The organism is Pirellulales bacterium, assembly GCA_019694455.1.
In the GTDB taxonomy this organism is placed as follows: domain Bacteria; phylum Planctomycetota; class Planctomycetia; order Pirellulales; family JAEUIK01; genus JAIBBY01.
The window spans coordinates 1-42065 of record JAIBBY010000044.1; the positions used below are offsets into that span (position 1 = coordinate 1).

The 42065-nt window shown below is 63.4% G+C and carries 36 protein-coding genes and 1 pseudogene; 19 read left to right on the forward strand and 18 right to left on the reverse strand.

All coding sequences use genetic code 11. The annotated features are described in order from the left end of the window. From K1X71_15965 to K1X71_16000, 8 genes are all read right to left on the reverse strand, one after another. On the reverse strand, positions 1–2566 hold a 2566-nt coding region (locus tag K1X71_15965), incomplete at its 3' end, for a proline dehydrogenase family protein (GenBank protein MBX7074640.1). Positions 2567–2848: 282 nt separating this feature from the next. After that, complete coding sequence (locus K1X71_15970) at positions 2849–4231, reverse strand: DUF58 domain-containing protein (protein ID MBX7074641.1); 1383 nt, start codon at positions 4229–4231, stop codon at positions 2849–2851. Between the two features lie 89 nt (positions 4232–4320). Then, positions 4321–5385 carry a MoxR family ATPase gene (locus K1X71_15975; protein ID MBX7074642.1) on the reverse strand — a complete coding sequence of 355 codons (1065 nt, stop codon included), beginning with the start codon at positions 5383–5385 and terminating at the stop codon, positions 4321–4323. Positions 5386–5480: 95 nt separating this feature from the next. Continuing rightward, positions 5481–6611 carry a hypothetical protein gene (locus K1X71_15980; protein ID MBX7074643.1) on the reverse strand — a complete coding sequence of 377 codons (1131 nt, stop codon included), beginning with the start codon at positions 6609–6611 and terminating at the stop codon, positions 5481–5483. Then, positions 6611–7369, reverse strand: a complete 759-nt coding sequence (locus tag K1X71_15985) for a DUF4129 domain-containing protein (protein MBX7074644.1) — start codon at positions 7367–7369, stop codon at positions 6611–6613. The genes K1X71_15980 and K1X71_15985 overlap by 1 nt, the downstream gene beginning before the upstream one ends. Further along, positions 7366–8211 (reverse strand): hypothetical protein, encoded by an 846-nt coding sequence (locus K1X71_15990; GenBank protein MBX7074645.1) that lies wholly within the window; start codon positions 8209–8211, stop codon positions 7366–7368. Before K1X71_15990 ends, K1X71_15985 begins: the two co-directional genes overlap by 4 nt. Next, a complete protein-coding gene (locus K1X71_15995) occupies positions 8198–9172 on the reverse strand; it encodes a stage II sporulation protein M (protein MBX7074646.1) in 975 nt (324 codons plus the stop codon). Before K1X71_15995 ends, K1X71_15990 begins: the two co-directional genes overlap by 14 nt. A gap of 58 nt (positions 9173–9230) precedes the next feature. Beyond that, positions 9231–10040 carry an RDD family protein gene (locus K1X71_16000; GenBank protein MBX7074647.1) on the reverse strand — a complete coding sequence of 270 codons (810 nt, stop codon included), beginning with the start codon at positions 10038–10040 and terminating at the stop codon, positions 9231–9233. A 116-nt stretch (positions 10041–10156) separates the two neighbouring features. Here K1X71_16000 and K1X71_16005 point away from each other — a divergent pair, with 116 nt between their 5' ends. After that, positions 10157–11077 (forward strand): alpha/beta hydrolase, encoded by a 921-nt coding sequence (locus K1X71_16005; GenBank protein MBX7074648.1) that lies wholly within the window; start codon positions 10157–10159, stop codon positions 11075–11077. A 540-nt stretch (positions 11078–11617) separates the two neighbouring features. Further along, the gene (locus K1X71_16010) at positions 11618–12595 is read left to right on the forward strand and encodes a hypothetical protein (protein ID MBX7074649.1); all 978 of its coding nucleotides are present in this window, start codon (positions 11618–11620) and stop codon (positions 12593–12595) included. Between the two features lie 13 nt (positions 12596–12608). Here the strand turns inward: K1X71_16010 and K1X71_16015 are convergent, their stop codons facing one another. Further along, the gene (locus K1X71_16015; GenBank protein MBX7074650.1) at positions 12609–13058 is read right to left on the reverse strand and encodes a hypothetical protein; all 450 of its coding nucleotides are present in this window, start codon (positions 13056–13058) and stop codon (positions 12609–12611) included. Between the two features lie 10 nt (positions 13059–13068). After that, entirely contained in the window at positions 13069–14685 is a 1617-nt protein-coding gene (locus K1X71_16020) for a hypothetical protein (GenBank protein ID MBX7074651.1), read from the reverse strand. A 218-nt stretch (positions 14686–14903) separates the two neighbouring features. Here K1X71_16020 and K1X71_16025 point away from each other — a divergent pair, with 218 nt between their 5' ends. From K1X71_16025 to K1X71_16035, 3 genes are read left to right on the forward strand one after another with little or no spacing between them, the layout of a single operon-like run. Further along, entirely contained in the window at positions 14904–15617 is a 714-nt protein-coding gene (locus K1X71_16025; protein MBX7074652.1) for a glycosyltransferase family 2 protein, read from the forward strand. Further along, positions 15614–16060: a WxcM-like domain-containing protein gene (locus K1X71_16030; protein ID MBX7074653.1), complete on the forward strand. Its 447-nt coding sequence runs from the start codon at positions 15614–15616 to the stop codon at positions 16058–16060. The genes K1X71_16025 and K1X71_16030 overlap by 4 nt, the downstream gene beginning before the upstream one ends. Before the next feature lies 1 nt (position 16061). Next, positions 16062–17381: an alkyl/aryl-sulfatase gene (locus K1X71_16035; protein ID MBX7074654.1), complete on the forward strand. Its 1320-nt coding sequence runs from the start codon at positions 16062–16064 to the stop codon at positions 17379–17381. A 5-nt stretch (positions 17382–17386) separates the two neighbouring features. Here K1X71_16035 and K1X71_16040 read toward each other — a convergent pair whose 3' ends face one another. Continuing rightward, positions 17387–17854, reverse strand: coding sequence for a RidA family protein (locus K1X71_16040; protein ID MBX7074655.1), 468 nt, complete (start codon positions 17852–17854; stop codon positions 17387–17389). A 251-nt stretch (positions 17855–18105) separates the two neighbouring features. On the opposite strand from K1X71_16040, the gene K1X71_16045 reads away from it, so the two are divergent. From K1X71_16045 to K1X71_16080, 8 genes are all read left to right on the forward strand, one after another. Further along, positions 18106–19185 (forward strand): XdhC family protein, encoded by a 1080-nt coding sequence (locus tag K1X71_16045; protein MBX7074656.1) that lies wholly within the window; start codon positions 18106–18108, stop codon positions 19183–19185. Continuing rightward, complete coding sequence (locus K1X71_16050) at positions 19185–19799, forward strand: nucleotidyltransferase family protein (protein MBX7074657.1); 615 nt, start codon at positions 19185–19187, stop codon at positions 19797–19799. Before K1X71_16045 ends, K1X71_16050 begins: the two co-directional genes overlap by 1 nt. 69 nt (positions 19800–19868) lie before the next feature. Beyond that, positions 19869–22310, forward strand: coding sequence for a hypothetical protein (locus tag K1X71_16055; protein ID MBX7074658.1), 2442 nt, complete (start codon positions 19869–19871; stop codon positions 22308–22310). Then, positions 22307–23233 (forward strand): ABC transporter ATP-binding protein, encoded by a 927-nt coding sequence (locus K1X71_16060; GenBank protein MBX7074659.1) that lies wholly within the window; start codon positions 22307–22309, stop codon positions 23231–23233. Before K1X71_16055 ends, K1X71_16060 begins: the two co-directional genes overlap by 4 nt. 24 nt (positions 23234–23257) lie before the next feature. Continuing rightward, positions 23258–24994, forward strand: a complete 1737-nt coding sequence (locus K1X71_16065) for an ABC transporter permease (GenBank protein MBX7074660.1) — start codon at positions 23258–23260, stop codon at positions 24992–24994. 154 nt (positions 24995–25148) lie between these two features. Then, the gene (locus K1X71_16070) at positions 25149–26105 is read left to right on the forward strand and encodes an aspartate carbamoyltransferase catalytic subunit (GenBank protein ID MBX7074661.1); all 957 of its coding nucleotides are present in this window, start codon (positions 25149–25151) and stop codon (positions 26103–26105) included. A 37-nt stretch (positions 26106–26142) separates the two neighbouring features. Further along, the gene (locus K1X71_16075) at positions 26143–27444 is read left to right on the forward strand and encodes a dihydroorotase (GenBank protein ID MBX7074662.1); all 1302 of its coding nucleotides are present in this window, start codon (positions 26143–26145) and stop codon (positions 27442–27444) included. A gap of 38 nt (positions 27445–27482) precedes the next feature. Beyond that, entirely contained in the window at positions 27483–28043 is a 561-nt protein-coding gene (locus K1X71_16080) for an NYN domain-containing protein (protein MBX7074663.1), read from the forward strand. Positions 28044–28071: 28 nt separating this feature from the next. Here the strand turns inward: K1X71_16080 and K1X71_16085 are convergent, their stop codons facing one another. The 6 genes and pseudogenes from K1X71_16085 to K1X71_16110 all read right to left on the reverse strand — a co-directional run bounded on the left by K1X71_16085 (position 28072) and on the right by K1X71_16110 (position 33167). After that, the gene (locus K1X71_16085; GenBank protein MBX7074664.1) at positions 28072–28839 is read right to left on the reverse strand and encodes a tetratricopeptide repeat protein; all 768 of its coding nucleotides are present in this window, start codon (positions 28837–28839) and stop codon (positions 28072–28074) included. A 154-nt stretch (positions 28840–28993) separates the two neighbouring features. Continuing rightward, positions 28994–29203 (reverse strand): annotated as a pseudogene (locus K1X71_16090) (hypothetical protein). Between the two features lie 421 nt (positions 29204–29624). Then, positions 29625–31364: a hypothetical protein gene (locus K1X71_16095; protein MBX7074665.1), complete on the reverse strand. Its 1740-nt coding sequence runs from the start codon at positions 31362–31364 to the stop codon at positions 29625–29627. A 90-nt stretch (positions 31365–31454) separates the two neighbouring features. Next, positions 31455–32201 (reverse strand): hypothetical protein, encoded by a 747-nt coding sequence (locus tag K1X71_16100; GenBank protein ID MBX7074666.1) that lies wholly within the window; start codon positions 32199–32201, stop codon positions 31455–31457. Continuing rightward, entirely contained in the window at positions 32198–32761 is a 564-nt protein-coding gene (locus K1X71_16105) for a sigma-70 family RNA polymerase sigma factor (protein MBX7074667.1), read from the reverse strand. The genes K1X71_16100 and K1X71_16105 overlap by 4 nt, the downstream gene beginning before the upstream one ends. Before the next feature lie 145 nt (positions 32762–32906). Next, on the reverse strand, positions 32907–33167 hold the full coding sequence (locus K1X71_16110) for a hypothetical protein (protein MBX7074668.1): 261 nt from the start codon (positions 33165–33167) through the stop codon (positions 32907–32909). Between the two features lie 230 nt (positions 33168–33397). Between K1X71_16110 and K1X71_16115 the strand changes: the two genes are divergently transcribed. The 4 genes from K1X71_16115 to K1X71_16130 all read left to right on the forward strand — a co-directional run bounded on the left by K1X71_16115 (position 33398) and on the right by K1X71_16130 (position 40462). After that, positions 33398–35908, forward strand: a complete 2511-nt coding sequence (locus tag K1X71_16115) for a U32 family peptidase (protein ID MBX7074669.1) — start codon at positions 33398–33400, stop codon at positions 35906–35908. A gap of 151 nt (positions 35909–36059) precedes the next feature. After that, a complete protein-coding gene (locus K1X71_16120) occupies positions 36060–37739 on the forward strand; it encodes a glycosyltransferase family 39 protein (GenBank protein ID MBX7074670.1) in 1680 nt (559 codons plus the stop codon). Next, complete coding sequence (locus K1X71_16125; GenBank protein MBX7074671.1) at positions 37736–38578, forward strand: glycosyltransferase family 2 protein; 843 nt, start codon at positions 37736–37738, stop codon at positions 38576–38578. Before K1X71_16120 ends, K1X71_16125 begins: the two co-directional genes overlap by 4 nt. A gap of 273 nt (positions 38579–38851) precedes the next feature. Next, the gene (locus K1X71_16130; GenBank protein MBX7074672.1) at positions 38852–40462 is read left to right on the forward strand and encodes an Hpt domain-containing protein; all 1611 of its coding nucleotides are present in this window, start codon (positions 38852–38854) and stop codon (positions 40460–40462) included. Between the two features lie 101 nt (positions 40463–40563). Here the strand turns inward: K1X71_16130 and K1X71_16135 are convergent, their stop codons facing one another. Then, on the reverse strand, positions 40564–40833 hold the full coding sequence (locus tag K1X71_16135; GenBank protein MBX7074673.1) for a GlsB/YeaQ/YmgE family stress response membrane protein: 270 nt from the start codon (positions 40831–40833) through the stop codon (positions 40564–40566). 529 nt (positions 40834–41362) lie between these two features. Between K1X71_16135 and K1X71_16140 the strand changes: the two genes are divergently transcribed. Next, complete coding sequence (locus K1X71_16140) at positions 41363–41545, forward strand: hypothetical protein (GenBank protein ID MBX7074674.1); 183 nt, start codon at positions 41363–41365, stop codon at positions 41543–41545. A gap of 192 nt (positions 41546–41737) precedes the next feature. Continuing rightward, positions 41738–42065: hypothetical protein (locus K1X71_16145; GenBank protein ID MBX7074675.1), on the forward strand; the 328-nt coding region annotated here is incomplete at its 3' end.

The following is a 42065-nucleotide window of genomic DNA, read 5'->3' on the forward strand; positions in this document are numbered from 1 at the left end:
GATCGGCGGGCCCCAGTTCCAGGCTGCGCGCGGCGCCGACCAATCGATTCACAAAGGCGTCGTAGACGCCATGCAGCACGACAGCGCGCGAGCAGGCGGAGCACTTCTGCCCTTGATAGCCAAAGGCGCTCTTGAGCACGCCCAGCACCGCCTCATCGAGATCGGCGTCGTCATCGATGATGATGGCGTTCTTGCCCCCCATCTCGGCGATGACGTGCTTGACCACGGGCGCGCCGGCGCCAGAGACCTCGGCGGCGCGGCGGTTGATCGCCAGCCCCACCTCGCGCGAACCGGTGAATGCGATCAAGGCCACCTGCGGATGCTCGACCAAGCGAGCCCCCACCACTTCGCCCCGGCCGGGCAAATAGTTCACTACCCCGGGCGGAATTTGGGCTTCCTCCCAGATTTCCATGAGCTTGGCCGCGATGATCGAAGTTTGCTCGGCGGGCTTCATGATCGCCGTGTTGCCGGTGACGAGGGCGGCGGCGGTCATGCCGGTGAGAATCGCCAGCGGAAAATTCCAAGGAGCGATGATCGCCGCCACGCCACGCGGCAGATACTCCAGCCGATTCTCCTCGCCTGGCGCGTCGATGTGCGGCGGCGCCGCCATCCATTCGGCGCCCAGCGCGTAGTAGTCGCAAAAGTCAATCGCCTCGGCGACGTCGGCGTCGGCCTCGATCCAGCCCTTGCCCGACTCGTAGATGATCCAGGCCGTGAGTTCGCTGCGCCGACGACGCATCTGCCGTGCGGCGGCGCGCAGATGCTCGGCCCGGTCGTGCGCGCTGAGCGCGCTCCAGGCCGGGAGCGCCGCGCGCGCGCTGGCCACGGCGCGATCGGCGTCGGCAGCCGTGGCCGAAGCGGTGGCGCCGACAACGGTTGCCGTATGCGATGGGTCGCGCGAGTTTAGGTGATCGGCCGTGTCGACGCGCTCGCCGCCAATCACGAGCGGATAGCGCTGGCCAAAGCCTGCTCGCGCGTCGGCCAGCGCCGCCAATAGCGCGTCGCGCTCGGTCGGAATCGCAAAGTCGACCGGTGGCTCGTTCTTGAATTGCGTAAGCGGCGGACGTGGCGGCGCGGTGGGGGCTGGGGGATGCGCTGGAAATTGTGCCGGCGGAGATGCCGGTGGCTGGGGTTCTAACGGGTTCATCAGCAACTCCTCGGGCGGAGCGTCTTCTAGAAAGCTTGCCCGCAAAAACGAATCGTTGGACGTGTTTTCCAACAGGCGTCGGACCAGGTAGGCCATGCCGGGAATCAGCTCGCCGAACGGCATGTAGATGCGCACGCGGTATCCCAAATCGACAAGCGCCTGCTTGATGGGGTCGGCCATGCCATAGAGCATTTGCAGTTCCAGGCCGCCGGTGGGCAATCCAATCTGCCGGGCCACGGCGATGGCGTGCGCCAGCGACCGAACATTGTGCGAGGCAATGGCGGGCCTGAGCGATTGATGCTTCAGAATGAGCAGTTCGGTCAGGCGCTCGAAGTTGGCGTCGGTCTCGCGCTTTTCTTGAAAGACCGGAACGGGCCAGCCCACCGAGCGGGCGTGAATGGTCTCGTAGTCCCAATAGGCGCCTTTGACCAGGCGCACCCAGACTGGCGCGCCGCGGCGCTCGGCCCAGGCGCAGAGCTGACGCAGATCGGCCTCGCTGTCGCGCAAATAGGCTTGCGTCACAATGCCGACATTGGTGACGCCGCGGAACTCCGCTTCGTCGAGGATGGATTGAAACACCGCGAGCGTGGCGCTCTTTTTGTCGTACGACTCCATGTCAACATTGACAAAAGCGCCTTGCTCGCTGGCGGCGCGCAATAGCGGACGCAGCCGCGAGCCCACGCGGCGAATGGCGCCGGCGGGATCCACGCCGCTAAAGCGGGGATCGAGGGCCGTCAGCTTCAACGAGACGTTGAGCCGCGGCACTGGCGCGAACAACCCGCGATCCACCTGCGGAACTTCGGGCCAGGCGGCCACGACCGGCGCCGCCTCGGAGAGCAGCGAGAGATAGGCCTGTTGGTAGCGATCGGCCTCGTCGTCGCTGGTGACGGCCTCGCCCAGCAGATCGAGCGCGATGTCGCCGCGCTGCTTGCGTTCGCGCATGGCGGCGGCCAGCGTCTCGTGAACGGTGGCGCCGGCGATGAACCGGCGGGCTTGTCCCAACACGTTACGCCGGGCCGCCAAGGCAAGCGCGCGGCCGGCCAAGGTGTTTGGCGGCGCGAGCGACAGCCCCAGCCGCGCGGCGCGCGGCAGCGCGCCGGCGACCGTGCCAAGATACTCGTGCAGATGCTCGACGACCGCTTGCGACGTGTCGAGCATGGGCAGCACATCGACAAAGCGGAACATCTGGGCCTTGACCCGCTCATCTTGCATGGCCCAGGACATGATGCGGTCGTCCCACCAGCGGCGCTCCAACGGCGTGGGATGCTGACTTGCGAGCCGCGCGAAGATGTAGCGCCCCACCTCCTGCGTGGTCCGCTCGATGGCGGCTCGATCGCGCTGGCTGAAGGTGTCTCGCACTGCCGCGTCCTGTCTGGCGATCAACAACGAGGTGGCAGGCTGACGGGGAATGAACCCCATCGTGGCCTACTTCCCCGCGAATTGGGCGATGGACGCCCGAAGTTCACGCAGCGCATACCCCGCTGGGCCGCTAGGGAATCGTAGATCGCCGGGCCGCGCGGTCAAGAAGTTGACCGCCGACCGCGCCTTTAGCAGCCCTGGGTAAGAAATCCATCGTGGCTTTCCGCCCGCTCGCCACGAGCGCAGCCCCGCTGCCGCGGCTCGCAAAATCACGATCCATTTCGCGATGTTGTGAATTGCTTCCTGCAATGCGCACAGCCCGGCGAATCATTCCCCAGTCTGCTAGAGCAGGTGCCGGGCCTTGATATCGAGATAGCGATTCACCAGGGGCGCGGTGAGATCCTCGGGAAAGACATCCAAGGACAACACCCCCTTGGCGTGCAGGTCGGTGAGAATTTGCTGGCGCCAGGCCAGAATATCGGCGGCGGCGGCGGCGCGATACAAACCGCCGTCACGCGGGGCTTTGGCGTCCAGAAAATCGTAGATGCGGCGGTCGCGCAAAAGCACGCCCAGCGGCAAATGTCGGCCCACGAGATTTTCGAGGTATTGCTCGATTTGCAGACGATTCACTTCGTCGATCACGTTGGTGATGAGCACCACCAGTGAGCGTTTCCGCGATTGAGACTCCAGATACAAGAACGCGCGATCGTAGCGCGATTCGACCAGCCGCGGAAATTGGTCGAACGTGCCGTGCAGCAAGCGATTCATCTGGTTCATTCCCCCGCGCGCCGGCACAAAGCTGTGGATCGCGTCGGAGAAGCACAACAGCCCCACCGCGTCGCCGCGCGACAGGGCCACGTAGCTGAGCATGAGCGCGGCGTTGAAGGCGTGGTCGAGCAGACTGAGTCCCGCCGCGCGATTGACCATCATCCGCCCACAGTCGATGAGGAAGTAGACGCGCTGGCTTTGGTTTTGCTGAAAGTCCTTGACGGTGAGCTTGCGGCGGCGGGCGGTCGACCGCCAATCGATGTGGCGGTAGTTGTCTCCCACGGCGTAGTCGCGCAGACGTTCGAACTCGTTGTCCTGGCCGACGCGGCGCGTGCGCCGCACGCCCAAGAGATTAAGGCGGTTGAGCCGCGCCAGCAGCGCGTATTGGCCAAGCTGCTTTAGATCGGGGTAGACGTGCAGGGTGGTGTCGACGCGAAAGACCAACATCCGCTGCCAGAGGCGCATGCGGCTGCGCACGCGAAAGAACACCTCTTTCAACTCGAACGCGCCGCGGCGCCGCGCCACCAGTTGATACTCGAACACCGCCAGGCTGCGCGGCGTGAAGTGATGGCGCAGTTCGTCGGGGCGGGCCTCCAGGTCGGCGGGGACGCCATCGCGGATTGTGGCGTCGAACGCGCGCGCCGACAAATTGCGCACCGAGAGCGTGATGGGGTGTGGCTTGACGAGCGACACCACGCGCCCCGCCTCGCGCGCCACGGAGAGCATGCCGGCCCTGGGGAGCGAGATGAGATCGATGACGGCGACAAGCACGAGTAGCGCATCGAGCAGCCAGACCCAAGGCGCCAGCGTTTGATTGGCGAACAGCGCCAGGGAGGCGAGCGCCGGGGCCAGCGCGAGCGCGGCTAGCCGACGGGAAGGATAAACGCGGTGAAACCAGGCCAACACGCCCAGCGGCGCCGCGAGCATGGCGATCTGCGCGAAGAATCGGGGGGCCATGCCCGACTCTGGCGCGCGCGCAAGCCACCACCAGAGCGCGGCGGGCGCCAGCGCGAGACAGAGTTCGAGAATGATTCGGCCGGCGCGATTCACAGCCGCGGCACCTCGATGGTCCGCAATAGCTCATTGAGCGACTCGTCGACCTGGCGGCCTTCGACTTCGGCCTCGGCCGTGAGCATCACGCGATGCCGCAGCGCCGGCAACGCCAACTGCGTCACGTCGTCGGGCACGGCGTAATCGCGGCCGTGGAAGGCGGCCAAGGTGCGCGCCCCTTGCAGGAGCGCGATGCCGGCGCGCGGCGAAGCGCCCATGTGAAACTGGGGCCATTGGCGGGTGGCCCGCACCACGCGCGTGATGTAGTCGATTAGCTTGGGGTCGAGCCGGACGCGACCGCAGGTTTCGGACTGCGCGACGATCTCCGCCGCGTTGGTCACGGTGGAGAGTTCGTCGAGTCGAGCGTCGAATTCGACCTGCTCGCTGTGCATACGCAAGATCTCGGCTTCCTCGTCGGTGGTGGGATACTCCACCGCGATCTTGAACATGAAGCGGTCAAGCTGGGCCTCTGGCAGGTTGTAAGTGCCTTCGGATTCGATCGGGTTTTGCGTGGCCAGCACCAGAAAGGGGCGCTCCAGGCCATGACTTTCGCCATCGACGGTGACGCGATACTCCTGCATGATCTCCAAGAGCGCGGCATGGGTCTTGGCGGGCGCGCGGTTGATCTCGTCGGCCAGCAGCAATTGCGTGAAGACCGGTCCGGGCCGAAAGCGAAACTCTTGCGTCTTGAGATCGAACAAGGGAGAGCCGGTCACATCGGACGGCATGAGGTCGGCGGTGAACTGGATGCGGCCAAAACGACAACCGAGCACCCGGCCCAAAGCGCGGACGAACAGCGTCTTGCCGAGGCCGGGCACGCTTTCGATCAGCACATGACCGCCGGAGAAGAGGGCGACGAGCGTGCCCATCACCAACTCGTCTTGGCCGACATAGATCTTGCGAATCTCCGTCAAGACACGGTCGAAGAGCCGTTTGGTGGGAGAGTTGGCCGCGGATTGCCAGCGGTCGTTGGTCGCGGAGGTCGCTGCCGCGGGATTGGCGGGGGGAGGCGTCATGGGGGACGCGGCTTCGGCAGGTCCGGCGGAATCGGAATCGGTCATCGATGGTTCCCGGTGCAGTCGTATGGTTTGCGTAAATTGCTTGCGGCGGTCGCGCCGCTGGTTGCGGCCATCAGAATGTGGCCGTCGCGATTCGGCTAAGTGGCGGTGGCTCCCTTGGTCTCGACCTCTGGTTCGCGGCGGGCCAGCGCCTCGTAGGCGGCGATGCGGCCGCGAGCATACTCCGCATCGCCGGCGCGCTCCAGCAGGCTGCCCAGCGCCGCCACATGTTGTCCAAAGTCGGCGCTGGCGGCGGCGGCCGCTTTTTTCGGTAGCCCGAAGATCGGCGCGCGGCAGAAGATCACCAAGGTCGCCAGCGCCGCCAGATGGAGCACCACCATGCCTAAGGTGGGATGCTTGAGCCAATCGAGCACCCCGAGATGCGTTTGCTGCGGATCGGCGTCCAGGATACCGGGGTTGCCCGAGGGCACGTCGAGAAAGACGACTTGTTGCGGAGTGGCGCCGATTTCGTCGACGAGCTTGGCGGCCAGTTTGCGATGCTCGTGGTTCACCAGCGGCAGATTCAACAGAAACGAGCCGTTGGCGACCAGGATCATTTGGCTGTCGTCGTATTGGACGCGGCTGACGAGCCGATCTTTGCCGTCGCGCAAGAGCGACCTGGCGTCGGATGGCGGAATGATCCGCGCGCCGAGTTCGATTTCGACCTTTTTGGGGTCGATGCCGTCCAGCCAGCGCGTGCGGCCTTGTAAATTGCGCACGTCGCGGCGCGGTTGCGTTCGGTCGATCTCGAACCAGGGACAATCGACCGTGGGCTTCAGGCCGGTGGTATGCGCGAGCCGTTCGTTTTGGGCATCGGCCAAGCGGCGCGACAGTCGCTTGTACTCTTCTCCCTGCGTGCCTTGACGCACTTGCTTCCAATAGGCGGTGGCGGCGTCGTAGTCGCGACCCACATAGATGAGCGTGCGACCGGGCGCGGCGTAGAGCCAATCGTCGAGCCAAGCGCACACGTCGTCGGCCGGCGGCCTGTCGTCGTTGGCGAACCAAACGATGCAATCGGCCTTTTTGGCCAACCGCGGCGAGAGCCATCCCCAGCTCGACACATCGTGACCAGCCTCGGCAAACAATTGTCCCAGCACTTCGGTGCCGTTGACGCTGCCAGACGGGCGGCGCACGCCATAGGTCGAATTCAGTTCTTGACCGCAGCCGGCCAAAGAAAGGACCAACGCCGTTGCCAGGCAGACCAGCGATTTGCGGGACGCGCGCTGCATCAGGAGGCCGCCTGCGCCAATTGGGAGAAATGGCTCAACTGATTCCAGCAGCGCTCGAATCGTTCGCGGGTGAGCCGCACATTGCCAAAGAAGGCGTCTTCAAAGGCGATCATCGTTTGCTCTAGCAATTGGCGCAGGTCGCGCTGGCCAGCCACCTCGCGCAGATATTGGCGGTTGGTCTTGCCGCGCGTCAAGCGGATCAGATGCCGCCGATCCAGTTCCACCAATTCGTGACTGTAGAGGTAGACCACCGCGCGGCTGTAGTCGCCGGCGTCGGCCGCGGCGCGGGCCAGATCGAGCAAACTCTGCCGCCGGGCATCGAACGCGAAGGGGAGGCTTTCCACCCGGCGAGCATCGTCCTCGGGCGAGTTGGCGCCCGAAGCCGCGCCGGCGGCCAGCGAGAAAGCTGGCTGCTGATTGATGTTCAGATAAACCCGAACCAGCGCATAAATAAGGATCAGTAGCGCCAAGATCACGATCGACCACAATATGATCTTGAGTGTGCTGGCGCTGAGTCCGCCGGTGGGGCGATTGAACCAGTCGAAGTTCCAATCGAACTCCGAGCTGCGAATCTTGCGCAGCCGGTCGTTGGCGCCGTCGTACCAGGGATAGCGCCAGCCAGAATCGAGCGTGTCGTGAGTGGTTTCGACCGCTTCCTCGGCGGTCAGCGGCGCGGCCAGCGCGAGGCGCGGCAGGCAGGCCGCCGCGATCGGCGGCGCCACGGCAAGCACGATCAAAAACCAATGCCAGCGCTTCATGCGGCCACCTGCGAGGTGAGGCGAATGGCTTCTGCCCGCATGCGTAGCTCCAGTTCCCAACCTTCGTTGCGGATGCGCAAGTCGAGGTAGGCCAGGAATCGGGCCACGGCGAAGAAAGCCGCCACGCACCAGATGGCAAGCTGCAGGTAGATGGTGACGGCGCTGCCATTGAGCGACAGTTCCTCGGTCAGCAATCCGTGCAGAAACCAAAGAGAACCCCAAAGGGCCAACACCAGACCGGGCCCCAGCACAGCGGTGGCCATGGCGCGGGCCAAAAGCTCGCCGCTGTTGGGCGAATGCAGCGCGGCGATGCGACTGAAGGTGTTGGGCAGCCCCGACTTTTTGCGCCGCCAGATGGGGTTGCGCTCGAGCAAGATGACTTCATTGAGGTAGGGCCACAGGACAAACGGCAGAAACCAGGTGATGACCCAGGGCGCGAGTAGCGCTCGCGGCAGCGCTTGCAGCAGCAGCAATTGAGGGGCGCTCTTGAGCAGTTCCATGCCCAGCCGGCCGTATTTGACCTTGGGGGCGAACAGCGCCTGACCGAGATACAGCGTCACCGGCGCGGTGGCCAGTGGCAGTTCGACCAACAGCAAGACGAACAGCACGAATCCATAGGCAAACCAAAGGCTGACGACTTCCGCGTAGTCAACTTCTGGATCGATGAGATCGGCGACCGCGACGCTGGTGAAATAGGAGTTGAGCCACCAAAACGGCGCCACGCCCGCAGCCGTCAACAGGGCCAGCGGGACCAGATGCCTTCGAATGACGCGGATCGCGAGATCGAGAATGTTCAGAAATCCGCGCTCGCGAATCGCAATGCGCGTTTTATCGAGTTCCATCCGCCCCTCCGGCCGCTTGCCCCAAAATCACGAAGTAGAAGGCCAATAGCGCGCTGGAGACAAAGGCGACCGAGGCTTTTGCCCAATAGGGAATAGCGGAAGGGGAGATGATCCCTTCGATCAAAGCCGCCAGACCAAACAGGACCATGCCGAGCGCCATCGTGGGCATGGCCTGCCGGGCGGCGCGGCGAACGGAATCGATGCGCGAGTAGCCGTCGGTGTCGATAAAGGCGAACCCCAGCCGCATGCCGGCGGCGGCGGAGACGACGATGGCCGTGAGCTCGAACGGGGCATGCGCGGTGACAAATTGAAAGAACATCTCGCGCTGATCGGTGGTGGCCATGTGGCCAAAGGCGGCGCCGAGTTGCACGGCGTTGCTGACCACCACCAGCAAGCCGCCGACTCCGAGCAACAATCCCCAGGCAAAGCATTGCAGTCCGATGCTGGTGTTGTGTTGCACGTAAAAGCCGACCATGCCGGCGCTCAAGTTGCCGCTGCGGCCCCATTGGTTTTCGCTATACATCTCTTCGAGGCCGTGTACTCCCGCCTTGGAAAGGGCCTGAACGGCAAACTCCTCGGAGGTGTAGGCCATGACCATGGCGGTGATGAAAAAACCCCAAAACACCAAGAACGCGATGCGCAGGCAATTGTCGCGGTACAGCCGGCGCGGAAGCTCGACGAACAGCTCTTGCCACCAGGCGCTGAGTTGAAACGACTGGCTGCGGTAAAGCTGGTTGTGCGCGCGGCCAATCAGTTGATGCAGGTAGTTGATGGTGTTCGGCGGAAGCTGATACGCGTCGGCCAGGGCCAGATCGGCGCAGGCGGCGCGGTAGAGCGAGGCGAACCGCGCGGCAACCGGCGCGCCTAGTTTTCGCAGGCGCCGGCCTTCGAGCTGCGCGCACAATAGCTCTAGCTCGCGCCATTGGTCGCGGCGCTTTTCGAGTAGCTCGGCGACTTTCATGCGGGGCCCCCCTGGTGCTCGCTGGTTGCGCAGCGACTGTTCATGGCTAGCTCGTGGCTCACGTCTCTGCCACCACCGCCAGCACAGGCGCTGGCTGCGGCACGTCGTCGACGAGATCGGCGAAGAAGATGCGATGATACAGCGCGCAGAGCAACAGATCGTAGCTGACGCCCGCGGGCAAGTTGAAGCGCTCGCGCAGCGGCTCGCCCAGATGCCGGGCAATTTGCACGCGTCTAGCCCACGGCAAGACCCGCCGACGCCCCACATAGCTGGAGAGCGCCGCCGCCACCCCTTGCGGAAAGGTCAGCCGGGCGGGGAGTCGGCCGGCAAGCTCCAGCGCCTCGGGCTCGGTGATCGCCAGCGCGCCAGCGGCGTAGCGCGGTTCCTCGACGATGACCATCGTCCCACAGGCCAAATCGCCAAGGCGGGCAAATCGGTCGCTCCAGAAAGAAGAAATGAAGGCCAAGAGATACGTGCCGGGCAACAGGTCGACCGCTCGCAAAATATTGCGCAGCACCGCTTGCAGGCCGTTGATGGGTTGTCCATCGTCTGACAGGACGCGCAAGTTCATGAGCCGCTTGCCGGGGGTCTGGCCGTTCCACATGGACTCGAAAAAGCCCCGATAGAACCAGCTCACCAGGAAATAGAAAACGACGCCAAAGCCGGCGCCGAGCCCCATCATGCCGACGAGGCCCGTGAAAATGACCACCACTAAGGAAACGGCGGTGACAATCGCCAATTGGAGGAACAAATCGATCAGGTAGGCCGGCAAACGCTGAAACGGCCCCGCCACGCGATATTGAAACCCGATGTTTTCGGGCGTGATGATCTCGATGTGGGTGTCGAGCTGATCTGGGGAAATCGCCATGCCAGCATTATTCGGCAGTCCCGAAACGACCGCAACACGGCAATTTGTACGGTCCCGTCTGGCCATGTAGGCTGTGGGATTGCCGCCAAACGCCAAATTCCTTGGAGAGAGTCGCCATGCCTCGTCGCAACGGGTCGCTACTGTGGATTGCCGTCATTGCCTTTAGTTTTCCGTCCCTGGTCAACGCTGCCAAGCCCGAGCAGGACGACAGCGACTTGGAGATTCGCGAGGAGGTGGAGTATGGCGTCGGCGCCGGCGAAAAGCTGATGCTCGACATTGCCAAGCCCAAGAACGCAGAAGGTAAATTGCCGTGCGTCATGCTCATCCACGGCGGCGGCTGGCAGGCAGGGCATCGCAAAATGCTCCGCCCCATGACTCGCGAGTTTGCGCGCAAGGGCTATGTGGCGATGACGGTGGGCTATCGACTGGCGCCCAAGCATCGCAACCCGGCGCAGATTGAAGATTGCAAATGCGCGGTGCGCTGGGTGCGGGCCCATGCCGACGAGTTGGGAGTCGATCCCAATCGCATCGGGGCGCTCGGGCAGTCGGCCGGAGCGCACCTGGCGATGTTGCTCGGCGTGATGGACTCGGCCGACGGCCTTGAAGGGGACGGGGGCTGGGGTGATCAATCGAGCAAGGTGCAGGCGGTCGTGAGCTATTTTGGCCCGGTCGATCTCACCAAGACAAACCTGGAAGGGAGCGCGGCGGCGGATGTTGTGGATGAGAACATCGCCCGTATGGTGCTCACGAACTTTGTCGGCGGCAAGCCGGAAGAGCATGCCGACGAGTTGCGCAAGGTGTCGCCTCTGTACTACGTGAACAAGGGAGACGCGCCGATGCTGCTGTTCCAAGGGACGAAGGACAACCTGGTGCCTTACGATCAGGCGTTTGAAATGGCGACGGCACTGCGCAAGGCGGATGTTTCCGGACGCCTGGAAGTCATGCTCGGCGCCCGGCATGGTTGGGGGGGCGACGAACTGGAGCGGACCCAAGAGGCGGCGGTCGAGTTCTTTGATGAACAACTGAAAGCGCAATGAGGCGCTAACGAGCCCAGCGCATCGGCCTGGACTGGCTTAGCTTTGCCAGACTGGGAGAGACTGCGGACAGAGAATATCCACGCAGCGAGCAAAATAGCGACTTGCGTCGCTATTTTGCCATCCCATCCATGTGATGTCGCGGCCCGCAACCTAGTTCAACAGGCCACAAAAATTTCGACTACGGGAGCCCGGACTGCTCCGGGCCCCCGGCGCCGAAAAATGCTCCTACCCCGCTAATCTCTAAGACGCTTCGAGAGGCCAAAACCGGACAAAAAATATCCAACTATTTTTATGCGTGACCACGCTGACAGCGCAAGGCATTGCCATTAAATCGGTTACAGCTTTGGGCATTTTCCGCATGGCGACCCGACGCCACGGGCAAATCGCCCAAAAAAACTCCAACTGAAAACATTCGCGCCGTCGGGCCGATACTCCGAAAGAGCGGATCGTAGCGGCGTTGCCGCCCGGGCAAGCATGCGCGGGCAGGTGGCTCGTCGCGCTCGCCGTCGCCGCCTTTCGCCTTCAGGGATGGATCAGGCCATGCAAATCTCGCCCTCTCGTCACGCCGCGTTTGTCTTTTCCGCGTTGATCCTGTTGCCGCAGGCCGCCCTGGCGGCGGGACTGGTGCCAGGGACCGGCCGCCCGGTCGATTACGTCTGCGACGACTTCGAGGACGAGGCCTGGGGCTACAACTACAACCTGCCCAAGGGGAGCGCCGACGTCGACAAAAAGATGCGCTCGCCGCTGGGCCGCTCGACCAACAATCGTTGGTACGAAGGGACCGACCGGGGCGGTCCCGACTTTGTCAAACGGGTGCCGACTCCGGAAGGGGGCCTGGAGGGGAGCCTGGGATCGCTGATGGTCGCATCGCACTTCACCGGCATCCCCAATCGCGGCAACAACCAGCGTTCGCAGGACGATCTGTTTCTGAACGTCGACGGCCGACTGGGGCGCTACATCCCGGTAAACCAGCGCCCGAATCTGGTGGTGCGGGTTTTCATGCCGGAGCTAGACCAGTGGGAACAGCATAGTGGCTCGTCATTCGGATTGCGGGCCACGGTGCGCGGCGTGAAAGCGGACAAACCGGGCGAGACCGAGCCGTATTGGCCGGGGATGTTTTTCAATTACTATCGCGCCACGCGACGTCGCCCCAACGACGAGGTGTGGATCGCGGTGCGCGGACGCGAGAGCGGCGCCGACTACAAGGCGCTAAAGGTCGAGCAGACCGGCTGGTGGACGCTGGGCATGTCGTTCACGCCGGATGGGCGGATTCACTACTACGCCCGACCGGGGATCGAGGATCTGACCGAAGGGGACCGCATCGCATCGCACTACGCCTATGGCTTTCAATGCCACTACTTCATCAACCTGTTCGTCGACGTGTTCAGCCAGAACGACGGACGCAATGGGTCGACGCCGTGGATCATCGACGACCCGACGGTCTACGCGTCGAATCCCGAGATTCTAGTGCAACGCGCTCAAAAGCGCGGGACTCAACAGCAGCGGCGCCGGCGGTAGTTCGCGCTTTGGCCTACGATTCTCCGCCGCGCAGCTTCATGTAGTAGCGCTGCACTTCGGTCACGCAACTGCGGCCACTGGCGGCCAGGGTCTTGCACCGCGCCTCGGACGACTTAGCGCGGGTGACGCACTCCTTGGTGCGGCGGACGCCCCCTTCGGCAAGATCGGCCTCGATGTCGTCGCGTGTCAGGCCAAAGCAGGCGCATAGCGGCGCCTCGCGATCTTTGGGCCAAACGGGGCGCAGCAGCGACTCGACGCCGACCGCGCGCTCGTACAGATCGAAATACGCCACTTCGCACTGTGGGAAGGGGCAGAAGAACGCCGCCGGCGAAATCGATGCCAGCGCCGCCGGCGTCAACTGCGCGCCAAGCGTCTCCGGCCCCACGGCCAACCCCAACGAGCCGCAGCGCGGGCAATGGCGCTCGCCGGTGTCGTCGGGTTCGCGAACAAAGGCCTTGTTCATGGCGATGCCTTTACAGCAGCCGCTTGTCGAGCACGAAGTTGCCGATCACCAGCGACTCTAAACCGGTCGCCGCGTAGGTGCGCAGCGCCTGATGCGGCTCGCAGGCCATGGGATCGTTGTAGGCGTTGAGGCTGGTGTTGATGAGCATCGGCACGCCAGTCGCCTTGGCGAAGCGGGAAATCAGCTCGTGATAGAGAGGGTGAGTCCCCTGATGCACCGATTGCAGGCGGCTGGTGCGATCGTCGTGCACAATGGCCGGGGCTTCGCGGGCCAGTCGGTCGGCAATGTCGAAGGTGAGGGTCATATAGGGCGAGTCGCAATAGTCGCGAAAATAATCGCCCCCCGCCTCGTGCAGCACCGACGGCGCCACGGGCCGAAACTCCTCGCGAAACTTCACGCGGCGGTTGATTTCGTCTTTCATTGCGGCGATGCGCGGATCGGCCAGGATGCTGCGCGCGCCCAGCGCTCGCGGACCAAACTCCAGCCGCCCCTGGAACCAACCAATGACGCGGCCGCTAAGAATCCGTTCGAGCGCGGCGCCAGCGGGATCGCTCGTTTCGTGAAACGGCAGCCCAGCGCGATCGAGCACCTCGCGGATTTCGGCGCTGCTGAACTGGGGCCCCCAATAGGCGTGCGCCAGCGGTTCGACGCGCTCTCCCTGCTCAGCGGCATGCAGATAGGCCGCGCCGAGCGCTAGTCCCGCGTCGCTGGTCACTGGCGGGGCATATACCTCGCTAATCGCCGCATGCTCGCGTATCTTTTGGTTCATCTTGCAGTTGAGCGCGACGCCGCCGGCAAGGCAAACTCGCGACAAGCCGGTGGCGCGGGCATGATGCTCCACCAACCGCAGCATTGCCCGCTCTAACTGCAACTGCGAGGAGGCGGCCAGGTCGTAATGTTCTTGCCGGATCGGTTCGCCCGGCACACGGGGGGGCAGCGGCAGCGGCAAGCGATCGAACAGTGGCTCTTGCTTGGAGGGCGCCGGCATACCGGGGGTCATGCCGACAGCCAACTCGTGATGGAACCGATAGCCGGTGGCGGTCACTTCCAGCAAGGAGGTCAAGTCGTAGCGCGGCTGACCACAGGCCGCCATGCCCATGACTTTGTACTCGTCGCTGTCCTTTTGAAAGCCGAGGTATTGCGTGATGATCGAGTAGAACACGCCCAGCGAATTGGGTCGCTCGATCTGTTCCAGGAGGGTGATGTTTCCTCCGGCGCCGCGGCTGACGGTGGTCGAGTGTCCGTCGCCGGAGAAGTCGGCGGTGATGATGAGCGCCTCGGGCCAACCGGCGGCGTAGTAGGCGCTGGCGGCATGGGCGACATGATGATCGACCAGGCGGACGCGCGGCGCGTGCCCCAACTGAAAACGCAGATAGCGGGTGAGCGTCTCCGCGAAGCCCGGATGGTTGATACCGGGGCTGACGACGCAATCTATGTCCTGCATGCGCAGGCCGGCTTGGCGCAGGCAGAACCGCATGGCATGACGCGGCAACATGCCGTTGGAGAACTTGACGCCGGTGAACCGCTCTTCCTCGGCCGCGGCGACCAGTCGGCCATCGATCAACAGCGCGGCGGCCGGATCTTGATTGCCGATCTTCGTGCCGCCGGAGATGCCGAGGATGTTCATATCGGTTCGACGATTTCGCTAGTCGCGCGGGGCAGTGGAAAATATCAGGCCCCCATCTTGGCCCGCTGCTGGCCGGGCCGCAAATGGGGGTTGGCCGCGCTTTTTCGCTAATTAACAGGTGGGTAGCACGACGCTCGATCGGTTCGCATACTAGGAATGCCACGCGCGGCATCCGCTTCAGGCGCCGCGTTCACCATCGTACCCAGACGGACGCCCGCTTGTCGCAACTGACCATCAGTATTCCGGCCTACAACGACGCGGAAACGATCCGCGCGGTGGCCTTGGAGTCGCTGGCCGCCGCTGGCCAGTGCGCGACGGATATTGAGGTGCTGGTGATCAACGATGGCAGTCGCGACGGCACGCAACAGGCGATTGAAGCGATCTGCCGCGACTATCCGCGGGTGCGCGCGATCGAGCATCCGCGCAACCTGGGGTTTGGCCCCACGATACGCGAGGCGTATCTGGCGGCCAGCAGCGAGTGGGTGGTGTTCTTGCCGGGGGATGGCCAAATTCCGCCGGCGGAAGTGGCAGTGCTATGGCGCGAGCGCGACGACTGCGACCTGGTGCTGGCCTGGCGCCGCGAGCGGAACGATCCGGTCAATCGGCGCTTCACCTCGTGGTGCTACAACCGCATGGTTTCGAGCGTCGCCGGGCGGCGGATTCGGGACGTCAACGGCACCGCGCTGGTGCGGCGGGCGCTGCTGAATCAGTTTTCGCTGGAGAGCGACAGCGCGTTCATTCATGCCGAGTTGGCGCTGAAGTGCATTCGCCACGGGGCGCGGTGGCGCGAAGTCGCCATCGCGCATCGACCGCGGATGTTTGGCGAGGGTTCGGGCAATCGCTTGGGCGTGGTCGCCAAGACCTTCCGGGACTTGGTAAAATACGCCGTCACGGGGCGAGTAGCGGCAGCGCGCGGACACGCCATCGAATGAAATATGACCTGCAAGAATGCGTCAAGCACACCGACCAGCGCGGTTACCTGGTGGAGTTTTTGCGCCGCGACGAGCTAGTCGACCTGCATGTGCCGTTCGGCCAGATTTATTTCGTCACCTTCGAGCGTCCCGGACAAGTGCGCGGCAATCACTTTCACAAGCGCGGCAGCGAGTGGTTTGGCGTGGCCGAGGGGACGCTGGAGGTGGTGCTTGAAGATGTGCGGACCAAGGAGCGGGCCGAGTTCATCTTGCGCAGCGACGACAAACTGTTCCACCGGCTGACCATTGGCCCTTATATCGCGCACGCGTTCCGCAACATGACGCCGACCGCGATCTTGATCGACTACACCAGCGAGCAATTCGATCGCCAAGATCCCGATCGCAACCCGTATATTTTGCTGGAACCGTTGGACGCTCACGCGCCTGCCCCGGAGGGTAAATAACATGCCGCGATTTCTGGCACGGCACGGATGGTATTGGCTGATCGCGGCGGCGCTGGTATCGCTGCCGAGCGCGGCCTGGGCGCAGATTCGCAGCGACGTGCCGAAGCTAATCAAAGTCACCGATCGCGTTTATTGCGCCACAGGCTATGCGCTGGCCAACGTGATTTATGTCATCACCGACGAGAGCCTGGTGGTGATCGACACGCCCGAAAGCCCGGCGGCCGCGGCGGCCACGCTGGAGGCGATGCGCAAGTTTACGGACAAGCCGATACGGCGCCTGATCTACACGCACTTTCATGGCGACCATTGCAACGGCGCGCGGAGCTTTGCCGCGGACAAGCCCGAGATCATCGCGCAAGCATTGCATGTGGAGGAGATGGGCAAGTACCGCGCGCTGGCCATGTACAACGGTCGGCTGAACGGCTTGCAGTTTGGTTTTAGCTTGCCCCCCAAAGAGCGCGGCATTTCGCTGGCGTTTGAGCCGGGCAAGCTGGTCATCGGCTACATGCCGCCGACCAAGACGTTTGACGACAAGCTGGAGTTTGAAGAGGGGGGCGTGCGGTTTGAATTGCGTCACGCGCCGGGAGAAACCAACGATCACCTGTATGTATGGCTGCCCGACGAGCGGATCGCCTGTTGTGGCGACCTGTACTACAACAGCTTTCCGATGTTGGCCAGCCCGATGAAGCACGAGCGGCCAGTGGCGACCTGGGCCGACTCGCTGCAGCGCATTCGGGAGCACAAGCCGGAGCATCTCGTGCCGTCGCACAGCGATCCGGTCAGCGGCGCGGCGGTCGTTGACGACGTGCTGGACCATTACATCGCGGCCATCCGCTTTGTCGACAGCGAGATGATCAAGTATTTGAATCAGGGGCTGTCGCTTGCCGAAATTCAGCGCAAGCTGAAACTGCCGCCAGAACTAGCGGCCAAGCCATATTTGCAGCCGCTCTATGGGCGCGTCGAATGGGGGGTGGCGGGGGCCTATCGCAACTACACCGGTTGGTACGACTTCAATCCCACGCATCTCAATCCGGCGTTGCCGCAAGAAGTTCACCAAGCGTTGTTCGAGGCGGCGGGAGGCGCCGAACCGCTTGTGGCTCGCGCCCAAAAGGCGGCCGACGATTCCAACTGGCAACTGGTGCTCGAGGTCACCGAAATTGTGCGCACGGTCGAGCCCAAGAACGGAGCGATGAATGAACTGCGCGCGCAGGCCTTCACCGAACTAGCCAACCGGGCCACCAGCAGCGTCGAAAAGAACATCTATCGCGCCGCGGCGCTGGAACACCGCAAGCAATTGAAACGCGCGGCGGCCAAGCCGTAGTGAAGCTACGGCTCCACCTCAAAAATCGCCTCGATCTCCACGCTGATGTCGCCCGGCAATGAGCCCATGCCCACCGCGCTGCGGGCGCCCACGCCGGCATCGGCGCCAAAGACCTCGGACATCAGGTTGCTGTAGCCGTTGATGACGGCGGGATGCTCCTTGAAGTCGGGCACGCAATTGACCATGCCGAGCGTCTTGACCAGCCGCTTTACGCGGTTGAGGTCTTTCAGATGGGCGCGGAGCGAGGCGAGGATCGCCAATCCGGTCTGCCGCGCGGCGGCCTGGCCAATTTCCACCTGTCCGGCCGCCGTCGTCAGTTTGCCGACCGTCATCGAACCGTCGGACTTAAGCGGGCCGTGCCCTGACACGTAGGCCATGTTGCCGACCACGATCACCGGTTTGTAGACGCCGGCCGGCTTGGGCGGGGGCGGAAATTCGAGCCCGAGTTCGGCGACGCGTTGTTCGGGATTCATGCGTGGTCCTTGCTGGCTGATGGTCTAAAAAGATCGGCGACCGCATCGCCGGGGCGGCTATTGCCAATCGGCGGCGTCACGGATTTTAAGGAGCGGCGACAGGAATTTGAACCCTCGAAAATCGTGGCGCGGCGCGAGTAGGAGTTTGACGGCCAATTTGTCGCTGGCGCGACCGGCGCGTCGTTGTTTGGCCATTACCGCTGAGATAAGCTGGGCCAGTGACACTATCCAGCAAACGCTTTGACTGAGACATGCAAGAAATCGTTTCACAATTACTCGATTCGATTGCCGCGGGCCGGCCGGTCGCCTATTGCCGACTGGTCGAAACCCGCGGCTCAACGCCGCAAAAGGCGGGCGCCGCGATGTTGGTTTTTCCCGACGGCGCCCAGGCGGGCACGCTCGGCGGCGGCTGCGTCGAAGCCGAGGTGAAACGCCAAGCTCTGGCCATCTTGGACAACGGCCGCGCCGAGATCGTCAAATTCCAGCTCGATAGCGATTATGGCTGGGACGATGGGTTGATCTGTGGCGGTCGCATGCTGGTGCTCATCCAACCGTTGCGCGCCGCCGCCGAAGCGGCATACCACGAACAGTTGTCGAAGGCGCTTTGCGAAAGCGAAGGTTGCCTGGAGGCGATTGCCTTCGATAGCGAGGCGAGCGGACTACCCGCGCCGGCCACGTTCTTGTTTAGCGCGGCGGGCAAGCTGTTAGCCTGCGAAGGGGCCAGCGCCGAAGCTGCGACGTGCGTGGCGGAGCATCTGCCCGATCTGGCTCACCGCCCTCAGCCCAAGGCGTCGCGCGGCGTGGCGTATCTGCCGGTGTTGCCGCGCTGCCGGCTGTTGATTGTGGGGGCGGGGCATGTGGGGCTGGCCGTTGCACAATGGGCGCCCGATCTCGATTTTGACGTTTGGGTGGTTGACGATCGGGCCGATTGCGTCTCAGCGGAGCGATTTCCACGGGCCCAGCGGCGGATCTGCGGAGACATTGGCCAGACGTTGGCGAACATCGAAATTACCCCCGACACCTACTGCCTGATTGTCACGCGAGGGCACAATCACGACGAGGAAGCGCTCTATCACCTGGCCGAACGTGGCGCTCGCTATGTTGGCATGATCGGCAGCAAGCGGAAGATTCGGCTGATCTTCGACGATCTGCGCGAGCAAGGCATCGCCGCCGACGCCTTGCAGCGGGTATTTGCTCCGTTGGGCATCGACATCGGATCGCAAACCGTGCCCGAAATCGCCATTAGCATCCTGGCCGAGTTGGTGGCGCATCGCAATCGCGGCGGCGAGGTACCCGGACGACCGGGCGCCGTGGCCGTCGAAGCGTTGTAATGCGCGCGTTCGCCATCTTGCCCGCGGCGGGCGCCAGCCGGCGCATGGGGCGTCCCAAGCTGCTTTTGCCTTGGGGGCAGGCGACGCTAATCGAAAGGACACTGGCCGCCTGGCGGGCCAGCCGGGCCAGCGCTGTGTTAGTCACGGTGCATCCAGAGGCTGCGGAGCTAGCCAGCTTGTGCCAGGCTGCTGGCGCGATCGTCGTGCGGCCCGCCGAGCCACCGGCGGATATGAAGGCGTCGGTGCGGCTGGCGCTTGTGCATGTGGAACGCAATCTGGCGCCGAGTGACGACGATGTCTGGCTGTTGGCCCCGGCCGACATGCCGCTGTTGACGCCGGCGACCATCGATCGATTGATCGGCGAGCGCCAAACGGGGTCAGGTAACGGCATCTTGGCGCCGAGCCATGGCGGACGTCGCGGGCATCCCGTCTTGTTTCCGTGGCCAATAGCGCGAGAGGTCGCGGAACTTGGCGACGAGGAAGGCATCGATGCGCTTGTCCGCCGCCACGGCGTGCGAGAGATCGAGGTGGACGATCCCGGCATCGGCGCCGACATCGACACGCCAGAGGACTACCGGCGGCTAGGTGGGGAATCTAGCGCCAGCGGCGCGTAAATCGCTTTATGTCGTTGCCGCTGGCCTTTAGACTCGAAGGGTCGGACCACGGCCAGAGGCAAGATGCGCATGCGACTCGATCGGAATTCAGGCTCTACGAGGAGTTCCGCGCGCGGCGCTTGTTGGCTATTGGCCTGGCTATTGCTCGTGGCCGTGGCGCTGCCGGGCTGTGGCGGCTGCCGACAAGACGCCAAGAAGCTGGCCGAAAAGAAGGCTCGCGAAGAACTGGAGCGCAAAAAGAAGGAACAACTCGAAAAGCAAAAACCGAAGGAAGATTATCAGTTTTTGCATCTGAACACCTTGCCGCACCCGATTGAACGGGTGGAGCGGGCCGTCAAGCCGGGGCACTGGTCGCAGGCCACGCTGGACGCGATCGCCAATAATTTTGACTTTCGCGGCCAGGTCGAAATGGCGCCGATCGACCTGGACGAAATGCCGTTCAAACAAGGCGCGACTCGCACAGCGGTGCTGCCCAAGGCGCAGCGCCGCGAGTTCAACGTTACCTTCTTCATGCCGGCCGAGCTCAACGCGCGGACGACCAGCGCCGTGCTGCAATCCACGCGTGGGCGGGAGGTGTTTCGCGAGTCGTTCACCTTTGTGCGGATGCCGGCGCATCAGTTTTATCTAGTGGCGCTGGCGCGCGCGCCGGAACGCTACAACTATTTGCGCACCCTGGCCAGCGTGGAGGCGCCGTCGGGGGGACTGGTCACGCCGGGGATCGACAATCACTATCGGGTGCTGCTGCCGCAATTGAAGAATCGCGCGCCCTTGTCGGACAGCGCGCTCACCTGGACCACGGTCGCCTATCTGATCTGGGATGATGTCGACCCGTCGATCTTTTCCAATGAGCAAGAGCTGGCGCTGGTCGACTGGCTGCACTGGGGAGGCCAGATCATCATCAGCGGCCCCGGATCGCTGGCGCAACTGCAAGACAGCTTTTTGGCGCCCTATCTCCCGGCGACAAGCGCCGGGACCGTGGAGTTGACTCAGGACGATCTAGCGCCGATCAACGTCACCTGGCCCGCGCCACGAACCTTGTCGCCGGTGAAGCCGTGGTCGGCGGAGGATTTGACGGTCGGACCGGCCGCTTCTTTATCGCTGGGGACCGCGCAACGGCCGCTGGTCGCCACTCGCCGGGTGGGACGCGGTAGCATCACACTCACCGCTTTTTCGCTCGCGCAGCAAGAACTAATCGAGTGGGCCGAGTTCGACGACTTTGTCAACAGCGCGCTGTTGCATCGCCCGCCGCGCATGTTCGTCGATCACGAGGAGAGCGTCGCCATGCGCTGGGCCGATCGCGCCGGTCTGCACAATCCGCGCCGCGTGTCGCAGGTGCGCTACTTCAGCCGCGATACCGGCGAGCCGCGGCGCTGGCATCAGTTTGGAACCGACAACGGCGACACCGAAATGAACCCGTTTGAAGAACCTGACCCCGACGACGACGTTTCGGCGTTCGCCGATCCGAATCGATACGGCCCCGGGGTGGCCGGTTGGGACGATTTTGGCGCCGTCTCGAGCGCCGCGCGCGACGCGCTGCGCGAAGCGTCGGGCATCAAGATTCCGGCGCCGTCGTTTGTGCTGTCGGCGCTGGGGATTTACCTGTTCGTGTTGATCCCGGTGAATTGGGGGTTGTTCAGCCTGCTGGGGCGCGTGGAATGGGCCTGGATCGCCGCGCCGATCATTTCGCTGGCCGCGGCGGTGCTGGTGGTGCGAGCCGCGCAGCTTGATATTGGCTTTGTCCGCGCCACCAACGAGTTGAATATCGTCGAATTGCAAGGGGCGTCGGATCGAGCGCATGTCACGCGATATGCCGCGCTCTACACCTCGCTCTCGACCGGATACGATGTGGAACTCGCCGATCCGCATGGGCTGGCGCAGCCTTTTCCCGACGGAACGGGCCTGCTGCGCGGGCAGGATCGGGCAGCGGTCAATCTGGCGCGCGGCAAGCATGCCACGTTGGAAGACTTTCGCGTGTCGTCGAACACCATTGGGCTGGTGCATGCCGAGCATATGCTGCCGCTGGGAGGGGGTGTGATCTGGGAGGCTGGCGAGAATGCCAGCGTCGGCACGGTGACGAACCACACCAGTTTGACTGTTCATGACGCCCGGATCGTCGCCAACTACGGAACCGCATGGCTGGGCGACCTGCCACCGGGCGTCCAGCGCGAGGCGAAGTTCGTCGCCATCGACGACGCCGCGCCGCCCCCCTCATCGCGAAGCTTCGCCCCTGGCGAAGTGAATTTGGAACCGCTGCTGGCGCTGGCGGCACAGGACGTGGAACCGGGCGAGCGCCGCTTGATTGGCTGGTCAGACGATCCCACGCCCGGCCTGACGATACGCCCCACATCGTCGCAGGCCCGGCGCGCCAGCGTGATTGTGGCGCACTTGAACTATGGGCCGCTGGCCGCGCCGGCGGCCGACGCCGTGCCTTATTTCAAGCTGAAAGAACAGCTCTCCATGATGGGACGCAAGCTGAGTGATCGCGACGAGGAACCGGCGGCGCAGCCATGATCGAATTGACCAACTTCCATAAGAAATATGGCGACTTCACCGCGGTGGAGTGCCTGAACCTCAAGATCGAGGCGGGAGAGTTGTTTGGCTTCATCGGCCCCAACGGCGCCGGCAAAAGCACCTCGATCCGCTTTCTGGCCACGCTGCTCAAGGCCACCAGCGGCGATGGCGAGGTGAATGGCTACAGCGTCAACAAGCAACCGCTCGACGTGCGCCGCAGCGTGGGCTACATGCCCGACAATTTTGGCGTCTACGACGGCATGAAGGTGTGGGAGTTTTTGGACTTCTTCGCGGTGGCGTATCAGATTCCGCGGGGACGGCGCAAACAGGTGATCGGCGACGTGTTGGAACTATTGGACCTGACGCACAAGCGCGACGATTTTGTGAATGGCCTGTCGCGCGGCATGAAGCAGCGCTTGTGCCTGGCCAAGACGCTGGTTCACGACCCGCCGGTGCTGATCCTGGACGAGCCCTCCAGCGGGCTCGATCCGCGGGCGCGGCTGGAAGTGAAAGCGCTGCTCAAAGAATTGCGCCGGATGGGCAAGACGATCTTGATTTCGAGCCATATTCTGTCGGAACTGGCCGATTGCTGCACCTCGATTGGCATTATCGAGCGCGGCAAACTGCTGATGCACGGGCCGATCGACGAGGTGTACCGCCGCATCCGCAGCAACCGCATCGTGGAGATCAAGGTGCTCGACCGGCTGGAAAGCGCCCTATCGATCGTGCGCAGCCGACCCGAAACGCTCAACGTGCAGACCACCGATCACACCATCACGGCGGAACTGGCGGCCGAGGACGAACAATTGGCGAGCCTGATGGAACAGTTGTTGGCCGGAGGCGTGCGGATGCGCAGCTTTGGCGAAAAGGACCCCACGCTGGAAGATGTGTTCATGCTGGTCACCAAGGGATTGGTGACGTAGTCCGCCTGTTTTTAGAACCGCACCATGTATCTGCTCGAAAACCCCGTTTTGCAGCGCGAACTGCTGGTCAACCTGCGCATGAAGCGGGCGTTTGTGCTGATGCTGCTGTATCTGGCGGCGTTGGGCGGGGTGGTGTACCTGGCCTGGCCGCGCAATCCGACCATCGACCTCACCAACCCCGAGGCGTCGAAGCGGCTGGTGAACATGTTCTTTCTGGGGCAGTTCATGCTGGCGTCGCTCATGGCGCCAAGCTTCGCCGCCGGCGCGATCACCGGCGAAAAGGAACGCAAGAGCTACGAGATGCTGTTGGCCAGCCCGATGCGGCCCAGCGCCATACTGCTCGGCAAGCTGTTGGCGTCGCTGTCGCATTTGGCGATCTTCGTGTTCGCGTCGCTGCCGATTGTGGTGCTCTGCCTGCCGCTGGGGGGCGTGAGCATCTACGAGGTGGGCGCCACCTATCTAGCGCTGCTGTTGGCGACCGCCACCTTTGGCATGCTTAGTCTGGCGTGCAGCAGTTACTTTCAGCGGACCAGCGCGTCGCTGGTGGTGTCGTATCTGCTCGTCTTGCCGCTGGCGATGCTGGCCGCCGCCATCTGGTATGGCATGTCGGACAGCGGCGCGCGGTTTCGTTTGTTCGCCTCGGTCACCATTGTGCCAGGGGTGGCCATTGGGGTAATCGCCATGCTGTTCGGCGCCACCAGTCGTCGATTAATGCACCCGCCCGACGTGGGAAGCGAAGGCAAGGAAGTGGTCGACACCGAAATGGAGATGCAGCAGGCGGTGGGACTGGTGATTCAGCGCGGACAGTTTCCGGACAATCTCTTTGCGCCGGCCAAGCGCGACGACCTGTTGGCCGACGGCGTGAATCCGGTGTTCGACAAGGAGATGCGGAGCGAGATCTTCGCTCAGGGCACGCTCATGCTGCGGGTGGTGATCCAGATGAGCATGCTGCTGGCGATTCCGCTGATGTTTATCTGCTTTTATTGGACGCGTCCGCAGTACGCCGCGTGGTATGTGAACTACGTGCTGCTGTTCAACGTGCTGGTGGGGCCGGTCTTTTCGGCCGGCGCGGTGACCAGCGAGCGCGAGCGGGAAACGCTGGAACTATTGCTCACCACGATCCTCTCGCCCTGGCAGATCTTGTGGGCCAAGTTGGTGGCGGGACTGCGGGTGTCGAGCGTGCTGACGCTGTTTCTGGTCTGGCCGCTGCTGTTGGCTTGCTGCTTTGTCACTAAGTATTGGGGCAACGTGTTCTCGATGTTGCTTTATGTGCTGATCATTATTCTCACCTGCATCACCACGGCGGTCCTGGCGCTGTTCGCGTCGGTCTTTTTTCGCAAGACGTCAGTCAGCCTGATGACTTCGTACCTGCTGATCTTGATTTTGTTCATGGCGCCGCCGGCCGCGGCGTTTTTTGCCGAGACGTTCTTGGCGCCACCGGGCTCCATTGGGGCGCCGGCGCAAGATCGGTCTGGGGCGCTAGCGACCAACAGCACAACGCTAAGCACTGCTCAGGCGGCGGCGTTGGGGCAGAGCGCCGTGCAGTTCGATCGCCGCTCGCCCGATACGCCGCTGGCGCGGCTCGGATTTTTGAGCCCGTTTTCGGCGTCGCTGGCCGTGCCGCTCACGATCGACAACGCCCTGTACGGGGGGAAGTGGCCGGCGCACTATTACTTTTTGGCGTTTTACACGCTGCTCGATTTGGCGCTATTGGCCGTGATGACGTGGCTGTTCAACGTCCGCTGGCGCGTGGCGCAGTAGGAATTTGTCGCACCATTTCGGTTCGTTGGCATTCGTTGGGGCGATTGCTAGAATCGAGCCAGCATCTGTTTAGCGTCGCCCCCCGAGCGCCCCCGCCGCGCTGTGGCGCGACAATTTTTGACATCTCGCCGGTTCGCGTCAGGGAGTGAGCAACATGAGCGTCGAAACGATGGAGCGCCGCGTTCGACCGTCGGCCTGGACGCGGCGCCATCTGCTCGGCCTGGAAGATTTGTCTGCCGAGGAGATCACCCTCATCCTCGACACGGCGCTGCAGTTCAAAGAGGCTGCCCGCGACGGCCGACGCAAGATACCGGCCCTGGTGGGCAAAACGATCGCCAATCTGTTTTTTGAGAACTCCACCCGTACCCGCACCAGCTTTGGGCTGGCTGGCCGGCGGTTGAGCGCCGATGTGGTCGACTTTTCTCCCTCGGGCAGCAGCCTGAGCAAGGGAGAGACGTTCATCGACACGGCCAAGAACATCGAGGCGATGGGGGTCGATCTGGTGGTGGTGCGGCACCGCACGCCGGGCACGCCCCACCTCTTGGCGCAGAATTTGGATTGCTCGGTGGTGAACGCGGGGGATGGCCCGCACGAGCATCCCACGCAGGCGCTATTGGACATCTTGACCATTCGCGATCGGCGCGGCGACCTTAAGGGACTCACCGTGGCCATGGTGGGAGACATCGCGCATAGCCGCACCGCGCGATCGAACGTGTGGGCGCTGAAAAAGCTGGGGGCCAATGTCATCCTCTGCGGACCCGCGACGCTGGTTTCCAAGGAGTGGGAACACTACGGCGTGGAGGTGTGCTACGACCTGGACGACGTGGTGCGGCGCAGCGACGTGGTGAACCTATTGCGGATTCAATTCGAGCGGCAAGCGACGGCGCCTTTCCCGTCGGTGCGCGAGTACGCGCTGCTCTACGCGATGAACAAGGAGCGCCTGGCACAGGCGAAGAAGGACATTCTGATTTTGGCGCCGGGGCCGATCAATCGGGGCGTCGAGGTGACGCCCGACGTGGCCGATGGCCCACATTCGGTGATTTTGGAACAGGTGACCAACGGCGTGGCGATCCGCATGGCGGTGTTGTGGCTGTTGGCCGGCAACGACTGATCCGCCGCCCGAAGAACAACCACAGCGACTTTCAGCCATGAGCAAAATCTTGATAACGGGCGGCCGGGTGATCGACCCGAGCCAGCAGATCGACCGCATCACCAATTTATTGATCGAGGACGGACGCATTGCCGGTCTGGACGCGGCGCCCGCCGGCGACGAGCAGGTGATCGACGCCAGCGGCCTGATTGTGGCGCCGGGGCTGATCGACATGCACGTCCACCTGCGCGAACCGGGGCGCGAGGAGGACGAAACCATTCGCACCGGCGCGACGGCGGCGGTGGCGGGGGGGTTCACCTCAATTGTTTGCATGCCCAACACCGAGCCGCCGATCGACACGCAGGCGCAAGTGGAGTTTGTGCAGCATCAGGCGGCGCGGGCCGACAAGGCCAACGTGTACGTCGCCGCGTGCGTGAGCAAAAACCGCGAGGGGAAGGAACTGGCCGAGATCGGCCAGCTTATCAACGCCGGCGCCGTGGCCTTCACCGACGACGGCGCCCCGGTCTACAACTCGGAGCTATTGCGCCGCGCTTACGAATATTGCCTGATGTTCGACAAGCCGATTCTCAATCACTGCGAAGTCACCGAACTGACCCACGGCGGCGTGATGCACGAGGGGCGGGTGGCGATGGTGCTGGTGCTGGCGGGCATGCCGGGCGCGGCGGAAGACGTGATGGTGAGCCGCGACATCACGCTGGCGGCCTCCACCGGGGGGCGACTGCACGTGATGCACATCTCGACCAGTGGCAGCGTCGATCTGGTGCGCCGCGCCAAAGGGCGTGGCGTGCGGGTGACGACCGAGGTGTGCCCGCACCACTTTACGCTGACCGACGAGTGCCTGCGGAGCTTTGACTCGAACTACAAGATGAGCCCGCCGCTGCGGGCGCAAGAGGACGTGGAGGCGTGCATCCGCGGACTGGCGGACGGCACGATCGACGTGATTTGCACCGACCACGCGCCGCACGCGCCGGAAAAGAAGATGCAGGAACTGGACCGGGCGCCGTTTGGCATCGTGGGGCTGGAGACCGCGCTGGGGCTAGTAGGCAGATGCCTGGTGGAGGCCGGCCATTTGGACTGGCCGGCAGCGATCGAAAAGTTGACCATCAATCCGGCCCGCATCCTCGGCATCGACAAGGGGACGCTGCGCGTCGGCGCCGACGCCGATGTGACGATCTTTGACCCGCATGCCCGCTGGACGGTCGATCCCGACAAATTCCAGACCAAGAGCCGCAACACGCCATTTGGCGGCTGGGAACTGGTGGGGCGCGCGGAGACGGTGATTGTGGGGGGCAACATCAAGTTCGAACGCGCGGCGCGAGCGCTGTCCGCCAAGGCCTGATCGCCCGGTTCGCCGAGGCGCCCGGCCGGAGCCCGCTCATGTCGCTCTTGATCGACGGCTACAACTTGATATTTCAGACGAACTTCTTCGGCAGCGGGAACGATCCTCGTTCTTTGGAACGCTCGCGAAAGCGGCTATTGGATTTTCTTGTCAATTCTTTCGACGAGGCGACGCGCCAGCGGACCACGGTGGTGTTCGACGCGAAGAACGCGCCCCACGGCCTGCCGCGCTGCGAGCATTACCACGGCATTACCGTGCATTTTGCCGCGGAATATGACAACGCCGACGCGATGATCGGCGATTTGCTGCGCCATGATTCGGTGCCCCGGCAGATGACGGTGGTCTCCAGCGACCATGAGGTGCAAAAGGCGGCCAAACGCCGCCGCGCCAAATTCATCGACAGCGAAGTTTGGTATGAGCGCATCTTGCGCCAGCGCGCCGAGCCACCCACGGCGCCGGAAGACCCGACCCGCAGCCACGGTCCGCTATTGACGCCTGAGGAAATCTCCTTGCTAGCCAAGGAGATGGCGGAGGAGCAGCGCGAAGACATCTTTCCGCCGGGTTACGCCGAGGACTTGTTCGGCGAAGAAGACCCGTGACGCGCCGCGCCTGGCAAATCGGCGGCGATTAACGGTAAACGGGGGAGGGATTCACCACCGTGCGCGTGTCGCTGGCGGCCGGCGCGGGGGTCATGTTCTGCGGCGCTAGCGGCTTGGTCCCCAGCGCGGATTGCAACGCGGCCACGCGGGCCTGAATCTCGGGCTGCACCGAGTTTTGCCACAGTGAACGTTGATAGTTGGCCAGCGCCTGCTCGCTGTTGCCGAGGTCTTCTTGCACCTTGCCGAGCGCGGCGAGCGCGCGCGAACTATAGGGATCGCGCTCGAGCGCTTCGAGCAATTGAGTTTTGGCGGCCTGCTTATCTCCCACTTCCTCGAAAAGCCGGGCCAGTTCCACCTTGGCGTCGGACAACGACGGGCTGCGCTGCGCCCAACCTTCTAACAAGCGGAACGCGTCTTCGCTGCGCGACTGCTCCTTTAGCAGCACGGCCAGGCCGCGATAGGCCTGCGTGTAGTTGGGATTGCGATCGATGGCTTGATGGTAGTAACGCTCGGCTTGCTCGATCGCCGCCTTTTGGTTCTGCAGATTACCCAGGCGGTGCAACGTGGCCGCGTAGTTGTAGTAACTGTCGGCGTCGTTGGGGTCGGTGTACATGGCCTGCTGAAACTTCTGCAACGCGCCTTGGTAATTGCCTTGCTGATAGGCGCTCACTCCCTGGGCGTTCTGCGTCGAGGAGACCATGGAACAGCCGCTGGCCGCGGCGCAAACCAGAGCGGCCAGCGCGCCGAGCGGCAGGATTCTGGTTCGTAGATTGGGATACGGCTTGCGCATTTTCATGCTGGCGCCTTGGCAAGCGAAGAACAAAGGAGCGCGGACAGTAGCGACGAGCGGACGGCGGGACAAGGCCAGTTCTGGCGTGAGCCGCCAGACAGCCCCAAAAAAAAGCCCCGGACGCGATGCCGGGGCTTTAGCTGGCGCGACGGTCGATAAATCAAGCGGGGCATTCCCCGATCGCCGGGGCGCAGTGCCCTTGGCCAGCGCGTCGCTCGTAACCCAAGCCGCGGATGACTTCGAGTATTTCGCTACAGGTGGGAAACATGCGTCCACTGGTACGCTTGTATTGCTCCAGCGCCCGCATGAATTCGACTTCCTCGTCGGTGTAGTCTCGTTCGCAGGTAGTGGGATCGATCTGCCGGCGGCGGCTGACCTTCTCGCGGCGTTCCAACTGGCGGCGTTCTGCGGCCACCGGCTGCTGACTCTTGCGGCGTTCGACGCCGCGGCGGTCGTCTGGCTTGCGTCGCTCCATCTTCACTTCGCGGCTGGCGGATTTTTTGGTCTTGGTCACGAGGCGCCTCGGATTGCGGTTCGCGGGGGGGACCTGGGGCAGTGTGCCAAGAGAGCATCGGAGCAAACGCCTGAGAACGTTTACCGGATAGGTAAAACAGGAGGTTTTGCGAAGAGAATCGGTTTCGGCGAATAATGCCGTCGCGCGAGTCGTGCCGATCACACTGGGCAAAGGCTGCCGATTAGGACAATGGCAGCGACAAAATTGAGAAAAGCGGGCTGTGCGCCCCAGCGCAGGGGGTCGCCAACGCGGCGGGGGTGAGCTATTCACCCGCTGACTACTCGGCGCGATCGGTGGAAACTCCGATCGAGACGGCCAGCCCCTGGTCGCTTAACGACGCGGCCACGAGGATGGTTTCGCCAAGCGCCGCCAGGTCGGTGATGACTTGCAGGTTGCTGCGCGCCTCGTGATTTCCCTGCCCACGCACGCGACTGAGCAGTTTGGCAAGTTCCGCCTCGTGCGACGACAAAAAACTACGCAGCGCGGGGCCGTCGAAGTAGAGCACATGGCTCGGCTCGCCAATGCGAGCGCTGAGCAGTTCGCGAAAGCGCGACTGTTGGAGGAACTCGTCGGAGGGCTGCCGATTGGCCTGCTTCACCACGCGATCGCGCGAGGTGCCAATCAACAAATAGTCGGGCAGCACGGAGTAGCTGAGCGTGTCTCCCTCAGGGAGCGATTCGAACCCCGTGACCGTCGTGACGCGCACGTCGTCGATGGTTTCGATGGTGATTTCGGGAGGGGAGCTTTCGGCGGCCTCGCCATCGACGCCACCCACATCGTCATTAGCCACGGCCCCCAATTCCAACCCAGTGCGCAAGGCGCCATCGAGCGCCTGGGCGACCGTCGGTTCGCCGTTTTCGATCTTGGGTTGGCGAATTTGCAGACCCGTCACCCGTTCGAGTTCGCCGGGGGGACCAGCGGGCGAACTGGGGACGAAATACACGCCCACATCGGGTCCGAGGTGGGCCAGCACGTCGTCGATGGGGTCGAGCCCCAAGAAGAGATTGCTGGCCAGGTCGCGCGCGTCGTCGATCTGCTCGTTGTTGACATCGAGGAACATGGCGACCAGCGCGCGCAAGTCGATGTGGTTCGACAAGGCGATGACGGCGTCGGGTGGCACGCGCCGCAGGAAATTCGAGGCGCCGCCGAAGGTCTGGCCGACCGTTCGCAGCCGATCGGTCAGGCGTTCGCTGTCGAAGTGCATGAAGCTTTCGATCGACAGATTCGGCTCCAAATTGGCGGAGCTGACCCAGTAGTCGGCAGCCTTCCAGGCGTCGCCAACAATGCCGCGGATGAAGTGATCGACCGGCTCACCGCTGAGCTTTGCCAACTGCTCATCGACCAGCGTCGTCCACGGCCCCGGATTGACGAACACGCTCACCTGGGCGTCGGTTCGCAGGCGGGCCATCGCCGCCCGATAGGTGGGCATGTTGCCAACGCTGCCATCGGCATCGGGTGGTTCGCTGGCCAGTTCCAGACTGCGGCGCATGATCGAATCGCTGCTGGAGAGAATGACCAGAGCGTCGAGTTGAGCCAGCACCACCTCGAAGCGCTGCTTGCCGCGCGTGCCGCGGCCGAGCACATAGTCGCGCCCGGCATGGTTTTGGGATGACAATTCAAAATCGGTGCGCCGCGACTTGTCGAGGTTGGCCCGCAGCGCAGCGACCATCTGTCGCGCGAAGTCGGCGTCGCGCGTTTCGGCGATCAGCAGCATGCGGCTTTCTTCGATGTTGCTGAAATCCCCCGGCCAGACGCCCATCATGGTGCGGCCGTGAAACATGGCGTTGCCAAATTCCTGGTTCGTCATGTTCAGCGCGCTGGCCAAGAACATGCCGGTTTTCTGCGGCTTGCGGATGAACGCGTCGACGAGCTTTTTGAGCTCGGGGACCTGCTCCAACCGAACATAGAACTCACTATCCAGAAAACGCTGCGACACGTCGAAAAGATGGTCGCAATCGATGCACAGCCCGACGTCGTCGGGGATCAGCGCCGGCGCTTCGAGGGCGCGCGCGCTCACCGAGCAGCAGAAGGCGAAGCACGCGATCCAACCTAGCCAACCAAGCTGAAAACGAGACCCTCGCGCGCCTCGCGACGATGAGCGCATGGACTAAAATTCCGCTTCGGATTGGGGCAAGACTTCGAACAGAAAATCGAAAGCGCCGGCGGTCGAACTGGCCAAAGGGGTCAAGCCCACGCCGAGGCGATCGACGAGCGAGGCATCGGCGGTGGGCGCCGGTTCGCTATTCGTCGGTTCGGCCTCGGAAGGCGGCGAGGTCGCCGCCAGAGTGGGTTCGAGCACGGCCAAATCCGAGAGCGCAATCATCGCCTGCCGCGCTATGGCGGCATATTGGAGGCCGATTTCCAGCACTTTTTGCTCGCGCGGGCCAGCGGTCGGCACCGGTTCGATGGCGACGACGCCCACCGATTCATCGCCAGGCGCTGCGATCACCGGTGGAGCTGGCAAGGCAACTGTTTCATTTTTTTCATTCAGCGACGGCGCCAGTGCAACTTTCGGCGACTGGTCGCGCTCGTTCCACATCCAGAGGCTAGCGCCGGTGGCCAGCAAGATTGCCGCGGCGGCGCCTAGTCGCCACTGGCGCATGTCGGGCATCGGCAGCACCGCGGGTTCGGCGGGGCCGGCGGCAAGCTCGGCCAACACGCGCTGCGTAATCGCATTGTCCGGGATGGGGGGCGGCAGTTGCTTGACGCCGTCGAACAGCGCGACGTACGAGGCGAGGATTGAGCGTAGCTCCTCGGAGTCGTGCGCGGCGGCCAACAACTCAGGGTCGCTCGCCAGCGGCGCGCGACAATCGAGCAGTTCTTGGATCCGCATTTCAAATGTGTCGGTATTCATAGGGGGGCGTCCTCAACCACTCCACGACCTCGTAAACAGTGCGCCAATTCTCGACGGGCTCGATGAATCCAGGTCTTCACCGTGCCGACAGGACAATCGAGAATCTCCGCGATTTCGAGGTATGACAATTCCTGTTCGTGAAACAACAAAAACGCGCGACGGTATTCTTCGCGCAATCCCAACAAGGCCAATCGCACTTCTTCCACCAGCGTGATGAGGCCGTCGCCGCTATCCGACGAATCGAGTAGCTCGTCGACCAACACGGTTGGCGCCGGGCGCCGTTTGCGGGCGCCCAGTAGCGTGCGACAACGATTGCCGGCAATGGCCAATAACCAAGGTTTGAAATCGCGCTGGCGATCCCAACTATGCAAATTGCGAAACACGCGAATGAACGTCTCTTGGAGCGCGTCTTCCGCGTCCTGCCGATTATTGAGCATCCGGTAACAGAGGCCGTACACCTGCCCGCGAAAGCGCTCCAACAACTCGACCATCGCCCGTTGATCGCCCGCGATACAGCGATCGATCACACACCGGTCGTCGGTCGAAGGGTCGAAGGCCATCGGCGCCGCTGCTATTGAAAAAGTACCCCACGGCTCGCATCAGGGTTTCATTTTGCGGCCAAGTCGCGCATAGATAAAGAGATACGCGGACCAACAGCCGCCAACTCGGCCCACGACCACCCCAGTCTATACCCGGGCGGCCTGCTTATTTAAGCACAATCTCGAAAATATCGCGCAATTCACGCGCCGAGACGTCGGCCATCCGCTTGCCTCGCTTTTCTAGCTGTTCGGTGACCTTGATGGTCGTTTCTTGCATGACCGCATGGGTCTCATCCGAGCCACCGAAGAGCAAAATGTCCTTCCCCCGCGTGATACGGGTTTGGCCATCTTCGGCGTCGAAAGCGACCCCGAGCAGCGTCGACTCGGGCTTCTTTTTGGGCGCAATTGGCTTGCGTGACGATTTCAAAGCTCTGGCCTCGCGATAATGAACCGCTGAACCCCCATGGCGTATTCAGCAAATGTACACTATTTGGCCGCCACCGGGTCAAGTTGAAGTCGGCGCAGCCGCCAAATAATTAGCGCGCGAGTGGGGTGATCGCCCCACTAATCGGCACGCACTCGCGCCGCGCGGCGCCTCACGGCGATCGCTTCTCACGTATAATCAGCGTCGCCGCGACCCACCACTGGCAAGATTGCATGTCCATTTGCGCCGCTCCGCCCGAACTATTGGCCCCGGCCGGGGATTGGCAGGCCTTGCGCGCGGCGGTCGCCAACGGAGCCGACGCGGTGTACTTCGGTCTTTCGGAGTTCAATGCACGACACCGCGCCCACAACTTTACGCTCGAAGAATTGCCGCAGGTGATGCAGTTCCTGCACGAGCGGCGGGTGCGCGGCTACGTCACTCTGAACACGCTTATTTTCGCCGACGAACTGCCCGAGGTGGCACGGCTCGTGGAAGGCATCGCCGCGGCGGGCGCTGATGCGGTGATTGTGCAAGACCTGGGTCTGGCGGCATTGATCCACCGACTGGCGCCGACCTTGCCGATTCACGGCTCAACCCAAATGACGCTGACCGAGCCAGCCGGCATCGAATGGGTTCGCGGGCTAGGGGTGGATCGCGTGATCTTGGCGCGCGAGCTTTCGCTGGACGACATCCAAGCCATCCGCCAAGCGACCAGCGTGCCGGTGGAGGTGTTTGTGCATGGGGCGCTGTGCGTGGCCTACAGCGGCCAATGCCTGACGAGCGAGGCGCTGGGCGGGCGCAGCGCCAACCGAGGTCAATGCGCGCAGGCCTGCCGGTTGCCGTACGAATTGGTGGTCGACGGCGTGGTGCGCGATCTGGGAGACAAGGCGTATCTACTCAGCCCCAAGGACCTGGCCGCGCACGACCTGGTGGCCGACTTGGCGCGGCTGGGCGTGGTGAGCCTCAAGATCGAAGGAAGACTCAAAAGCGCGGAATACGTGGCGATGACCACCGGCGTCTACCGCCGCGCCATCGACGCCTGCGAAAGCAACGAGCCGTTTGCCCTCAATCGCCAGCAGCAATTGGATTTGGCGCAGAGCTTTTCGCGCGGATTCAGCCACGGCTTTTTGGCGGGCATCGACCATCAAGAGTTGGTGGAAGGGCGATTCCCCAAAAGCCGCGGCGTGCGAATCGGGACGGTGGTCGCCAAGACGCGCGCCGGCGCGATCGTGCGACTCGAAGACGATCAAGTGGCGGTGCGACCGGGCGACGGCGTGGTTTTCGACGAGGGGCATCCGGAGCAGGACGAGCAAGGAGGCCGGGTTTACGAGGTGAACGAGCAACCCAGCGAGCCGCGGCAGCCTCGAAGCGCGGAGCTCGTTTTCGGCCGCGGCAGCGTGAATTGGAACGCGGTTTCGATCGGCGCGTTGCTGTGGAAGACCGACGACCCCGCGCTGCGCCGACGGCTGGAGCGCACCTACGCCAGCGATCGACCACTGCGGCGCGGCGTGATTGGGCTACGTGTTTGGGGGGCGCCGGGCGAGCCGCTCTTTGTGTCGGGGGAGGACGATCAAGGCCGCCGCGCGGTGGTGTCGTGGCCGGGCCCGCTGCAAGCGGCGCGCAAACACCCGCTCGACGAGGCGCTGGCGCGCGAGCAATTGGGGCGATTGGGCGACACGCGCTACGAGCTGGGCAGCGTGGAACTAGAACTACCTCAGCCGGTCATGGCGCCCAAGAGCGTGCTCAACGATCTGCGCCGCCAGTTGGTGGCGGAACTCGAACAACAGCAACTGCCGGCGCGGCATGCGATTGCCCAGCCCGACGCGCTAGCACAGTGGCGCCGCAAAATTGAGGTTCAACCACGCGCCGAACAACCTGCGTCGCAACTGGCGGTGCTCGTGCGCAACGAACAACAGTTGTCGGCGGTGCTTCAGTGGCGGCCAGACGACGCGCTGCCGCGGCCAGCGATGGTGTATTGCGATTATGAGGATGTGCGGCGCTATCGCGACGCCGTCCGGCAAGCGCGCGACCACGGGATGCCGGTGGGACTAGCGACGCTGCGGATCATCAAACCGGGGGAGGCTGGTTTGCTGCGGCATATCGTGCGCGCGGAGGGGGACGCCGTTTTGGTGCGGAATCTGGCGGCGCTGGCGCTGTTCCGCGCCGAGGCGCCGCAGTGCGAGCTGGTGGGCGACTATGCGCTGAATGTCGCCAACGACCTGACCGCCGACTTGCTGTTGGAGGCTGGGCTGGCGCGCATTACCCCCTCTTACGATATGAACTGGAACCAGTTCGAGGCGTTCGCGCGGCGCACGCCATCCGGTCGCTTGGAGGCGGTGGTGCATCAGCATTTGCCGATGTTTCACATGGAGCACTGCGTGTTCGCTGCCGTGCTCTCCAGCGGCAAAGACTGGCGCGACTGCGGACGCCCCTGCGACCAGCACCGCGTGGAACTGCGCGATCGAGCCGGAGCGCCGCTGCCACTGTTGGCCGACACCGGCTGCCGCAACACGGTGTTCAACGCGGTGGCGCAGTCGGCGGCCGAATACCTGCCGAGCATGCAGCGGCTGGGACTGCGCTATTTTCGCGTGGAGTTGCTGCGCGAGACGCGCGACGAGACCTGTGCGCTGCTGCAACACTACACACGCGTGCTAGCAGGCCTCGATAGCGGACGCGGCACCTGGCGGCAATTGCAGGTGCTCAACCAACTCGGCGTGACGCGCGGCACCCTGCAACTCGCATAGTTTCGCCGGCGATTCTTGGCGGCGCACGCTGCTTTGGCGCGGCCGACCTTCAGCGATTCGGCGCCGCTAGCAGACTGGTCTGGCGATAATTCGCGCCGAGCGGCACAATGCCGCCCTCTTGGGGTCGATCCGATCGAGAGGCAGTGTCTGCATGTCATTAAAAATCGTGGAGCGGTTCTCCAACCGCTTGTGGTGGCGAGGTTTGCTGAGCGCGCTGGCCGCACCGCCCGGCGACATGGCCAACGCGCTCGTGTCACCCCAACGAACGACCCCCGTCGCGCCGCGCTGGCGACTGTTGTTCTTGCTGCTGTTGTTGGCGCTGGCGCCGCGCATGGTCATGGCGCTGCGGATACCGGCGGTATGCCCCGACGCCACCATTTATCTCGACGACGCGCAGGCCTTGGATCGCGGCGATCTGCGCGACTGTCTCGAGGGCATGAACCTCAACACCTTGCTCGTCGCCTTGACTGCGTTGCATCGCCTGGGCCTGGACTGGGAGCAAAGCGGGCTGGTTTGGGGAGTGCTGATTTCCACGGCGGCGGTGGCGCCGCTGTTTGGCTGGGCGCGGCGTCAATTCGATGACCGCACCGCAGCGCTGACCTGCGTGCTGTACGCGGCGCATCCGGGACTGGTCGAGCGCAGTCCGGAAATCATTCGCGAGCCGACCTTTTGGTTCTTTTTGCTGTCGACGCTTTACTTTCAATGGCGCGCGGCCAGTGATGGACAATACCGCTGGTTTCTGCTGGCCGGCGTCGGATTTCTGTTGGCCCTGCTGACGCGATTCGAGGCGGTGTTCCTATTGATTCCGCTGTTGTGGTGGACCGGTCTGCGGTGGGTGCAAGTGCCAGATCAACGGCGGCGCACGGTCATGGGCCTGTTCATTGCGCTGTTCGCCATTCCGCTGATATTGGCGACGGTTAACTTCCTGCTGTTGGGGCAAGCCGCGACCACGGCGCTGGTTCGTCTCGACCCGCTCGAGCGCGCCATGGCCTGGCTGCATTCCTGGAACGACGCTGCCGCGACAACGACGATGCAGGCCGGTGAAACGGCGCCGCGCGCCGCCACCATCACGCTGATTCAACAATTCGTGGTCGCCGTGGGGCGGGGTTTTGACCCCGTGGTGGCAATCCTGCTGCCATTCAGCCTGTTTGGTTGGGGCCGCCTCTGGCTGCGGCGTGACATCTTACCGCTTTTAATGATGTCGGCGGCTATTTTGGGCGCCACCTGGATTCATTTGTGGTACTCCGGCGAGATCAGCAGCCGCTACGTGTTGACGGTGTTCTTGCTGCTGTCTCCCCTATGCGCCCTCGGGCTGTGCTGGCCGCAGTCGCGCCGCGCGCTGCTGCCAGGCAAATTGGCGCAGCGACCGCAAGCGCAAGGCGCGTTGCTGCTCGGTAGTTTGGTGTTGCTTACGCTCATTGGCTGGAGCGACGCGCTCGGCAGCAACTTCAAGAGCCGGGCCCAGCAGGCGGAACTTGGCCGCTGGCTGGCGAATCGGTATGGCGACCATGCCCGCATGGCCGGTTCGCAGCGCGCCGCAGCGCTTGTGGCGTTTTACGCCGGCGCTGATTTTCAGGATTTTGATCACGGCGCTTCTCTGCAATCGCTCCTGGAAGCGGTCGAGTCGTATCAGCCTGAAGTGCTGGTGGTCGACCGCCGCGAGCAGGAATTCGCGCCACTGATCGAGTCGCCCATCATTCGCGCCAGATATGCGCCGATCAGCGATCCTTCGGCGCCGCGCGGCGACGCGCACATGCTGGTCTTGATTCAGCCCGGCGAACGACAACGCCTTTCTCAAATTCCGGCGACCGTGGACGTCGGACGCCAATGACGACGCCACCAGCGCGCGAAGCGCGAGCGCCCGATCTCGATATCGGCGTGATCTACACGCACGAGCGCGAGTTTACTCCGGCGCTGTTGCGCTCGTTGGCCGCGTCGGTCGACGAGGTGCGCGCCCGCCTGCTACTGGTGGACAATGCTTCGGCCGATGGCGTAGCGCAATGGGCGCCGCTGTTTCCTCGCGTTGAGCCGATTGTCAACTCGCGGCGATTGACCTATGCCGAAAATCTCAATCGTGTGCTGCACGCGTCGACCGCGCGCTACGTGCTGCTGCTCAACACCGACATGCTGTTCGATCCGCATGCGCATTGCTTAAGCCAGATGGTCCGCTTCATGGATCGCCATCCCCGCTGCGGATTGGCCGGTTGCCGCCTGCTGCATGCCGATGGCAGCGAGGCGCATGCCGCCCGGCGGTTTCAAACACCGCGTGTTGTGCTGGCGCGAAGGCTACGCATGGGAGCGGATCGCGAGACCACCCTTCGCGCCTATCTGTACGGAGACCGTTCGCCGGGCGACACATTTCGCTGTGACTGGTTATCGGGTTGCTTTCTGCTGGTGCGGCGCGAGGCGTGGCGGCAGGTGGGTGGGCTCGACGAGGGATTTCGCAAGTACTTTGAAGATGTCGACTACTGCCTGCGCGTCGCGCAGGCTGGGTGGGACGTGATGTACCACGGCGCCACCTACGTTTACCACCTGGAACAACGCGGCAGCGCCAAATTGTGGTCGCGAGACGCCTGGCGGCATTTGCGATCGTACGGCCGCTTTGTCCGCAAATGGGGATTGTTCCCTGTGGCCACGGCGCCCGATTTAGCGGCACGGCGCGCGGCATAAGGCAGGATTCACGGCGGCCAGGACGACACGGATTCGCCAAGCTTTCACAAGAGCAAGCATCGGCCATATTCTTCGTAGCTTGACATTGCCTTTTGAGCGACTTAGAAGAAAATGCAGTGGGACGCTTTGCGTCTTGCAAACGTGCGAATCGCTATGGCAGCCTCGCTCTGATTGTTGGGCGAGGCTGTTTTTTGCGCGAAGCTTCGTAAGCGCGATGCGAGAGGCGATTCCCACGATCTCCACAATTCAAGCGCCAGATAAAGTCCAACCGAAATGCGAAACGACCAACGGTTGTCTGACTCGGCGGTCCCCGCGATCTCTCCGCCTTCTCTGAGCACTGTCGAGTTGTTGCGCGAGACCGAACGCGAACTGCTCGTCGCTCGGCAAAAGCTGCAGACCGCGCTCGAGGACCGAGCTGTTTTTCTGTCCGAATTGTCGCACGCAGCGCGTACGCCGATGACCGGCGTGGTGGGAATGTGCGACCTGTTGACGATGGGGAGCCTGCTGCCGGTGCAGCGCGAGTACCTTTCCGCGCTGCGCGAATCGGCCGATCAACTCATGTCGCTGTTCAACGACGTCTGCGACTTGGCGCGCGCCGAAGCGGGGGCGATCGATTTTGAATGGATCGGCTTTCGCTTGTCCGCGGTGCTGGACGACGTGGCGCATGCCTTGGCGCCGCAGGCGCGCCGTAAGCGCCTGGAATTGGTCTTCAGCGTGGGGCAGGACGTTCCTGATTTGCTGGTGGGCGACCCGCAGCGCGTGCGCCAATTGCTGACGGGCCTGGTGGAAAACTCGATTCGTTTGACGCGCGAGGGGGAGGTGCTGCTCGATGTGCAATGCGGCGAGCAACACGCCGACGAGGTGACGCTGCGTTTTTCGGTCGTCGACACCGGCACGCCAATCGCCCCGGAACATCGCGATCGCGTGCTCACGCCGTTCTTGTCCAGCAGTCGCGGCGCGTATGCGCACTATCCGATTACACCGCTTGGCATGCCGCTCGTCGCCGCCCTGGCGGCGGCGATGGGGGGTAAGTTCAGGTTCAACGAAGATCCACAGCTTGCCACGCGCTACGAAGCCACGATTCGCATGCTCAAACAGACCGCTAGCGCTGGCCAGGCCAACGGCGCCGCCGGTCCCCGGCTGGAGGGCCAGAGCGCGGTGCTGTTCGAACCGAACCGTCACGCCCGCCAAGCGCTGGCCGCGCTACTGACCCGACAAGGGATATCGGTGCAAGAAGCCTCCGACATCCAACAGGCGCGCGAGTTGTGCGCACCGTCGCCCCCCGATTATTTGTTTGTCGGTGGTTGGCACGAGACCGCGGACTGGAGCGCGCTGCCTGCCCGCGCGATCGTTGTCACCGATTGGCTGGACACCGACCTGTCGAAGTTGCCTGCCGACCGCGCGATTGCCGTCATGAATAAGCCGGCGCTGGTGGGCAGGCTGGCGGCCGCGCTGCGCACCGTAGATCGCGCGGTTGCCCAACAGGTGACCGCCGCCAAACCGGCGGACGCTAACGATGCGCCATCGTGTGCCGCACGCGGAGCGCAATGCGAACCACAGGAGGCGATCGCTCGCCTCGGCGGCGACGTGGGGCTGTACGGCGAACTGGTGCAGTGCTTCTTGGACGACAACTCGCAGTTGTTGCCCAAGCTGCAAGCGGCGGTCGAGCAAAGCGACGTCGCCGCGCTACATCGAGCGGCGCATAGCCTCAAGGGATTGGCCGCCACTTGCGGCGCCGCCGGAGTCGCCCAATGGGCGGAGCAACTGGAACAACAGGCGCGCCTGAATCCGATCGGCGATCTGACATTGCCGTGGCGCCGGCTGCAGCAGTCGTTGGCCGACACGCGGCAAGAGCTTGCGCCATATTACAAGCGAACGAGTTGACCTTGCTCGTCAAGCCGGCCCATTGAAAGCAGCCCATCCTCTGCACCGACGCCATCGATGATTTGATCGCGGGGCAGGCCGTAGCGCGTCGCCACTGACTATTAGGTCGTGGGCGGCCCCCCTGCCAGTCGTCGCGCTAACCAAAGCACGATGAGCGCGCCGGGGATCGCGCCCAAGAAACCAGCCGGTTGGATACCGTCAGAATTGGCGCCGGTGAGCAGACCGAGCAAAAAGCCACCGACCACCGAACCGGCGATGCCCAACGCGATGGTGCCCAGGCAACCCAACACGTTGTCGCCCGGCCACAACAGTCGCGCAATGCCGCCGGCGATCAAACCGAATAGACACCAGCCCATGAGATCGGCGCACATAGGGTTTCCTTTCAGATGCATGAATTCGTGCCGGTCATGTCCGTTCACACCAAGAGAATAGCTGGACATTGTGCGACCAACAGGAGCGATGCAGAAGTCGCGTCGCCATATTTTGTTCGAAATGCTGAAAACCTCGTACCCAGCAAATCGCGCGCACACTCCCAGCGCTCGAATGCGAAATAGCCAGCCTGACGGCCCATTGACCAGCGAGACGAAGAAAGAGAAGGCTAGTCGGCGCCATGGTTTCCGCGTTTGTTTGAGTTATAGTTTTGGCACAATACGTGCGTGCTTGCCGCCTCACCGCGGCCACGACAATCGCTCGGTTGCTGGGGTCGCGCCGATCGCATCTCAGTAAAAAGGAGTCCTGGACATGCCCAGCCATTCAACATCGAATGCCGGACGCCAGCAGCCCCAATCGCCAGGCGCCCAGAGCGCGGCCGCAACAGGCGGCAAGTTGAGGGAGACAGCCTCTCAGACATTGGAGCACGGCCGAGAACGCGCTAGTGAATATATCGACCAAGGGCGCGAAATGGCCGCCGACTATTTGGAACGCGGACGCGAGCGAGCCGGCGAATACCTGGAAGAGGGGCGCGAACGCGCGATGGAGCTGCAAAGCTCGCTGGAAGATCGCATTCGCCAGCAGCCCATGAACGCCATACTATGCGCGGCGGGCGTGGGGTTTGTGCTGGGAATACTGTTCAATCGCCGTTAATCCGCACCTACGCCAATCATCCAGCGCCGCTCGCACCGGGCGCGCGGCGTTATAAGCTATTCTCTAATGTCTGCGCGGCGGGGCGCGCGGTGCAATGCGCCGCGGCCGGCCGCTGGGCAAAGCGCCGCCATGATTTCTCAACCGCGCTGGACCGAAGACGACTTTGCAGGATCTGGGCCGAGCTCGGAAACGATGGACGACAACCGCCATCCCGCCGACGATCTGGTCAAGCACCTGGCGGAGCTGCGCGACTATGCCGCCTATTATCTGGAGACTCGCAAGGACCAGCTACGCATCTCGCTGACGCGGTTGCTGATCTATGCCGCGCTCGGCGCGTTGGCCCTGGCGATTGGCGTGTGCGCGGTGGCAATGGCCACGGCGCTGGTATTTCTTGGCGTCTCGGGCGGATTGGGAGAACTGCTGGGCGGACGCGTTTGGGCGGGCGCGCTAGTGACCGGGCTGGTCGCGCTAGGCGGCCTGGCGGCGGCGATCTACTTTGGGCTTCGGCGGATGACGCATA

Excerpts from the sequence above, each read along its gene's own strand:
- K1X71_15970 (MBX7074641.1), bottom strand. The coding sequence starts at position 4,231 with ATGGCCCCCCGATTCTTCGCGCAGATCGCCATGCTCGCGGCGCCGCTG.
- K1X71_15975 (MBX7074642.1), bottom strand. The coding sequence starts at position 5,385 with ATGACCGATTCCGATTCCGCCGGACCTGCCGAAGCCGCGTCCCCCATG.
- K1X71_15980 (MBX7074643.1), bottom strand. The coding sequence starts at position 6,611 with ATGCAGCGCGCGTCCCGCAAATCGCTGGTCTGCCTGGCAACGGCGTTG.
- K1X71_15985 (MBX7074644.1), bottom strand. The coding sequence starts at position 7,369 with ATGAAGCGCTGGCATTGGTTTTTGATCGTGCTTGCCGTGGCGCCGCCG.
- K1X71_15990 (MBX7074645.1), bottom strand. The coding sequence starts at position 8,211 with ATGGAACTCGATAAAACGCGCATTGCGATTCGCGAGCGCGGATTTCTG.
- K1X71_15995 (MBX7074646.1), bottom strand. The coding sequence starts at position 9,172 with ATGAAAGTCGCCGAGCTACTCGAAAAGCGCCGCGACCAATGGCGCGAG.
- K1X71_16000 (MBX7074647.1), bottom strand. The coding sequence starts at position 10,040 with ATGGCGATTTCCCCAGATCAGCTCGACACCCACATCGAGATCATCACG.
- K1X71_16005 (MBX7074648.1), top strand. The coding sequence starts at position 10,157 with ATGCCTCGTCGCAACGGGTCGCTACTGTGGATTGCCGTCATTGCCTTT.
- K1X71_16010 (MBX7074649.1), top strand. The coding sequence starts at position 11,618 with ATGCAAATCTCGCCCTCTCGTCACGCCGCGTTTGTCTTTTCCGCGTTG.
- K1X71_16015 (MBX7074650.1), bottom strand. The coding sequence starts at position 13,058 with ATGAACAAGGCCTTTGTTCGCGAACCCGACGACACCGGCGAGCGCCAT.
- K1X71_16020 (MBX7074651.1), bottom strand. The coding sequence starts at position 14,685 with ATGAACATCCTCGGCATCTCCGGCGGCACGAAGATCGGCAATCAAGAT.
- K1X71_16030 (MBX7074653.1), top strand. The coding sequence starts at position 15,614 with ATGAAATATGACCTGCAAGAATGCGTCAAGCACACCGACCAGCGCGGT.
- K1X71_16035 (MBX7074654.1), top strand. The coding sequence starts at position 16,062 with ATGCCGCGATTTCTGGCACGGCACGGATGGTATTGGCTGATCGCGGCG.
- K1X71_16040 (MBX7074655.1), bottom strand. The coding sequence starts at position 17,854 with ATGAATCCCGAACAACGCGTCGCCGAACTCGGGCTCGAATTTCCGCCC.
- K1X71_16045 (MBX7074656.1), top strand. The coding sequence starts at position 18,106 with ATGCAAGAAATCGTTTCACAATTACTCGATTCGATTGCCGCGGGCCGG.
- K1X71_16050 (MBX7074657.1), top strand. The coding sequence starts at position 19,185 with ATGCGCGCGTTCGCCATCTTGCCCGCGGCGGGCGCCAGCCGGCGCATG.
- K1X71_16055 (MBX7074658.1), top strand. The coding sequence starts at position 19,869 with ATGCGACTCGATCGGAATTCAGGCTCTACGAGGAGTTCCGCGCGCGGC.
- K1X71_16060 (MBX7074659.1), top strand. The coding sequence starts at position 22,307 with ATGATCGAATTGACCAACTTCCATAAGAAATATGGCGACTTCACCGCG.
- K1X71_16065 (MBX7074660.1), top strand. The coding sequence starts at position 23,258 with ATGTATCTGCTCGAAAACCCCGTTTTGCAGCGCGAACTGCTGGTCAAC.
- K1X71_16070 (MBX7074661.1), top strand. The coding sequence starts at position 25,149 with ATGAGCGTCGAAACGATGGAGCGCCGCGTTCGACCGTCGGCCTGGACG.
- K1X71_16075 (MBX7074662.1), top strand. The coding sequence starts at position 26,143 with ATGAGCAAAATCTTGATAACGGGCGGCCGGGTGATCGACCCGAGCCAG.
- K1X71_16080 (MBX7074663.1), top strand. The coding sequence starts at position 27,483 with ATGTCGCTCTTGATCGACGGCTACAACTTGATATTTCAGACGAACTTC.
- K1X71_16085 (MBX7074664.1), bottom strand. The coding sequence starts at position 28,839 with ATGAAAATGCGCAAGCCGTATCCCAATCTACGAACCAGAATCCTGCCG.
- K1X71_16100 (MBX7074666.1), bottom strand. The coding sequence starts at position 32,201 with ATGAATACCGACACATTTGAAATGCGGATCCAAGAACTGCTCGATTGT.
- K1X71_16105 (MBX7074667.1), bottom strand. The coding sequence starts at position 32,761 with ATGGCCTTCGACCCTTCGACCGACGACCGGTGTGTGATCGATCGCTGT.
- K1X71_16115 (MBX7074669.1), top strand. The coding sequence starts at position 33,398 with ATGTCCATTTGCGCCGCTCCGCCCGAACTATTGGCCCCGGCCGGGGAT.
- K1X71_16120 (MBX7074670.1), top strand. The coding sequence starts at position 36,060 with ATGTCATTAAAAATCGTGGAGCGGTTCTCCAACCGCTTGTGGTGGCGA.
- K1X71_16125 (MBX7074671.1), top strand. The coding sequence starts at position 37,736 with ATGACGACGCCACCAGCGCGCGAAGCGCGAGCGCCCGATCTCGATATC.
- K1X71_16130 (MBX7074672.1), top strand. The coding sequence starts at position 38,852 with ATGCGAAACGACCAACGGTTGTCTGACTCGGCGGTCCCCGCGATCTCT.
- K1X71_16135 (MBX7074673.1), bottom strand. The coding sequence starts at position 40,833 with ATGTGCGCCGATCTCATGGGCTGGTGTCTATTCGGTTTGATCGCCGGC.
- K1X71_16140 (MBX7074674.1), top strand. The coding sequence starts at position 41,363 with ATGGCCGCCGACTATTTGGAACGCGGACGCGAGCGAGCCGGCGAATAC.